Annotated in this window: 53 protein-coding genes, 2 pseudogenes and 1 riboswitch (1 of these 56 only partly in view); of the genes and pseudogenes, 39 read left to right on the top strand and 16 right to left on the bottom strand. The window is 63.9% G+C overall.

What is annotated here, in order from left to right:
* A protein-coding gene (locus tag QO034_RS02110) for a 4Fe-4S binding protein (RefSeq protein ID WP_284483851.1) crosses the window boundary here: on the bottom strand, positions 1 to 521 show its 5' end (the start). It extends 1,579 nt beyond the left edge of the window; the window shows 521 of its 2,100 coding nt (coding positions 1-521); its start codon is at positions 519 to 521; its stop codon lies beyond the left edge, outside the window.
* 144 nt (positions 522 to 665) lie between these two features.
* On the opposite strand from QO034_RS02110, the gene pqqA reads away from it, so the two are divergent.
* The 6 genes from pqqA to QO034_RS02080 all read left to right on the top strand — a co-directional run bounded on the left by pqqA (position 666) and on the right by QO034_RS02080 (position 5,332).
* Positions 666 to 773: a pyrroloquinoline quinone precursor peptide PqqA gene (gene pqqA, locus QO034_RS02105; protein WP_284483850.1), complete on the top strand. Its 108-nt coding sequence runs from the start codon at positions 666 to 668 to the stop codon at positions 771 to 773.
* Positions 774 to 805: 32 nt separating this feature from the next.
* A complete protein-coding gene (pqqB, locus tag QO034_RS02100; protein ID WP_284483849.1) occupies positions 806 to 1,693 on the top strand; it encodes a pyrroloquinoline quinone biosynthesis protein PqqB in 888 nt (295 codons plus the stop codon).
* Positions 1,690 to 2,418, top strand: coding sequence for a pyrroloquinoline-quinone synthase PqqC (gene pqqC / locus QO034_RS02095; protein ID WP_284483848.1), 729 nt, complete (start codon positions 1,690 to 1,692; stop codon positions 2,416 to 2,418). The genes pqqB and pqqC overlap by 4 nt, the downstream gene beginning before the upstream one ends.
* Positions 2,415 to 2,702, top strand: a complete 288-nt coding sequence (gene pqqD, locus QO034_RS02090; RefSeq protein ID WP_284483847.1) for a pyrroloquinoline quinone biosynthesis peptide chaperone PqqD — start codon at positions 2,415 to 2,417, stop codon at positions 2,700 to 2,702. Before pqqC ends, pqqD begins: the two co-directional genes overlap by 4 nt.
* Positions 2,699 to 3,796 (top strand): pyrroloquinoline quinone biosynthesis protein PqqE, encoded by a 1,098-nt coding sequence (gene pqqE, locus QO034_RS02085; protein WP_284483846.1) that lies wholly within the window; start codon positions 2,699 to 2,701, stop codon positions 3,794 to 3,796. The genes pqqD and pqqE overlap by 4 nt, the downstream gene beginning before the upstream one ends.
* A gap of 72 nt (positions 3,797 to 3,868) precedes the next feature.
* Entirely contained in the window at positions 3,869 to 5,332 is a 1,464-nt protein-coding gene (locus tag QO034_RS02080; RefSeq protein ID WP_284483845.1) for an amidase, read from the top strand.
* Here the strand turns inward: QO034_RS02080 and QO034_RS02075 are convergent, their stop codons facing one another.
* Entirely contained in the window at positions 5,333 to 6,976 is a 1,644-nt protein-coding gene (locus QO034_RS02075) for a CTP synthase (RefSeq protein ID WP_284483844.1), read from the bottom strand.
* Positions 6,977 to 7,157: 181 nt separating this feature from the next.
* A complete protein-coding gene (secG, locus tag QO034_RS02070) occupies positions 7,158 to 7,514 on the bottom strand; it encodes a preprotein translocase subunit SecG (RefSeq protein WP_284483843.1) in 357 nt (118 codons plus the stop codon).
* A 125-nt stretch (positions 7,515 to 7,639) separates the two neighbouring features.
* Between secG and nthA the strand changes: the two genes are divergently transcribed.
* The 7 genes from nthA (at position 7,640) to QO034_RS02035 (ending at position 13,334) form a co-directional block, all read left to right on the top strand.
* A complete protein-coding gene (gene nthA, locus QO034_RS02065) occupies positions 7,640 to 8,260 on the top strand; it encodes a nitrile hydratase subunit alpha (RefSeq protein WP_284483842.1) in 621 nt (206 codons plus the stop codon).
* Positions 8,257 to 8,934, top strand: coding sequence for a nitrile hydratase subunit beta (nthB, locus tag QO034_RS02060; protein WP_284483841.1), 678 nt, complete (start codon positions 8,257 to 8,259; stop codon positions 8,932 to 8,934). The genes nthA and nthB overlap by 4 nt, the downstream gene beginning before the upstream one ends.
* Positions 8,931 to 9,248 carry a nitrile hydratase accessory protein gene (locus QO034_RS02055; protein WP_284483840.1) on the top strand — a complete coding sequence of 106 codons (318 nt, stop codon included), beginning with the start codon at positions 8,931 to 8,933 and terminating at the stop codon, positions 9,246 to 9,248. The genes nthB and QO034_RS02055 overlap by 4 nt, the downstream gene beginning before the upstream one ends.
* 108 nt (positions 9,249 to 9,356) lie before the next feature.
* Entirely contained in the window at positions 9,357 to 10,649 is a 1,293-nt protein-coding gene (locus tag QO034_RS02050; RefSeq protein ID WP_284483839.1) for an adenylosuccinate synthase, read from the top strand.
* A 1-nt stretch (position 10,650) separates the two neighbouring features.
* Positions 10,651 to 10,893: a DUF2842 domain-containing protein gene (locus QO034_RS02045; RefSeq protein WP_284483838.1), complete on the top strand. Its 243-nt coding sequence runs from the start codon at positions 10,651 to 10,653 to the stop codon at positions 10,891 to 10,893.
* Between the two features lie 443 nt (positions 10,894 to 11,336).
* Positions 11,337 to 11,774 carry a universal stress protein gene (locus QO034_RS02040; RefSeq protein ID WP_284483837.1) on the top strand — a complete coding sequence of 146 codons (438 nt, stop codon included), beginning with the start codon at positions 11,337 to 11,339 and terminating at the stop codon, positions 11,772 to 11,774.
* 21 nt (positions 11,775 to 11,795) lie between these two features.
* A complete protein-coding gene (locus QO034_RS02035) occupies positions 11,796 to 13,334 on the top strand; it encodes an alanine/glycine:cation symporter family protein (RefSeq protein WP_407696712.1) in 1,539 nt (512 codons plus the stop codon).
* Between the two features lie 89 nt (positions 13,335 to 13,423).
* On the opposite strand, the gene QO034_RS02030 is transcribed toward QO034_RS02035, so the two are convergent.
* Positions 13,424 to 15,808, bottom strand: coding sequence for a prolipoprotein diacylglyceryl transferase (locus QO034_RS02030; RefSeq protein WP_284483835.1), 2,385 nt, complete (start codon positions 15,806 to 15,808; stop codon positions 13,424 to 13,426).
* A gap of 128 nt (positions 15,809 to 15,936) precedes the next feature.
* Between QO034_RS02030 and QO034_RS02025 the strand changes: the two genes are divergently transcribed.
* Positions 15,937 to 16,608, top strand: a complete 672-nt coding sequence (locus tag QO034_RS02025) for a thiamine diphosphokinase (RefSeq protein ID WP_284483834.1) — start codon at positions 15,937 to 15,939, stop codon at positions 16,606 to 16,608.
* On the opposite strand, the gene QO034_RS02020 is transcribed toward QO034_RS02025, so the two are convergent.
* On the bottom strand, positions 16,574 to 17,509 hold the full coding sequence (locus QO034_RS02020) for a DMT family transporter (protein WP_284483833.1): 936 nt from the start codon (positions 17,507 to 17,509) through the stop codon (positions 16,574 to 16,576). The genes QO034_RS02025 and QO034_RS02020 overlap by 35 nt on opposite strands.
* A gap of 125 nt (positions 17,510 to 17,634) precedes the next feature.
* Positions 17,635 to 19,008 carry an L-serine ammonia-lyase gene (locus QO034_RS02015; protein WP_284483832.1) on the bottom strand — a complete coding sequence of 458 codons (1,374 nt, stop codon included), beginning with the start codon at positions 19,006 to 19,008 and terminating at the stop codon, positions 17,635 to 17,637.
* A 310-nt stretch (positions 19,009 to 19,318) separates the two neighbouring features.
* On the opposite strand from QO034_RS02015, the gene rpiA reads away from it, so the two are divergent.
* The 6 genes from rpiA (at position 19,319) to QO034_RS01985 (ending at position 25,668) form a co-directional block, all read left to right on the top strand.
* Entirely contained in the window at positions 19,319 to 20,107 is a 789-nt protein-coding gene (rpiA, locus tag QO034_RS02010) for a ribose-5-phosphate isomerase RpiA (RefSeq protein WP_284483831.1), read from the top strand.
* A 121-nt stretch (positions 20,108 to 20,228) separates the two neighbouring features.
* Positions 20,229 to 21,698 carry an FAD-dependent oxidoreductase gene (locus QO034_RS02005; RefSeq protein ID WP_284483830.1) on the top strand — a complete coding sequence of 490 codons (1,470 nt, stop codon included), beginning with the start codon at positions 20,229 to 20,231 and terminating at the stop codon, positions 21,696 to 21,698.
* An 83-nt stretch (positions 21,699 to 21,781) separates the two neighbouring features.
* Entirely contained in the window at positions 21,782 to 22,936 is a 1,155-nt protein-coding gene (hflK, locus tag QO034_RS02000; protein WP_284483829.1) for an FtsH protease activity modulator HflK, read from the top strand.
* Positions 22,936 to 23,823, top strand: coding sequence for a protease modulator HflC (hflC, locus tag QO034_RS01995; protein ID WP_284483828.1), 888 nt, complete (start codon positions 22,936 to 22,938; stop codon positions 23,821 to 23,823). The genes hflK and hflC overlap by 1 nt, the downstream gene beginning before the upstream one ends.
* Positions 23,824 to 23,832: 9 nt before the next feature.
* The gene (locus QO034_RS01990) at positions 23,833 to 24,030 is read left to right on the top strand and encodes a DUF2065 domain-containing protein (RefSeq protein ID WP_284483827.1); all 198 of its coding nucleotides are present in this window, start codon (positions 23,833 to 23,835) and stop codon (positions 24,028 to 24,030) included.
* 216 nt (positions 24,031 to 24,246) lie between these two features.
* Entirely contained in the window at positions 24,247 to 25,668 is a 1,422-nt protein-coding gene (locus tag QO034_RS01985; RefSeq protein ID WP_407696714.1) for a Do family serine endopeptidase, read from the top strand.
* Between the two features lie 452 nt (positions 25,669 to 26,120).
* Here QO034_RS01985 and QO034_RS01980 read toward each other — a convergent pair whose 3' ends face one another.
* A complete protein-coding gene (locus tag QO034_RS01980; RefSeq protein WP_284483825.1) occupies positions 26,121 to 26,795 on the bottom strand; it encodes a Crp/Fnr family transcriptional regulator in 675 nt (224 codons plus the stop codon).
* Positions 26,796 to 27,115: 320 nt separating this feature from the next.
* Here QO034_RS01980 and QO034_RS01975 point away from each other — a divergent pair, with 320 nt between their 5' ends.
* Both QO034_RS01975 and QO034_RS01970 read left to right on the top strand, forming a co-directional pair.
* On the top strand, positions 27,116 to 27,439 hold the full coding sequence (locus tag QO034_RS01975; protein ID WP_284483824.1) for a 2Fe-2S iron-sulfur cluster-binding protein: 324 nt from the start codon (positions 27,116 to 27,118) through the stop codon (positions 27,437 to 27,439).
* A 38-nt stretch (positions 27,440 to 27,477) separates the two neighbouring features.
* A complete protein-coding gene (locus QO034_RS01970; protein WP_284483823.1) occupies positions 27,478 to 28,194 on the top strand; it encodes an FG-GAP-like repeat-containing protein in 717 nt (238 codons plus the stop codon).
* A 45-nt stretch (positions 28,195 to 28,239) separates the two neighbouring features.
* On the opposite strand, the gene purD is transcribed toward QO034_RS01970, so the two are convergent.
* Positions 28,240 to 29,502, bottom strand: a complete 1,263-nt coding sequence (purD, locus tag QO034_RS01965) for a phosphoribosylamine--glycine ligase (protein ID WP_284483822.1) — start codon at positions 29,500 to 29,502, stop codon at positions 28,240 to 28,242.
* Positions 29,503 to 29,578: 76 nt separating this feature from the next.
* On the opposite strand from purD, the gene xseA reads away from it, so the two are divergent.
* A complete protein-coding gene (gene xseA / locus QO034_RS01960; RefSeq protein WP_284483821.1) occupies positions 29,579 to 31,135 on the top strand; it encodes an exodeoxyribonuclease VII large subunit in 1,557 nt (518 codons plus the stop codon).
* A 16-nt stretch (positions 31,136 to 31,151) separates the two neighbouring features.
* Here the strand turns inward: xseA and QO034_RS01955 are convergent, their stop codons facing one another.
* On the bottom strand, positions 31,152 to 31,547 hold the full coding sequence (locus QO034_RS01955) for a hypothetical protein (protein ID WP_284483820.1): 396 nt from the start codon (positions 31,545 to 31,547) through the stop codon (positions 31,152 to 31,154).
* Positions 31,548 to 31,574: 27 nt separating this feature from the next.
* A complete protein-coding gene (locus QO034_RS01950) occupies positions 31,575 to 32,645 on the bottom strand; it encodes an alkane 1-monooxygenase (RefSeq protein ID WP_321169981.1) in 1,071 nt (356 codons plus the stop codon).
* A 138-nt stretch (positions 32,646 to 32,783) separates the two neighbouring features.
* Between QO034_RS01950 and ftsY the strand changes: the two genes are divergently transcribed.
* Positions 32,784 to 34,073: a signal recognition particle-docking protein FtsY gene (gene ftsY / locus QO034_RS01945; RefSeq protein ID WP_284483819.1), complete on the top strand. Its 1,290-nt coding sequence runs from the start codon at positions 32,784 to 32,786 to the stop codon at positions 34,071 to 34,073.
* A gap of 16 nt (positions 34,074 to 34,089) precedes the next feature.
* On the opposite strand, the gene QO034_RS01940 is transcribed toward ftsY, so the two are convergent.
* On the bottom strand, positions 34,090 to 34,584 hold the full coding sequence (locus QO034_RS01940; protein WP_284483818.1) for an MgtC/SapB family protein: 495 nt from the start codon (positions 34,582 to 34,584) through the stop codon (positions 34,090 to 34,092).
* A 51-nt stretch (positions 34,585 to 34,635) separates the two neighbouring features.
* Between QO034_RS01940 and QO034_RS01935 the strand changes: the two genes are divergently transcribed.
* Together QO034_RS01935 and QO034_RS01930 are read left to right on the top strand one after the other, a co-directional pair.
* Positions 34,636 to 35,538 (top strand): EamA family transporter, encoded by a 903-nt coding sequence (locus QO034_RS01935; RefSeq protein WP_284483817.1) that lies wholly within the window; start codon positions 34,636 to 34,638, stop codon positions 35,536 to 35,538.
* An 8-nt stretch (positions 35,539 to 35,546) separates the two neighbouring features.
* Positions 35,547 to 36,182, top strand: coding sequence for an inner membrane-spanning protein YciB (locus QO034_RS01930; protein ID WP_284483816.1), 636 nt, complete (start codon positions 35,547 to 35,549; stop codon positions 36,180 to 36,182).
* Between the two features lie 3 nt (positions 36,183 to 36,185).
* On the opposite strand, the gene QO034_RS01925 is transcribed toward QO034_RS01930, so the two are convergent.
* Positions 36,186 to 36,887: a glutathione S-transferase N-terminal domain-containing protein gene (locus QO034_RS01925; RefSeq protein ID WP_284483815.1), complete on the bottom strand. Its 702-nt coding sequence runs from the start codon at positions 36,885 to 36,887 to the stop codon at positions 36,186 to 36,188.
* Positions 36,888 to 36,923: 36 nt separating this feature from the next.
* Positions 36,924 to 37,859: an alpha/beta hydrolase gene (locus QO034_RS01920; RefSeq protein ID WP_284483814.1), complete on the bottom strand. Its 936-nt coding sequence runs from the start codon at positions 37,857 to 37,859 to the stop codon at positions 36,924 to 36,926.
* Between the two features lie 137 nt (positions 37,860 to 37,996).
* Positions 37,997 to 38,073, top strand: a riboswitch (SAM riboswitch).
* 62 nt (positions 38,074 to 38,135) lie between these two features.
* Between QO034_RS01920 and metZ the strand changes: the two genes are divergently transcribed.
* From metZ to QO034_RS01880, 8 genes and pseudogenes are all read left to right on the top strand, one after another.
* Positions 38,136 to 39,320, top strand: coding sequence for an O-succinylhomoserine sulfhydrylase (gene metZ / locus QO034_RS01915; RefSeq protein WP_284483813.1), 1,185 nt, complete (start codon positions 38,136 to 38,138; stop codon positions 39,318 to 39,320).
* Positions 39,321 to 39,759: 439 nt separating this feature from the next.
* Positions 39,760 to 40,860: a GTP cyclohydrolase FolE2 gene (gene folE2 / locus QO034_RS01910; RefSeq protein ID WP_284483812.1), complete on the top strand. Its 1,101-nt coding sequence runs from the start codon at positions 39,760 to 39,762 to the stop codon at positions 40,858 to 40,860.
* 205 nt (positions 40,861 to 41,065) lie between these two features.
* On the top strand, positions 41,066 to 41,392 hold the full coding sequence (locus QO034_RS01905) for an antifreeze protein (RefSeq protein ID WP_284483811.1): 327 nt from the start codon (positions 41,066 to 41,068) through the stop codon (positions 41,390 to 41,392).
* Between the two features lie 15 nt (positions 41,393 to 41,407).
* A complete protein-coding gene (locus QO034_RS01900) occupies positions 41,408 to 42,169 on the top strand; it encodes a hypothetical protein (RefSeq protein ID WP_284483810.1) in 762 nt (253 codons plus the stop codon).
* Positions 42,170 to 42,352: 183 nt separating this feature from the next.
* The gene (locus QO034_RS01895) at positions 42,353 to 42,607 is read left to right on the top strand and encodes a hypothetical protein (protein WP_284483809.1); all 255 of its coding nucleotides are present in this window, start codon (positions 42,353 to 42,355) and stop codon (positions 42,605 to 42,607) included.
* A gap of 33 nt (positions 42,608 to 42,640) precedes the next feature.
* Positions 42,641 to 44,089, top strand: a complete 1,449-nt coding sequence (locus QO034_RS01890) for a TrkH family potassium uptake protein (RefSeq protein WP_284483808.1) — start codon at positions 42,641 to 42,643, stop codon at positions 44,087 to 44,089.
* 59 nt (positions 44,090 to 44,148) lie between these two features.
* A pseudogene (locus QO034_RS01885) lies at positions 44,149 to 44,571 on the top strand (thiamine pyrophosphate-binding protein); the annotation flags it as partial.
* Between the two features lie 232 nt (positions 44,572 to 44,803).
* Entirely contained in the window at positions 44,804 to 45,787 is a 984-nt protein-coding gene (locus tag QO034_RS01880; protein ID WP_284483807.1) for an HAD family hydrolase, read from the top strand.
* A 66-nt stretch (positions 45,788 to 45,853) separates the two neighbouring features.
* On the opposite strand, the gene QO034_RS01875 is transcribed toward QO034_RS01880, so the two are convergent.
* Complete coding sequence (locus QO034_RS01875) at positions 45,854 to 47,593, bottom strand: serine protease (protein ID WP_284484015.1); 1,740 nt, start codon at positions 47,591 to 47,593, stop codon at positions 45,854 to 45,856.
* 203 nt (positions 47,594 to 47,796) lie between these two features.
* On the opposite strand from QO034_RS01875, the gene QO034_RS01870 reads away from it, so the two are divergent.
* The gene (locus tag QO034_RS01870) at positions 47,797 to 48,726 is read left to right on the top strand and encodes a glycine--tRNA ligase subunit alpha (RefSeq protein ID WP_284483806.1); all 930 of its coding nucleotides are present in this window, start codon (positions 47,797 to 47,799) and stop codon (positions 48,724 to 48,726) included.
* A gap of 20 nt (positions 48,727 to 48,746) precedes the next feature.
* On the opposite strand, the gene QO034_RS01865 is transcribed toward QO034_RS01870, so the two are convergent.
* A complete protein-coding gene (locus tag QO034_RS01865; protein WP_321169984.1) occupies positions 48,747 to 49,370 on the bottom strand; it encodes a MarC family protein in 624 nt (207 codons plus the stop codon).
* A 104-nt stretch (positions 49,371 to 49,474) separates the two neighbouring features.
* Here QO034_RS01865 and QO034_RS01860 point away from each other — a divergent pair, with 104 nt between their 5' ends.
* From QO034_RS01860 to QO034_RS01845, 4 genes are all read left to right on the top strand, one after another.
* Positions 49,475 to 50,005 carry a DUF6446 family protein gene (locus QO034_RS01860; protein ID WP_284483804.1) on the top strand — a complete coding sequence of 177 codons (531 nt, stop codon included), beginning with the start codon at positions 49,475 to 49,477 and terminating at the stop codon, positions 50,003 to 50,005.
* Between the two features lie 54 nt (positions 50,006 to 50,059).
* On the top strand, positions 50,060 to 52,309 hold the full coding sequence (gene glyS, locus QO034_RS01855) for a glycine--tRNA ligase subunit beta (RefSeq protein ID WP_284483803.1): 2,250 nt from the start codon (positions 50,060 to 50,062) through the stop codon (positions 52,307 to 52,309).
* A gap of 118 nt (positions 52,310 to 52,427) precedes the next feature.
* Positions 52,428 to 55,034 carry a putative PEP-binding protein gene (locus QO034_RS01850; protein ID WP_284483802.1) on the top strand — a complete coding sequence of 869 codons (2,607 nt, stop codon included), beginning with the start codon at positions 52,428 to 52,430 and terminating at the stop codon, positions 55,032 to 55,034.
* Between the two features lie 263 nt (positions 55,035 to 55,297).
* Entirely contained in the window at positions 55,298 to 55,873 is a 576-nt protein-coding gene (locus QO034_RS01845) for a cell wall hydrolase (protein WP_284483801.1), read from the top strand.
* 12 nt (positions 55,874 to 55,885) lie between these two features.
* Here the strand turns inward: QO034_RS01845 and QO034_RS01840 are convergent.
* Positions 55,886 to 56,064, bottom strand: a pseudogene (locus tag QO034_RS01840) (IS5-like element IS711 family transposase); the annotation flags it as partial.

The raw sequence follows: 56,064 nt of genomic DNA, 5'->3' as shown, positions 1-56,064 counted from the left end.
GACACTGCCAGCGCCGCTCCCATGATCGACTCATGCGCGATGCGCACCGAGGCCGTGGCCTTTGTCACTCCGTCGAGATAGACCAGAGACGAGCCGCCGGATTCAGCGCCATAGGGCGAGCCGACGACAAGCGAAGAGGTGATGGAGCGCCCCGCGTACTGTTCCAGAAACCGGCGCAGGGCCGCTTCGCCGAGTCCCGACACAAAGATCGGTTCGTTCTGTTCGATCAGGCGCACATCCAGGAAAACGCCGTCCGGATCCAGCAGAACAAGCATGTTGATCGGGGCGCCGGAAAAGCCGGGCAGGGGCGCCAGCGGTTCGGTTTCAAAGGCATATCCGGCGTCGATGCCGCCAATGTTGATCAGCTTGTAGACGCCCTTGTCGTTCTGCGGATCGCCCAGGGTATAGGGTTGCGGCAGGTGGCGTTCCAGTTCGGCTCGCGTCAGCGGTTCCGCGAAGACCTGCGGTCCGGCGATCACGGCCAGGGCCAGCAGGACGAAGAAGGCAAGTTGCGCGCGCATGAGCGAACGCTAGGCGCGCGGTCGGGTCCCTGAAATGCGACCTTGGTCCCATGCGAACGGCTTACTACGACCAAAGGATCGTTTGCGGCGCGGACGCCGAAGCCCTATTGTAACGGCAAGAATATCAGCCACTGGAGGTGAAAAATGGCTTGGACTGCACCCAAACTGAAGGAAGTGAACTGCGGAATGGAGATCAACATGTATTCTCCGGCCGAGGACGAAGGCCGCGAATACGAACAGGATCTGTTCTGAGTCGGCCTGACTCCTGACACGCGAGGCCCGAAATGAAGTTTCTTGTTTTGGGTGCTGCTGCCGGGGGCGGATTGCCGCAATGGAATTGCGGATGTAAAAACTGCGAGGCGGCCCGAGCTGGCGAAATTCCGGCTTCGGGCCAATCCTCGTTGGCGGTCTCTGCGGGCAAGGGCGCGTGGAGCATCCTGAACGCCTCTCCGGACATCCGCGCACAGATGCAGGCCAATCCGGCCCTGCATCCGCGGGATCTTCGGGATACGCCGGTCCGGTCGGTCCTGCTGACCAACGGCGACATCGATCACATCGCCGGATTGCTCAGCATGCGGGAACAGACTCCGTTCACGTTGTTCGGCACCTCCGAAATCCAGTCCGTCCTGGCCGACAACCGCATTTTCGATGCGGTGTCGCGCGAAAAAGTCGACCGGCGGGCCATTGCGCTGAATCAGGATTTCGAACTTCACGACGGGCTGTCGGCCCGCCTGTTCGCGGTTCCCGGCAAGGTGCCGCTGTTCATGGAAGGCGAGACCGTGCAGACCGATCTCGTGGGGGAGCAGACGGTCGGGGTGCGTCTCTGGGATGACGACAGCGTCGCCTATTACATTCCCGGATGTGCGGCGATCACGGATCGGTTGCTGGCGCAGATCGCGGACGCGGATCAGTTGTTCTTCGACGGTACGCTGTGGGACGATGACGAGATGATCCGCACCGGGACCGGCGTCAAGACGGGCCGCCGCATGGGGCATGTGCCGATCAGCGGTCCCGACGGGTCGATGGCGGCCCTTGCGCATCTGCCGGCACGCAAGACCTATATCCACATCAACAACACGAACCCGATCTGGCTTCCGGACAGTCCGGAACGCGCCGCGGTGCTGGCCGCCGGCTGGCGGATCGCCCGCGACGGGCAGGAGAGTGCGACATGAGCCGCGAAAGCCTGGAAAAGCGTCTTCGGGCCATCGGTGCGGAACGCTACCACGACAAGCACCCGTTCCATGACAAGCTGCATGGTGGAGATTGTTCGCCGGATCAGGTGCGCGCCTGGGTCATCAACCGCTGGGCCTATCAGGCGGCGATCCCGATGAAGGATGCCGCCTTCCTGTCCCGCTGTTCCGACCCGGACATGCGCCGGGAATGGCGGTCGCGGATCGAAGACCATGACGGCGGTGTGACCGAAGGTGGCGGCCTCCGGCGCTGGCTGAAACTGGCCGAGGCCGTGGGGCTTGACCCGGATTACGTCGCCTCGGGGCAGGGCGTGTTGCCGGCCACGCAATTCGCGGTGGATGCCTATATCCGATACGTGCGCGACATGCCGCTGTTGCAGGCGGTGGCGTCGTCGCTGACCGAACTTTTCGCCCCCAGCATCCACGAACGCAGGATCGAAGGGTTATTGGAACATTATGACTTCGCCAATACGGAAAGCCTGTCCTATTTCCGCAAGCGCCTGAAAGAAGCGCCCAAGGATGTGGCCTATGGTCTGGAATGGGTGCTGCAACACGCCGACACGCCGGAAAAGGAAGACATGGCCTGCGAGGCGCTGATCTTCAAGACCAACGTCCTGTGGGCGCAGCTGGACGCGCTCTGGGGGGCCTATGTCGAACCGGGGCGGATACCGCCTGGCGCCTGGAAGCCAGGGGACGGCATGGCATGATCCTGGAGCTTGCCCCGACCGACCGGCCCTTCCTGCCCCGCGGTGTGCGGGTGCAGCCGGACCGGGTGCGCGGGGGCATGGTTCTTCTCGCGCCGGAAAAGGCGATCCGGCTGGATGCCATCGGAGAGGCGATCCTTGCGCGCGTGACCGGGCAGGCCAGTTTCGACGAGATCGTCGACGATCTGGCGCAGACATACAACGCGCCGCGCGACCAGATCGGAACCGACGTGCAGCGTTTTCTCGTCGGGCTGCGCGCGCGGATGTATCTGGGGGTGAACCCATGACCATTCCGCCTCCCATCGCGATGCTGGCCGAACTGACCCACCGGTGCCCGCTGTCCTGTCCCTATTGTTCCAACCCGGTCCAGTTGCAGGGGAAGGCGGCGGAACTGGACACGGCCACCTGGGCGGACGTGTTCCGCCAGGCGGCGGACCTGGGGGTCCTGCAACTGCATATTTCCGGCGGCGAACCCGCGTCGCGGCCGGACCTTGTCGATCTGACGGCGGCGGCGCACGACGCGGGGCTTTACACCAACCTGATCACCAGCGGCATCGGCCTGACGCCGAAACGGCTGGATGCGCTGGAAAGCGTGGGGCTCGATCACATCCAGCTGTCGATGCAGGGAACGACGGCGGGTCTGGCGGACTGGGTCGGGGGCTACAAGGGCGGTTTCACCCGCAAGATGGCGATCGCGCAAGAGATCAAGGCCCGCGGGATTCCGCTCACGCTGAACGCGGTGATGCACCGGCACAATCTGGACGACCTGGACGCGACCATCGACCTCGCGGTCGAACTGGGGGCGCGGCGGCTCGAGGTCGCCTGCGTCCAGTTCCACGGCTGGGCGGTCAGGAACCGCGACATGCTGCTTCCGACCTTCGAGCAGACCGAGGCGACCAAGCGCACGGTGGCGGCGGCGACGAAACGTCTGCGCGGCATTCTGGCGTTCGATTTCGTGCCGCCGGATTACTATTCGGACTACCCCAAGGCCTGCATGGGGGGATGGGGCAGCGCCGGGCTGAACGTGACGCCCGATGGCACCGTGCTGCCGTGCCACGCTGCCGAAAGCATTCCGCACCTGACCTTCCAGTCCGTGCGCGACGTGCCGCTGGCCGACATCTGGTTCAAGGGCGACGCGTTCAATGCCTATCGCGGCACCGACTGGTTGCCCGAACCGTGCCAGAGTTGCGAACGCCGCGACATCGACTTCGGCGGGTGCCGGTGCCAGGCGATGATGCTGGCCGGGGATGCGTCGGTGACGGACCCGGTCTGCACCAGATCCCCGGATCACGGTCTCGTCCTGAAGGTCCTGGAAGACGCGGGGGTCGCGCGCAAGGACGGTGAATTCACCTATCGCGCCTACGCCGGCAAGCAGGGCTGATACGCCCGGACTGGCCATTCCCGCCGGCCTGTGTATCGTGCAGAGCCGAGGCGCAGGAAGGGACGGCACCACATGAAAGACATCTATCTGAAATCCGACGCGACGGCGCTTGCCGACCTGGTGGAAAACGGCGAGGTGAGCGCCGATGAATTGCTGGATTGCGCTTTGGAGCAGGTCGCGGCGCTGAACCCCGACCTGAACGCGGTCGTGATGATGCAGGAGGACCTTGCCCGGCGGACGATCCGCGAGGGGCTGCCGGAGGGGCCGTTCAAGGGGGTGCCGTTCCTGCTCAAGGATCTCGGGGCGGAGGCGGTCGGGTTTCCCCTGAACAACGGTTCCCGCCTCTGGCGCGACAGCGAATGCGACCATGACAGCGAATTGTTCATACGGCTGCGCGCGGCGGGTCTCGTCACTTTTGGACGGACCACCTCGCCGGAACTGGGCGTCGGCCCGGTCACGGAATCGCAGGTCTACGGCGGTCCGACCCGGAACCCCTGGAACACCGGTCATACGTCGGGCGGTTCCTCCGGTGGTGCCGGGGCGGTGGTGGCGGCCGGGATCGTTCCGGCCGCGCATGGCAGCGACGGCGGCGGATCGGTGCGGATTCCGGCCTCGTCCTGCGGGCTGGTCGGTTTCAAGCCCACCCGTGCCCGTCTGCCCGCCGGTCCGGATTCCGGCGAAGGCTGGGGCGGCATGGCGATCGACGGGTTCCTGACCCGCAGCCTGCGGGACACGGCGCGGTTGCTGGATGCGGTCGATGGCCCCGATGCCGGCGCACCCTATTTTCCGCCGCCCCTTCAGGACGGTTTCGTGAAGGCCATGCAGCGCCCGCCGCAGCAGTTGCGGGTTGCGCTGTGCGCGACCACCCTGTCCGGAACGCCGGTGGACGGCGAATGCGTCACCGCGATCGAAAAGACCGGGCGTCTGCTGGAGGATCTCGGCCACAACGTCGTCCCGCTGCGCTTGCCCGAGACGCTGGATGTCGAGGCGATGATGCTGGCCTGGACCCGGATCGTTGCCTGCGGGACCGCGCTTTCGGTCCGGTCGGTGCTGAACGGCAGACCGCTGGACCCGTCGATGGTCGAAGGCGTCACCCGCGGGGCAATCGCCTATGCGGATGAGATTTCAGGGTCCGACTACTTGCAGGCGGTGAATGCCGTTCATGCCTTCGGGCGCAGGATGGCCTATCTGTTTGACGGGATCGACGTGCTGGTGACGCCGACCCTTGCCCGCCCGCCCGCGCCGGTCGGGCTGCTGAAGCCGGACAGCGAGGATTTCCTTGCTTACCGCACCGGGCCGGGCGGCGTGTTCGACTATTCGCCCTTTACCGCGATCTTCAATGCCAGCGGCCAGCCCGCGGTGTCGCTGCCGCTGCACTGGTCGGCGGACGACCTGCCGGTCGGCGTGCATCTGGCGATGCCCTTCGGCCATGACGAAAGGCTGATGGCCCTGTCCGCGCAGATCGAACAGGCCGCGCCCTGGGCCGGAAAGCAGCAGGAACTGATCGACCGGTTGGCAGGCCCCCGCGCAGGCTGATCAGACCAACCGCGAGGTTTCCTTGGCGGCCCGCACGAAATCCGCAAACAGCGGGTGCGGGTCAAAGGGTTTGGATTTCAGTTCGGGGTGGAACTGCACCCCGATGAACCACGGATGGTCAGCCCATTCGACGATTTCGGGCAGGCGGCCATCCGGCGACATGCCGGAAAACTTCAACCCGACATCTTCGAGCTTTTCCCGATACTTGATATCGACTTCATAGCGGTGACGGTGGCGTTCTTCGATATGGGTGGTGCCATACACCTCGGCGACACGGGAACCCGGTGCCAGCGTCGCGTCATAGGCGCCCAGGCGCATGGTGCCGCCCTTGTCGTCACCGAGGTTTCGTTCCACCTTGTGATTGCCCTGCACCCATTCCTTGAGGTGATACACCACCGGTTCAAACCGCTTCTTGCCGGATTCGTGGTCGAATTCCTCGGATCCGGCGGTCTTCAGCCCCGCGACGTTGCGCGCCGCCTCGATCACCGCCATCTGCATTCCGAGACAGATGCCGAGATAGGGCACCTTGCGTTCGCGCGCGAACTGGGCCGCCTTGATCTTGCCTTCCGTGCCGCGCTCGCCGAAACCGCCCGGAACCAGAATGGCGTGGAACCCTTCGAGATAGGGGGCAGGGTCCTCGTGGTCGAAGATTTCCGCATCCACCCATTCGATGCTGACCTTGACGCGGTTCGCCATGCCGCCATGGGTGAGCGCCTCGGCGATGGATTTGTAGGCGTCCTCGAGCTGGGTGTATTTGCCGACGATGGCCACCTTCACCTCACCCTCGGGGTTGTAGATGCGGTCGGCCACGTCTTCCCACCGGTCGAGGTTGGGCCTAGGCGCCGGAGTGATCTGGAACGCATCCAGCACCGCCTGGTCCAGTCCCTCGCGGTGATAGGCCAGGGGGGCTTCGTAGATCGACCGCAGGTCCTGCGCGGCGATGACCGCATCCGGGCGCACGTTGCAGAACAGGGCCAGCTTTTCGCGTTCTTTCTGCGGGATCGGTCCTTCTGACCGGCAGACAAGGATATCCGGGGCGATGCCGATGCTGCGCAATTCCTTGACGCTGTGCTGGGTCGGCTTGGTCTTCAGCTCGCCGCTGGCCCTGATGAAGGGCAAGAGCGTCAGATGCATGAAAATGCACTGTCCGCGCGGCCTGTCCTGGCTGAACTGGCGGATCGCCTCGAAGAACGGCAGACCTTCGATGTCGCCGACGGTGCCGCCGATTTCACACAGCATGAAATCGACCTCGTCCTCGCCGATGGCGATGAAATCCTTGATCTCGTTGGTGACGTGCGGAATGACCTGTATCGTCTTGCCGAGGTAGTCGCCCCGTCGTTCCTTTTCCAGCACCGTTGAATAGATGCGGCCGGAACTGACACTGTCGGTGCTGCGCGCCGCCACCCCGGTGAACCGTTCGTAGTGACCGAGGTCCAGATCGGTTTCAGCCCCGTCGTCGGTCACGAACACCTCGCCATGTTCAAAGGGGCTCATCGTGCCGGGATCGACGTTGAGATAGGGGTCGAGCTTGCGCAGGCGCACCGAAAACCCCCGCGCCTGCAGCAAGGCGCCAAGCGCGGCGGAGGCCAGTCCCTTGCCAAGAGAGGAGACAACGCCACCGGTGATGAAAATGAAACGTGCCATGGTGTCGGCTGCCCCCGTGCTTGTCGAATGCTCGTCGAATAGTTGCAGGAAACCGGTTCAGAAAAACCGGAGCATCACGGGATTTCACCCTTACAGGATTCGCGTCAGAGGCGCAAGGGAACCGCAAGATGCTGTTGCGGTTCTTTTCCATTGGTCAAGGTCTTGTGGACCAGACAGGTCGTCAGTCGGCGCGCGGCACCAGCGGCGAACCATCGCCCGGTGCCGGTGGCAGCAGGTCGGTGCCCGTGGGCAGGGCCGGTTCGCTTTCTTCCGCCGCCGGGGCCGGAACGCCCAGCCGGTCGATGACAGAGGTGCCGGACGCTTTCTGGGCCGCCAGGATCGTCAGGGTGATCGAGGTGCAGATGAATGCGATCGCCAGCAGCCAGGTCACTTTGCCAAGCGCCGTCGCCGCCGCCCGCCCGGTCATCGCACCGCCGCCGCCCATGCCCAGACCGCCGCCTTCGGAACGCTGCAGGAGCACCGCGCCGATCAGCCCGAGAGCCAGAAGTAGGTGGACGATCAGAATGACATTTTCCATGTGGACCTGCGGCGTGGAACGTTGGGAAGGACGGTATCGGGCGGTATGTAGGCAAGAATGCGGACAGGGGCAAGGCATGATCTGGGGGCTGGACGAATCCCCCGGCCTGCGTCCAAGCTTTGCCCATGCCACATGATCATCACGACCACGACCATCCCCATGCGCTGCTGCCGCCGGACCCGGCCTTGCGGGTCAAGGCATTGGAAACCATCCTGACCCGCAAGGGGTTGATCGACCCGGCCGCGCTGGACGAGATCCTCGACACCTATCAGAACCGGATCGGGCCGCAGAACGGGGCCGATGTCGTGGCCCGCGCCTGGAGCGACCCTGCCTTCCGCGATGCGCTCCTGAAAGACGCGACGGCGGTCGTGGCGGATCTTGGTTATTACGGCCGCCAGGGCGAACATATCGAAGTGGTCGAAAACACGCCGGACACCCACAACATGGTCGTCTGCACCCTGTGCAGTTGCTATCCTTGGCCGCTCCTGGGGATTCCGCCGGGCTGGTACAAGTCCGACGCCTATCGCGCCCGCGCCGTGCGCGAACCGCGCCGTGTGCTGGCCGATTTCGGGGTCACGTTGCCGGATACGACCGCCGTGCGGGTCTGGGATTCCACCGCCGAGGTGCGCTATCTCGTGCTGCCCATGCGACCAGCCGGCAGCGACGGGATGGACCGCGCTGCGCTGGCCGGGCTCGTGACCCGCGACAGCATGATCGGCACCGGCCTGCCGAGAAGCCCGGAATGACGCGGGTGCACGACATGGGCGGGCGGTTCGGCGACGGGCCGGTCGTGCCCGAACCGCAGGGGATCGCGCAGTTCGGGGCGGACTGGCACCCGCGCGCGCTGGCAGTGACGCTCGCGGCCGGGGCGCTTGGCCAGTGGAACATCGACATGTCCCGCCGCGCGCGGGAGAACCTGGCGCCGAAGGACTACGCCCGGTTTTCCTACTACGAAAAATGGATCGCCGCCCTCGCCGATCTGCTGGTGGAAACCGGAACCCTCAGCCGGGACGATCTGCGAGTCGCGGCGGATGACAGCCGCCACCCGCTGTCCGAGCGGGCACTGAAGGCCGAACGGGTTGCTTCCGTACTGGCCAGAGGAAGCCCGGCCGACCGTCCCGGCGGACCGGCGCCGGCCTTTTCGGCGGGCCAGAAGGTGCGCAGCCTGCGGCCGGCCGCCAACCGCCTGATCGAAGGCGGCCACACCCGCCTGCCGGCCTATGCCTCCGGCGCGCTCGGCACGGTTCTGCGGCTGCATGGCACGCATGTGCTGCCCGACAGCAGCGCCCACGGTCTTGGCGATGCGGCGGAACCGCTTTATGCGGTGGCGTTTCCGGCCAGCGAGCTTTGGGCCCAGCCGGAAAATCCGAACGACGAGGTGATCCTCGACCTCTGGCAATCCTACCTGGAGCCGGCATGAACGGAACACCCGAACCCGTCTTCGACGAACCCTGGCACGCGCAGCTGTTTGCGCTGACGGTGCATCTGAACGAATCCGGTCGGTTTGACTGGCCCGGCTGGGCCGCCCGGTTCTCGAAAACCCTCGCGGCGCATGGGTTGAACCGCGATCTCGATGGCGGTGACGATTATTTTCTTGCCTGGCTTGAAACGCTGGAAACCCTGCTCGCCGAAGACGGCACGGCGGATCCGCAGGATGTGGCAGGCACACGCGATGCCTGGGAGCGCGCCTACCTGAAGACCCCCCACGGTGCGCCCGTCTGCCTGGATGGCTGAACTGCGCGCGGCGCAGGAACAAGTCTGCCAATGTGAAATTGAGGTTTCGCTGCCCCGTTCCGACAGATATACGGGCGCGGGTTTCAATGCTGCAAAGAAGGACCGGATATGGCCAATGTCGTCGTGGTCGGCGCCCAGTGGGGCGACGAAGGAAAAGGCAAGATCGTGGATTGGCTCAGCGAACGGGCCGATGTGATCGCCCGGTTTCAGGGCGGCCACAATGCCGGACATACGCTGGTCATCGATGGCGAGGTCTTCAAGCTGAACGCGCTGCCATCCGGGGTCGTGCGCGGCGGCAAGCTCAGCGTGATCGGCAACGGGGTGGTGCTGGACCCCTGGCACCTGGTCAAGGAAATCGAGTCGATCCGCAATCAGGGTGTGACCATCACCCCCGAAACGCTGATGATTGCAGAAAACACCCCGCTGATCCTGCCGATCCACGGCGAACTCGACCGCGCCCGCGAAGCCGCCGTCGGTGTCGCCAAGATCGGCACGACCGGACGCGGCATCGGCCCCGCCTATGAGGACAAGGTCGGTCGCAGGTCGATCCGCGTCGCCGATTTGGCCGACGACGCCACTCTGGAACTGCGGGTGGATCGGGCGCTCGCGCATCACGATGCGCTGCGCAAGGGGCTGGGGCTCGCCCCGGTGGACCGCGCCGAGCTGATTTCCCAGTTGAAGGAGATCGCGCCCGCCCTGCTCGAATATGCGGCCCCGGTCTGGAAGATCCTGAACGAGAATCGCAAGGCCGGCAAACGCATCCTGTTCGAGGGCGCGCAGGGTGCCCTGCTGGACATCGATTTCGGGACCTATCCCTATGTCACCTCGTCGAACGTCATCGCGGGACAGGCGGCGACCGGCACCGGCATCGGGCCGGGATCCATCGATTTCGTCCTGGGCATCGTCAAGGCCTATACCACGCGCGTGGGCGAAGGCCCGTTCCCGACAGAGCTTGACGACGCCGATGGCCAGCGTCTGGGCGAACGCGGCCGGGAGTTCGGCACGGTCACGGGACGCAAAAGACGTTGCGGCTGGTTCGACGCGGTGCTGGTCCGCCAGACCTGCGCGACCAGCGGCGTCAACGGCATTTCGCTGACCAAGCTGGACGTTCTGGACGGGTTCGAGACGCTGAAAATCTGCGTTGCCTACGACCTGGATGGCAAGCGGCTGGACTATCTGCCGACCGCGGCGGATCAGCAGGCGCGGTGCACCCCGGTCTATGAAGAACTTCCGGGCTGGTCCGAAAGCACCGAAGGCGCGCGCAGCTGGGCCGATCTGCCTGCGGCGGCGATCAAATACGTGCGGCGCGTCGAAGAACTGATCGAATGCCCGGTCGCCCTGTTGTCGACCTCCCCGGAGCGTGAAGACACGATCCTTGTGACCGACCCGTTTGCCGACTGACATGAGCGAACCCAGGAAATCCGGTCTCAGCTACAAGGCTCGCCGCCGCTGGTCGCTGGTGATCCTGCTTGTGGGCCTGCCGCTCTACATCATGGTCGCCGTGACGGTGATGAACCGGATCGAACGGCCGCCGGTTCTGGTCGAGTTCCTGATCTATATCGTGCTCGGCCTGCTCTGGGCGCTGCCGTTCAGGTTCGTGTTCCGGGGGATCGGGCAGGCGGACCCGGATGCCGACGACAAGTGATCCGGACGGTATCCTTCGGATGCATCCCTGGACCTGGCGCGCTGCATGGGATCGCTCTTGCCCGCCATTTCCGATGCGGTTTTAACGCTCGATTTGAGTCTTGCAGCGCCGATTTCGAATCGCAGGTGATTCGCGCGTCCCGGACCGGTATGTCGTTATCATGCTGTTGAAAACAAAAAATAAAATGGAAGCGCCCGGTGCCGGGATCGCCTTGCGCCGCTTGCGTGAGAGTCGCAAATTTGCACTCTTCCGGCGCTTTCCCGACGGTTCTTCCGATTTTTGCCCCCGTTGATTCGGCTGCCCCCCTATAGTTGCATGTGAAAGACATCAACAACCAAGCGCGATTTTCGCGTCAGGGTGCGGCTCGCGGTCCAAATACCGGGGCGGTCTTTCCGGCCCTGGTGATGCAGGCGAATCCGCAAGCCGGCAGGAGGTATGACGCAATGACGACGAAACTGGTGGTCGGGCTGGACGGGCTCAGTTCCGGGGAAAGGGCGCTGGACTATGCCTGTTCCCTGGCCAGGCTGATCGGAGACTGCGAACTGGTCGTGGTCTACATCATAGAGTGGTCCCCCTATTCGTTCCAAACGCCAGAGGAAAACGCGGAACGCCACAAGCGCCGGGAAGAAGAGATATCGACCGCAAAGAAACGCGTCGTCGAACCCGCCGTGGAAGGGCTTGCCAAGGCCGGACTGACCGCGCGTGGCGTCGTGCGCCATGGCAACGTCGCCGATACGCTCAACGCGATCTCACAGGAACTGGGCGCGGATCAGATCGTGGTGGCCCGGTCCCGCGAAAGCAGCCTGTCCCGGCGGATATTCGGCAGTTCCACTGCCAACCTCGTGATGGAAGCCACCATTCCCGTGACCGTTGTCGGATAAAAGGAACATCTCATGAGAACCATGCAGACAAGACTTCTGTCGACCGCAGCGGCCATGGTCGTGGCCAGTTCCGCCGTGGCGCAGGACGCCATGACGCTCGATCAGAAGGTCAACGAAACTTTCGCGTCCCTGACCGGACCCTTCGTCAACCTGATCTTCGCGCCGTTTCCGGGAACGGCCTTTCCCTGGATCGTGATGTGGCTGGTCGTCGCGGCCACTATTTTCACACTCTATTTCGGATTCGTTCAGTTCCGGTTCTTCGGACATTCGATTGCGCTGGTGAAGGGCGACTATTCCGATCCCGACGACGCCGGCGAAGTCAGTCACTTCCAGGCCCTTGCAACGGCGCTGTCGGGCACTGTCGGATTGGGCAATATCGCCGGCGTGGCGGTCGCCGTCGGGATCGGCGGGCCGGGCGCGACCTTCTGGATGATCCTCGCGGGGCTTCTGGGCATGGCCTCGAAATTCACCGAATGCACGCTCGGGGTGAAATATCGAAACGAATACCCGGACGGGACCGTATCGGGCGGACCGATGTATTATATTTCCAAGGGATTCTCTGAACTTGGACTGCCCGGCGGCAAGTTCCTGGCAGTCCTGTTCTCGGTCTTTTGCATTCTCGGTGCGCTCGGCGGGGGCAACATGTTCCAGGCCAACCAGGCCCATGCGCAGATTTCCGGGATCGTCGGAGACTATCCGGGCTGGATCACCGGCATCGTGTTCGCAGCCGTTGTCTTTCTGGTCATCGTCGGAGGCGTCAAATCCATTGCGCGGGTGACGGAAAAGGTCGTGCCGTTCATGGGTATTCTCTATGTCGGCGCGGCGCTTGTCATCATCCTGGTCAACTACGACAAGATCGGCTGGGCTTTCGGTCAGATTTTCGCGGGGGCGTTCACCGGTCTCGGCGTCGCGGGCGGCATGGTCGGCGCGTTGATTCAGGGCTTCAAGCGCGCTGCCTTTTCCAACGAAGCCGGAGTCGGCTCGGCGGCGATCGCCCATTCTGCGGTCCGGACCAAGGAACCTATAACCGAAGGTTTCGTTTCCCTGCTCGAGCCGCTGATCGACACCGTCGTGATCTGCACGATGACGGCGCTGGTGATCACCATTTCGGGGCAGTTGGTCAGCGATCCGGCGACGGGCAAATATCTCCTCGACGGCGGTCACATCGCGACCGTAGATGGAAACACCGGGGTTGCCTTGACGTCTGCCGCTTTCGGATCCGCCATCGGATGGTTTCCCTATGTGCTGGCCGTCGCGGTTATTCTCTTCGCGTTCTCAACGATGATTTCCTGGTCGTACTACGGGCTGAAAGCCTGGACCTACCTGTTCGGAGAAGGCAAGACCACCGAACTGGTGTTCAAGTTGATCTTCTGCGCATTCGTCGTGATCGGCGCCGCCGCCAGCCTTGGCCCGGTAATCGACTTCTCGGACGCGGCGATTTTCGCGATGGCGGTCGTCAACATCTTCGCGCTGTATTTCCTGATGAAGATCGTGCGCAAGGAACTGGCTTCCTATAGTGAACGCCTCGCATCTGGCGAGATCAGAAAGTTCAGCCACTGACTGAGCGACGGCGGCGGGGCGAGCGTCTCGCCGGCCCGGCCGTCGTTCGGTGAAACCGGGGGCCGCGGCTGATCCTTCTTGACGGTCTTCTAGCCGCTCACATATTCGTCCGGTCGGAATCCGATGTCTCCGGACGCGGTGAAACGACCGCCGCCGGTCTTTTCTATCTTGCCGTCCCGCACCAGGCGTCCGAACGAGCGCAACCCGTCTTCGCGATTGTAGGTGGTCTTCTTGATCTGACGCACCTTGTTCATCACCTGCGGACGGGAAAACTGGGCGCGGCCTTCCACATAGACAAGGTAGGCGGCCGCGGCTTCCAGGAGTTCCGGCAGCTCGGTCGCGCCCATCTCGGCTGCAAATTCATGGAAGTTCCCGTCAATGGCTGACCCGTCCTCTGCCACTTTCTGGATTTCAGTTGCAATTCTGCGGGGGCGCACGGGGCCGCTATGGGCCGCGGCGTGGTCGATGTCCACGCGCTGATCGGCCACCAGTTGCAGGGGGGCAGGTCGGTTGTCGGAAGGCGACCGGTCCGATCCCTTGCCCGAAGCCGTTGGGCGACGCGGGCGAACCACACTTGCCAGATCGTCGCGATAGGCGTCTTCGGGCGATTTCTCCGTCATCGGGGCGGCTTCGGAGTTTTCGGCCTCGGTCGCGGCGATAGCGCCGCGCAGGTGGTTGTAGGTTTCATGGGTCGAGGCGTTTTCGGGATCCTCAAGCCTGCTGCCGACGGCGGCGAGCAGGCGATCCAGATCGGGGTCTTCGGTATCGTCGGCCTCTTTCAGGAGAGCATGGTTGTCGGTATCCGGTTCGCTGGCCGGGTTTGCATCAAGGTCGAATTCGGATCGATCGTCAGCCAGCGTGGGCCGATCCGCGTCACGTTCCGGTTTTTCCGTATCGGTGGCTTCCGGCGCCGGGACGCCCGATTCAGACAACAGGTCGGAATCCGCGGCCGCCTTCTGTTCCCGGTCGGCATCATCGAAGTCGTCGGCAGCCAGAGCCGCTTCGAAATCGCAACGCTTGAGCTTGAGAAGATGTGGCCTGAGGCCGGACTCTTCACGGGGCGCGATATTTTCGCCGGAGTCTTCAAGCGTCGGAGCGTTCTCCGTCCTGGCGTCTTGTTGCGTTGCCCTGGTCAAGAAACAACTGTCGTTGTCAGCGGGTTCTGATGCAGTTTCTTGTTCTTCGGGTTCCGGCGGTCCGAAGAAAACGGTCTCCTGCGTTCCCTCTGGCAGTCCCTCCGGTTCCGTGGTCGGCGGAGTATCGGTTTTCTGTAACGGGTTCTCAGCGAAGCCGCACTCCGAACCGCTGCGGGAAGGTTCGTCCTCTTCCAGGGCTTCAGCTTCTTCGCTGTCCGCTGACAAGGCAACCGATACCAGGCCGCCATCGCGCTCTTCAGATATCTTGTCCATGTCATCCGGCACGTCCGAGGCGAAGTCGTCCTGTGCGTATTCCAGGTCTTCCGATCTGTTGGCCAATGCCTTGTCCAAACGGTTCAGAATGTCCTGCATCGATTCTTCGGGTTCGTCCTCCGGTTCGGGCTCCGCTGTCGCCGCCGGTAGAACACCTGCTTCCTGGGTTGTCTCGTTCAGCTGATCATCCTCCGCCCCGGTCGGCGGGGCATACTCTGGTTCGGACAATGTCATCCCGGTCGCGAATACGTCATCCTGCGGGATCGGCCTCACGTTCTCTGCAACGACATCGTCGCTGTCTTCGGTCGCAACCGTCGTCTTTGTCGGCAAGGACATTTCGCTGCGCGAGACCACGGCACGGATGCGTGCAAGTTTGGCGGCTATGCCCTCGACTTCGGCGGCGGGCGGCTCATAAGGTTCAGCTTCGGGGATTTCACCGTCTTCGCGGGCCATGGCCTCGGCCAAGGAAGGGCCGCGTGTCGTTTCGTCGATGACGGCCTCGGTTTCCTCGTCGTCGTTCGAATCGAATGCGGCGAGTTCAAAGGGGTGTTCCTCCGGAACGTCAATTTCCGCCACGTCTTCGCAGGCCTGTTCCGGGGTTTCCGCCTCCGTATTCTGCGCGGTATCCGAAGGGTCTGGATCGTCCCACGTCATGGACCCGTCGGCCGCCAAAGCGACGCTTTCTGCGTTCATTGCCGTGGCTGGGGGCGCCGCCGGTTCCTGGGACAGGTCCGTTTGCGGGACAGGGTCCGCTGTAACCGTGCCATCGGCCCGCTCCGCGGCCTTGTCCGGTTCCCTATCCCGCGCCTCATTCGCGCGCAGGACAAATCCGCCACCATCCAGACGGTGCGCTTCGACCTTGCGGGAAATCTCGCGTTGTGCGATCCGGGTCAGCATCTCGGCATCCGGAACCGGCGGTTCGGCGCCGAAATAGCGGTCATCCGATGCCAGGTCGCGGAAATATTCCGCGATTGCCTTCATGGTGTCAAAAGAGTCGTCGAACCCTTCGAGCGTGCAGGAAAACGTGCCATAGGAGACGGTGAGAATCTTGTTGTTCTGAATCATCGCTTTTTCATCCTCACATGGGTCGCGCCATCACCTGACACGCCGGTCGCCGGACGGATCCCTGCGGGCAGACGCGTCGAATCGACATCAGATTGTGGTTTCTTTGCAAAGACGCCATTAACGCCACCATGGAAAATGCGATAATTTGTTCGGATCGGCCGGTCACGCTCGTGGGCAGCGGCCCGCTTGGGCCACTGGATCTCGATCTGGCGCTGGAACGCGCGCCCGTTCTGGTCGCCGCCGACGGCGGGGCGATGCATGCGCTCAGCGCGGGCCACATGCCCCGCGCCGTGATCGGAGACATGGACAGCCTGGATGACCTTGCCCGCGCCCGCTTTCCCGCCGATCGGATTTTCCGCATCGCGGAGCAAGACAGCACCGATTTCGACAAGTCGGTGCGCAGCATTCAAAGCCCGGTGATACTTGCGGTCGGGTTTCTTGGCGGGCGCATCGACCACCAGCTCGCGGCCTTCAACACGCTGGTTCGCCACGCATCGCGCGTCTGCCTGCTGATCGGTCAGGAAGAGGTGATCTTTCACCTTCCGCCGGCCCTGACGCTGGACCTCGCGGATGGGGACGGTTTTTCTCTGTTTCCGATGCGACCCGTCACAGGCTCTTCGGTCGGGTTGCGCTGGCCCATCGACGGGCTGGACCTGGCCCCCGACCGGCGGATCGCGACGTCCAACCGCGCCACCGGCACGGTTCAGCTGCGCCTTGACGGACCGGGCGCCCTGGCGATGGTTCCAAGAACGGCCCTGGATGCGGTCATGCGGGGGTTTGCAGCGATTTCGCCCGACTAGCCCGCGCGATGCTGCGCGCCACCGACCGTTCGCGCATCACGATGTAAAGTCCGGCAGCGACCGTGATGCAGATGCCGATCCCGGCCAGCGTATTGGGAAGGTCATTGAAGATCATCCACCCTATCGCCGTGGCGACGGGGATTTCGAGATACTGCATCGGGGCCAGGGTGGCGGCGGGGGCATAGCGTAACGACCAGGTCATCAAAAGATGCGCCCCGGTGCCGAGGATCCCGATGCCCAGCAACAGCGACCATTCATAGGCGTTCGGCGCGATCACCGACAGTGGCGCGATTCCCAGGGCGTCGCCGATCAGGACGACCGGCGCCAGGAACAGGGCCGCCATGACGCCGCTCACCGCCTGCAGTCCGATGGGGTCGGTTTCCCGCGCGATCTGGCGGGTGACGAGAATGAAGACCGAAAAGGTGATTGCCACCGCCAGCGGCAGCAGAGCGGGCCAGCCGACTTCCGCGAAACTTGGCTGAATCACCAGGAGTGTGCCGATGAACCCGACGATGCAGGCCCAGAGCCGCCTGGCCCCGACTTCCTCGCCCAGTATGTATTTTCCGAGAAGCAGCATGATGAAAGGCATCACGAAGGCGATTGCGACGGCATCGGCAAGGGGCAGGTATTTCAGCGCGGTGAACATCGCCCCGATCCCGAAAATGTGCAGCGCCGTGCGCAGTATCACCAGCCAAAGCACCCGTCCGCGCATGCGCCACAGGCGGTGGCCGAATATCACGATCGGCAGCAGGATCAGCCCCTGTACTGCGAAACGCACCAGCAGCAATTGCCCCAGCGGCACCGAAGCGCCAAGCAGCTTGGCAACGGCATCGCCGACCGGGGCGACAACGCAAAAACCAAGCATGAGCAGAATGCCCAGAACGGGCCGGTCGGTGGACATGAAAAAACGCTAGCGCCTGGCGCAAATGATGCAAGAAAAGGTTTGACTGACCCGGCGTAAGTTTGCTGCAAAGCCGATGAATTGCGTGTCGACGCGGACCCGCGCCGTCAAACAGGCCTATAGGATCAGCAGTTTGGCACGTTGACCGCCAATCCGCCGAGCGATGTCTCCTTGTATTTCGCGCTCATGTCCTGACCGGTCTGACGCATCGTCTCGATGCAGGCGTCCAGCGGCACAAGGTGGGTGCCGTCCCCGCGCAGTGCGAGGCTCGCGGCGCTGACCGCCTTGATCGCGCCCAGCCCGTTGCGTTCGATGCACGGCACCTGCACGAGGCCGCGGACAGGGTCGCAGGTCATGCCCAGATGGTGTTCCAGCGCGATTTCGGCCGCGTTCTCGACTTGCTCCGGAGTGCCGCCCATCACCGCGCAGAGCCCGGCCGCGGCCATCGCGGCGGCGCTGCCGACCTCGGCCTGGCAGCCGGCTTCGGCACCCGAGATCGAGGCGTTGAACTTGACCAACCCGCCAATCGCCGCGGCCGTCAGCAGGAAATCCTCCACATGCGCGGTCGATGCGCCCGGCACATGATCGAGGTAGTATCGCAGGGTCGCCGGCAGCACCCCGGCGGCCCCGTTGGTCGGTGCCGTCACGACCTGCCCGCCGGCGGCGTTCTCTTCGTTGACCGCCATGGCGTAGACGCTCATCCAGTCGTTGATCGTATGCGGCGCGGTCAGGTTCATGCCGCGTTCCGCAATCAGTGTGTCGTGAATGGCCTTGGCGCGGCGCTTGACCATCAGGCCGCCCGGCAGGATGCCTTCGCTGGCAAGCCCCCGGTCGATGCAGTCGTTCATGACCTGCCAGATTCGCGCGGTTCCGCCGGTCAATCGGGCCGTTCCGCCGCGCGACACCTCATTGGCCCGCTTCATCGCCGCAATGGATTTTCCGCTTTCCGACGCCATCCGGAGCATTTCGGCGGCGGATTTGAACGGGTAGGGGACCGGCGCGCCCTCCTGGGTGGCCTTGCCCGCGGCCAGTTCTTCCTCGGTCATGACGAAGCCGCCGCCGATTGAATAATAGACCTGTTGCAGCACCACGTCGCCCTGCGCGTCGGTGGCCATCAGTTCCATGCCGTTGGCATGGCCCGGCAGCGCGCGGTCGTAGTCGAACACCAGATCCGTGGCCGGGTTGAACCGCAGCGGCGCCAGTCCTTCGGGCGACAGGACATGAGTCGATCTGATTTCTGCCAGCGCCTTGGCGGCGGCGTCGGCGTCATAGGTGTCGGGATGAAACCCGGCCAGACCCAGAATGGTGGCGCGGTCGGTGGCATGGCCGACGCCGGTAAAGGCGAGGCTGCCATGAAGCGATGCCCGCACGCCTGCGAAGTCGAAGGGAGATGCCCGCATGAGATCGAGAAACCGGGCCGCGGCGACCATCGGCCCCATCGTGTGCGATGACGACGGGCCGATGCCGACCTTGAACATGTCGAAAACGGAAAGAAACATCTAGGAGGCCAATTCTTCGGATAGAGAGGGTGAACAGGGCGCGGTCATGCGAGCGGTTCTACAGCGGCTTGCAGGGTTCTGCAGCAGCGGAAAGCGACGTTTTCAGCGGATTTCCGGTCGCCCGGCAAGAAATCGCGACCCGTGCATCCGCTGTTTGCTTTCAAATGCAACCATGACCCGGACCGAACGCTCCGACCGGGCCGGGCGACAGGAACGCGAGCGCACCGTTCGCGGTTTTCCGTCCATTCCCCTCTCGCCCAAGGGAGACATCTTTCCTATAAGGGCGCGATTCAGCACCGGAGTTGCCGCCATGACCGCAGAACTGTCGCCCATCGATACAGCCAAGCTGGTCGCCGCCAGACGTGCGGCGGAGTTCGTCACGGATGGGATGCGCGTGGGGCTGGGAACCGGCAGCACCGCCGCCTTTCTGGTCGAACGCCTGGGCGAGAGGGTGCGCGAGGACGGGCTGAAGATCCGGGGTGTACCGACATCGAACCGCACCGCCGATCTGGCGCGGCAGGTGGGAATCGAGGTGATCACGCTGGATGAAGCCGGATGGCTCGACGTGACCATCGACGGGACCGATGAATTCGACAGCGATCTCAACCTGATAAAAGGCGGCGGCGGGGCTCTGCTGCAGGAAAAGATCGTGGCCACGGCGTCGGATCAGATGATCGTCATCGCCGACGCCGCAAAGCAGGTCGAAACGCTCGGCGCCTTTCCCCTCCCGGTCGAAGTCATCCCCTTCGGCTGGCAGACCACGCGGTCGCTGATCGAGGAAACCCTCGTCACGATGGACGTTCTCGGCCGCGGCACGTCGCTTCGGATGGCGGGAGACGCGCCCTTTCGGACCGACGAAGGCAACCATATCCTCGATCTGGATCTCAAGCGCATCGGCAACGCGCGCCAGCTCGCCATGGTTCTGAACCAGATTCCCGGAGTGGTGGAAAACGGGCTTTTCATCGACATCTGCGACGTCGTGGTGATCGGCCATGGAGACGGGCGGGTCGAACTGCGCGACATCAACGCCGGCACGGTCAGGAAGCAGAAGATCGACCTGGCGGAGACGGGCGGCCTTTTCACCGACACCGCCGATTGACGCGCGCCGCGCGTGTTCCGGCCATCGAGCGGTTCCGCCCAGACGGCTTTTTCGCCGGGAAGCTCTGGTTTTTCAACGAACCTCGTGACATATCCCCATGCACACCTGCAAGGAGACACCGATGACCGACTTCGACTATGATCTGTTCGTGATCGGCGGTGGGTCAGGGGGCGTGCGCGCCGCAAGAGTGGCGGCGGCGGAAACCGGCGCCAGGGTCGCGCTGGCCGAAGAGGACCGCTATGGCGGCACCTGCGTGATCCGGGGCTGCGTGCCCAAGAAGCTGATGGTATTCGCCTCGGGCTATGGCGCGATGGCGCAAGAGGCCCGCGCCTACGGCTGGGACATCCAGGACGGGTCGTTCGACTGGGCCGGTTTTCGCGACACGCTGAATGCCGAACTGGACCGGCTTGAAGGCATCTACCGCTCCCTGTTGAAGAATTCCGGTGTTGATACCTTCGATGCCCGTGCCGCGGTGAAGGACGCGCACACGGTCGCCCTGGCGTCTGGCGAGGAATTCACCGCGAAGCACATCCTGATCGCGACCGGCGGCCATCCGGTGCGCCCGGACATGCCGAACGCCGATCTGGGCATCGTGTCCGATGACATCTTTCACCTGGAAAGCCTGCCGAAATCGATCCTGATCATCGGCGGCGGCTATATCGCCTGCGAATTCGCCTGCATCCTGAACGGGTTGGGGGTCGATGTGACGCAGTATTACCGCGGCGCCCAGATCCTGCGCGGCTTTGACGACGAAGCGCGGGGTCTCGTGGCCGAAGCGATGCGGGAACAGGGGATCGACCTGCACCTGGGCACGAACATCATGGAAATGACCCGCGCGGATGCGGATCATGCGCTCAGCCATGCCGGCACGGAGTCCGATGCCGCGATGGGCGCGCCGGTGCGGGATCAGCCCGTGACATCACCGAAGGGTGATCCCGGGAAGGATCACGGCCCGATCTGGGTGAAATCGACGAATGGCACGGAAAAGGTGTTCGACATGGTGCTGTTCGCCACCGGTCGCGACCCCAATGCACGCGACATGGGGCTTGAAGACGTCGGGGTGAAAATCGGCCGGCGCGGGGAAATCGAGGTGGACGATTACAGCCAGACGGCGATTCCGTCGATCTATGCCATCGGCGACGTGACGAACCGGGTCAACCTGACGCCGGTGGCGATCCGCGAAGGCATGGCCTTCGTGGAAACCGTATTCAAGGGCAATCCGACGCCGGTGGATCACGACCTGATCCCCAGCGCCATCTTCACCCAACCCGAAATGGGCACGGTCGGGCTGAGCGAGGAAGCGGCCCGCGACCAGGAACCGGTCGAAGTCTACTGCACCAGTTTCCGACCGATGCAATCGGCTTTTGCCGGCCGCCCGGACCGGGTTCTCATGAAGCTCGTGGTCAGTCAGGCGAACCGCAAGGTGCTGGGCTGCCATATCGTGGCGCCCAATGCGGGCGAGTTGATTCAATTGGCGGGGATTGCGATCAAGATGGGCGCAACCAAGGAGGATTTCGACCGGACCGTGGCGGTTCACCCCACGATGTCCGAAGAGATCGTCACGATGAAGACGCCGATGCGAAAAGCCTGACGCGTTCAGTCTTGAATAATTCGAACGCGCGTACAGGTAAGAGGCAACGCTGCGGATCGCGGCATAAGAAGGGAAAAGACGACATGGCGGGCAACAGCGGTGGCCCCTGGGGGGGCGGAGGCTCTTCCGGCGGGGGCGACGACGACGGCAGAAACGGCGGCGGCAAGAACGGTGGCGGCCGCAGACCTGGCGGCGAAGGCCCGCAGATTCCGGAAATCGACGACCTGGTGAAGAAAGGCCAGGAACAGTTGCGCGTCCTGATGGGCGGCCGCGGCGGTGCTGGCCAGGGCGGCGGCTCGGGCGGGCGCGGCTCGGGCGGCGGCGGACCGATGTTCACCCGTGGAACGCTTGGCCTCGCGGTACTCGCGGGCGCGGTTCTCTGGGCCATGGCGAGCTTTTACACGGTCAAGCCCGAAGAGCAGTCCGTCGAATTGTTCCTGGGCGAGTTTTCCGCCATCGGTGAGCCGGGCCTGAACTTTGCGCCCTGGCCGTTCGTCACGGCGGAAGTGATCCCCGTCACCCGCGAACAGACCGAGGACATGGGCGGTGCCCGGGGCGGCAATGACGGCCTGATGCTGACCGGCGACGAAAACGTCGTCGATATCGATTACCAGGTGGTCTGGAATATCAACGACCCGGCCAAGTATCTCTTCAACCTCGCCGACCCGCGCCAGACGATCCAGGCCGTATCGGAATCGGCGATGCGCGAGATCATCGCGCAATCCGAACTGGCCCCGATCCTGAACCGGGACCGCGGCATTATCGGCGATCGCCTTCAGGACCTGATCCAGACGACGCTGGACAGCTACGAAAGCGGCGTGAACATCATCCGCGTGAACTTTGACAAGGCCGACCCGCCGCAAAAGGTGATCGACGCCTTCCGCGACGTCCAGGCCGCGGCACAGGAACGCGACCGGTTGCAGAACGTCGCCGACGCCTACGCAAACCGCGTTCTCGCGGAGGCGCGCGGTGAAGCGGCGCAGACGCTGGAAGAGGCCGAAGGCTATCGCGCCCGTGTGGTCAACGAAGCCCAGGGTGAGGCCAGCCGTTTCGGCGCGGTCCTCTCGGAATACGAGAAAGCGCCGGAAGTGACCCGCAAGCGTCTTTACCTCGAAACCATGGAACAGGTGCTCGGGGGCATAGACAAGATCATCATCGACAAAGATTCAGGCGGTCAGGGCGTCGTGCCATATCTGCCTCTGAACGAACTGAGACGCGGCGCCGGAGGAACGAACTGATGCGGAAAACGACTTTTCTTCTGCCGATCCTTGTGATCGCCGTGGCCGGACTCCTGTCCTCGATCTTCATCGTGGATGAACGCGAAAAGGCGCTCGTTCTGCAATTTGGCCGCGTCGTGGCGGTCAAGGAAGACCCCGGACTGGCGTTCAAGATCCCGCTGATCCAGGAAGTCGTGCGCTATGACGACCGGATCCTGTCCCGCGATGTCGAACCTCTCGAAGTCACGCCGCTGGACGATCGCCGCCTGGTCGTCGATGCCTTCGCGCGCTACCGGATCACCGATGTGAACCAGTTCCGGCAGGCCGTCGGTGTCGGCGGGATCGCGACCGCCGAAAACCGTCTGGATTCGATCCTTCGGGCCGAAACCCGCGAAGTGCTCGGTTCTGTCAGTTCCAAGGATATCCTGAGTTCGGACCGCGCGGCCTTGATGCTGCGCATCCGCAATGCGGCGATTGCCGAGGCGCGCGCCCTCGGGATCGACATCATCGACGTGCGCCTGAAAGCGACCGACCTGCCGACGCAGAACCTGGAAGCCACCTTCGAACGGATGCGCGCAGAGCGTGAACGCGAGGCGACGGACGAACGCGCCCGCGGTAACGAAGCCGCGCAGCGGGTGCGGGCCCAGGCGGACAGAACTGTCGTGGAACTGGTGTCCGAAGCGCAGCGGGAAGCTGAAATCATTCGTGGTGAAGCCGATGCGCTGCGCAACAACATCTTCGCTGAAGCCTTTGGAAAGGATGAAGAATTCTTTGAATTCTACCGCTCTCTCACCGCCTATCAGCGGGCGCTCCAGGGCAGCAATTCTTCGATGGTGATGAGCCCGGATTCGGATTTCTTCAACTATCTCCGCTCGCCGGACGGAACGCCGTCGCAGCCGCGGCAGTAGCCCGTCGTCATGGGGCTGATCTTTCTGGCCCTCGGGCTGGTGCTGATCGTGGAGGGGCTGGTCTGGGTGCTGGCCCCTTCGATGATTGAACAGATGCTGGAAATGCTGCGCAACCTGCCGCATCAGGCGCGGCGCCAGATCGGCCTTCTGGCGATTGTCAGCGGCCTGATTCTGCTCTGGATCGCGCATGGCCTGAACGTGCTCTGATGCGCGGTTCCGCGATGCGCATGTTCCGCGGGGCTTTCACATACGCTTGAAACACTGCAACAGTGTTGGCTGCGCAGGGCAAAGCCCCTACATTGAAGCAAGGGTGCGCATCGGGCCAGAGCAGTGCCCGGCCCGGCACAGCAACAAGGAGATGGCAACGTGCAGCCAAAGGCAATCGCAGTTTCAAAAGACCGTTCGCTCAAGCCACGGGATCGGATGCGTCTGATCTGGCTTGGCGTGCTGACGATGGTTCTTGTTATGGCGCAGGCGCTCATGGCGCAGGCCCGCCCCGAAAGCCTTGCTCCGCTTGCCGAGAAGATCAGCCCGTCGGTGGTCAACATCACGACCTCCACCATGGTCGAAGGCCGGTCCGGGCTGCAAGGGATCGTGCCGGAAGGATCCCCGTTCGAAGATTTCTTCCGCGAATTCCAGGACCGCAACAACGGCGAAGGACAGCGCCCGCGCCGGTCCTCCGCGCTCGGTTCGGGCTTCGTGATTTCGGAAGACGGTTACGTCGTGACCAACAACCACGTCATCGACGGCGCCGACGAGATCCTGGTGGAATTCTTTTCCGGCGACGAACTGCCGGCCACCGTCGTGGGGACCGATCCGAACACCGACATTGCGCTGCTCAAGGTCGAACCGGAAGAACCGCTGCCCTTCGTCAGCTTCGGCGACAGCGATCTGGCGCGTGTCGGAGACTGGGTGATCGCGATGGGCAACCCGCTCGGACAGGGTTTTTCCGTGTCTGCCGGTATCGTTTCGGCGCGCAACCGCGCCTTGTCGGGCACCTATGATGACTACATCCAGACCGACGCGGCGATCAACCGCGGCAATTCCGGCGGCCCCCTGTTCAACATGGACGGAGAAGTCGTCGGCGTGAACACGGCGATCCTGTCGCCCAATGGCGGGTCCATCGGTATCGGGTTTTCGATGGCGTCCAATGTCGTGACCCGCGTGGTCGACCAGTTGAAGGAATTCGGCGAAACGCGGCGCGGTTGGCTGGGCGTGCGCATTCAGGACGTGACCGAGGACGTGGCGGAAGCCATGGGTCTGGAAGAGGCCGCCGGTGCCCTGGTGACGGATGTGCCGGATGGTCCCGCCAAGGATGCCGGATTGCTGTCCGGCGACGTGATCATCGGCTTTGACGGCGTCGACGTCGCGGATACGCGGGCGCTTGTGCGTCAGGTCGGAAACACCGCTGTCGGCAAGGCCGTGCGGGTCGTGGTCTATCGCGAAGGCGCAACCCAGACGGTTCTCGTGACGCTCGGCCGCCGGGAGGAAGCCGAAGGCGCGGTTCCTGCGGCGATGCAGGACCAGCCGGGCGACGATGTGCAGGAAAAGACCGTTCTGGGAATGACGTTGAGCATTCTGACCGACGAGATGCGGCGGGAACTGGGCGTGCCGGACAATCAGAACGGCCTTGCGGTGCTGGACGTGGACGAAGCGTCGGAAGCGTTTGAAAAAGGCTTGCGCGCGGGGGATGTGATCACCGAAGCGGGCCAGCAGAAAGTCGGCTCGCTGGACGAACTGGATGATCGGATTGCCGAAGCGAAGGAGGCCGGGCGGAAATCGCTCTTGCTGCTCGTGCGGCGCGCGGGCGATCCGCGGTTCGTCGCGCTCAGCCTGACCGACTGACCGGCAACTGTCGGGGGGGGCATGTGACCAAGCCGCCCCTTTTCCGGGTTGTGACAAAAAAAGAGAGCCATGTGCCAAAGCACATGGCTCTCTTCCTTCGACCGGTCGGGGAGCACACTGAAATAGGACCGGTCCGGGAGGAAGGACAGGTGGTTACGGCCACCTGCCGGGAGGATGCAGCAAAGCCTGCGTCCGGCGGAACTCGGTATCGGTCGCCACCAACCAACTGAGGACGATGCTCAGCCTGGGCCGTTGCTGCACGGGGAGAGTTGTGCAGAAACGGTTGCGGAGCGTGACAGGGAAACGGGTCATTGGTGGCTCCTTTCTCGTTAACTGGTGCCAGAGGCTTTTGCGTTCTCGTGATACCAATATGGCGAAGAATCGCAGCGCTGTATGTGAACGAGGCCACACAGCGGCAGGAATTCCGGATGTCCCGAGAAGAAGGCGCCGGGTCAGATCTGATCCGGTTCCGCGAGCATCGACAAGGCGTCCCAGTCCACGATAACGAGGCCGCCGCGGGTGCCATCGATCACGCCGTCCCTTTTCCAGCTCGACAGGATCTTGGACACCGCCTCGCGGGTCGCGCCCACGAATTCGGCCAGTTCGGCCTGTGACAGGGTCAGCTTGCAGGGCGCGGTCGAATCTTCCGGTGCAAGGTGCAACACCTTGCGCGCCAGTCGCGTCGGAAGCGGCAGGAAGACCTGTTCGTTCAACTGCCGTCCCATCCAGCGCATCCGTTGCCCGGCAAGATGGATCATGTCGACGGCAAGGTCCGGCTGATGCCGGATCTGCGCCAGCACGTCCGAATGGCGCACACGGCAGAGCCGGGTCGGTTCGACCGCCGTGGCGGTGGCGGTTCGTTCGCCCGGATCGAACAGGGAAATCTCTCCGAACAACGCGCCGGGGCGCATCATGTCCAGCGTCAGCTTGCGCCCGTCCAGCGCGAGAACGCTGAATTCAACCGCGCCGCTGATGATGGCATAGAGCGTGTCGCCAATGTCGCCCTGTTCAAACAGGACTTCGCCCGGTTCCAGTTTCAGTTCGGTCGCTTGTTCGGACAGCATTTTCCTGAGATCGACGGAAATATCGGACAGAAATCCGATTTCCGGCAGGCTGAGCGCGGGCATGTGTCTCTCTCCCCAAAGATCCCCATTCCGGTGAGGCTAGCAAATAACCCGAGTGATATGACAGGGCAATATGGTTGCCGGGCAAGGTAATCGTGTTTCGCCACCGGCGACGGCGGTCCGCGCAACCGGGCTGCGGTCAGGCAGGACGGCGGCTGGGGCCAGCCTGTGCGGGGGCGGGCAGGGACAATATCCATTTGAAACAAAAGTGGAACATGTGCGATTAATATCCAGCGGTGCCGCAAGGGGTCGCAAATTGCTCTGGCGTGACTTAAATGGCTTGGCTAGACAAAGGTCCGAACTAGGCAGGAGAGCCGGAACACATGGCAAAAATAACCTATATCGAGCATGGCGGCACCGAGCATGTCGTCGAGGTCGCCAACGGGTTGACCGTCATGGAAGGCGCGCGGGACAACAACATTCCCGGTATCGAGGCCGATTGCGGCGGCGCCTGCGCCTGTTCGACCTGCCATGTCTATGTGGACCCCGCCTGGGTCGAAAAGCTCCCGGCACGGGATGACATGGAAGAGGACATGCTCGACTTTGCCTATGAACCGGACCCCGTCCGTTCGCGCCTGACCTGCCAGATCAAGGTCACGGATGCGCTTGACGGGCTGGTCGTGCAGATGCCGGAAAAACAGATCTGATCCTGCGCGCGCTGTCGCGTCGGGTCGGATGCGCCCTGTTGCTGCTCGCGCAGGGCGCAGCCGCACAAGACGGCTGGGCCACCGCGCCTGGCACTGGCATCGTCGCGGCGCGCTATGACGCGGATGCCGATGTCTATCCGCACCGGATCATGGGCCGGATACGGGAAAAGCACGTGCTGCTTGCACAGGATGATGCGGGGCAGGTCCATTCCGTCGATCTGCGCCAATCCGGATCCAGCGTGTTCGAGGACATCGCCCCGCGCGTGGTGGACGCGGATGGGGATGGCGTCAACGACGTTGTCGTGGTGGAAACCGATCCGCGGGCCGGGGCGCAGCTGGCCGTCTACGGGCTGCGCCGGGGCGGCCTGACAAAGATCGCCGCGACGCCCCATATCGGAACCCGTTTCCGGTGGCTCGCGCCCGTTGCCGTGGCCGATCTGGACGGGGACGGGACCGTGGATCTCGCCTATGTCGACCGTCCGCACCTGGCCATGACCCTTCAGGTCTGGACTTGGGCCGGCGGCGGATTGACCCGGATCGCCGAGATGGGCGATCTCACCAATCACCGGATCGGCGATGAGGTCATCTGGGGTGGCCTGCGCGATTGCGGTGCCGGTCCGGAAATGGTTCTTGCGGATGGCGGCTTCAACCGGATCGTGCTGGTCCGGCTGACCAGCAACGGTCTGAGGCGCGAGACGACCGGTCTGGCGGCGACGGATGGCGGATTCCGCCGCGTCCTGTCATGCCGCTACTGAAGAGGCGCGGCGCCGCGCGCTGATACGTACGGGTCGATGCGCCCGTCAGAGCGCGCGCCAGCCGATATCGCGGCGGCAAAACCCCTCGGGCCAGTCCAGATCATCGACCATCGCATAGGCGCGGTCGCGCGCTTCGGCCAGGCTCGCGCCACGGGCGGTGACGTTCAGCACCCGTCCGCCGGTCGCGACGATGCGGCCGTCCCGATCGCTCGTGCCGGCGTGAAAGCAGATTGCCGAACTGGTTTCTGGCAGCCTGTCCAGCCCGCCGATGGCGCTGCCCTTTTCATAGCTGCCGGGATAGCCTCTGGCGGCCATGACGACGGTCATCGCGTGATCGTCGGCCCAGTTGACCCGCATCTTGTCCAGGCGGCCTTCGGCGGTGGCGTGGATCAGGTCCATCGCCTGCGCCCCCAGCCGCATCATCAGCACCTGGCATTCAGGATCGCCGAAACGGACGTTGTATTCCACCAGCCGCGGTTCGCCGTCCTTGATCATCAGCCCGACATAGAGCACGCCCTGGTAGGGTATCCCGCGCCGCGCCATTTCCGCCATTGTCGGACGCACGATCCGGTCCAGCGCCTTTTGCGCGATCTCCTCGTTCAGTACCGGGGCCGGGGAATACGCGCCCATGCCGCCGGTGTTCGGCCCGGTATCGCTCTCGCCGACGCGCTTGTGATCCTGCGCCGTGCCGATGGGCAGAACGGTTTCGCCATCGCAGAGCACGAAGAACGACGCTTCTTCGCCTTCCATGAATTCCTCGATCACCACTTCGGCGCCGGCCCCTCCGAACGCGCCGCCGAACATGTCGTCGATGGCGGCGAGCGCCTCGGCTTCGGTCATGGCCACGATCACGCCCTTGCCGGCGGCCAGACCGTCGGCCTTGACCACGATGGGCGCGCCCCGGCGCCGGACATAAGCGCGCGCGGATTCGGCATCGGTGAAGTGCCCGTAGGCCGCCGTCGGCGCACCCGCCGCGTCGCAGATTTCCTTGGTGAAGCTCTTGGAGGATTCAAGGCGCGCCGCTGCGGCGGAAGGGCCGAACACAAGCAGCCCGGCCTCGCGCAGCCGGTCCGCGACTCCGGCCGCCAGGGGGGCTTCCGGGCCGACGATGACCATGTCGATGGCGTTTTCCTCGGCAAAGGTGGCCACCGCGCCGCCGCTTTCGATATCCAGTTTCGCGCAATCGGCGATCTGCGCAATTCCCGCGTTGCCCGGCGCGACGATCAGCTTGTCGCATTTCGGGTTCTGCAACACCGCCCAGGCGAGGCTGTGTTCGCGCCCGCCGCTGCCGAGGATGAGGATGTTCATGAATTGCGCTCCGATCTGCTTGGCCTTGCTGCGCCCGCGTTCTAAGCTGACCGCACAGGCGAAACAAGGCACCCACATGTCCGATCTCATCGACGACCCGCGGCCGGGTCAGAACCTGCCGGAATTTACCGTTTCGGAAATATCGGGCGCGGTGAAGCGCGCGCTGGAGGATGAATTCGGCCGCATCCGCGTGCGCGGCGAAGTCGGTCGCGTGTTCAAGGCCCGTTCGGGTCATCTCTATTACGATGTGAAGGACGACCGGTCGGTTCTGGCCTGCACCACCTGGAAGGGCCAGATCGCGGGGCTTTCCGTCGTGCCCGAGGAAGGGCTGGAGGTGGTCGTGACCGGCCGGCTGACAGCGTTCGGGGCGCAATCCAAATACAACCTGAACGTCGACGAAGTCACGGTCGCGGGGCAGGGCTCCCTGATGGCCCTGCTGGAAAAGCGCAAGAAACAACTGGCCGCCGAAGGTCTTTTCGATCCTGAACGCAAGAAGCGGTTGCCCTACCTTCCGGAGGTCATCGGCGTCGTCACCTCGCCGTCCGGGGCGGTGATCCGCGATATCCTGCACCGGCTGCGCGACAGGTTCCCGCGCAAGGTTCTGATCTGGCCGGTGGCGGTGCAGGGCGCGGCCTGCGCCCCCGAAGTCGCGCGGGCCATCGAAGGGTTCAACGCCCTGACGCCCGGCGGCGCCCTGCCGCGTCCGGACCTTCTCATCGTGGCCCGCGGCGGCGGATCGGTCGAAGATCTCTGGGGCTTCAACGAAGAAATCGTCGCGCGGGCGGCGGCGGCGTCTCAGATCCCGCTGATTTCCGCCGTGGGTCACGAAACCGACACCACGCTGATCGATTTCGTGTCCGACCGGCGCGCGCCAACGCCGACGGCGGCCGCCGAACTGGCGGTGCCGGTCCGGCTGGAACTGCTGGCCTTCGTGGACAGCCAGGGCGCGCGGATCACCCGCGCCATGAGCAACGCGGTCAGCCAGCGCCGGCAGCGCCTGGCCGATCTGTCCCGCGCCTTGCCCCGGCCTGATGGACTGCTCGACAGCCCGCGCCAGCGGCTCGATCAGGCGGACGAGAAACTGCGCGCGGCGCTCAGGACCGGGGTTCAGGCGCGACGCCTGAGGCTGGTGGACCTGTCCGGCACGTTGCGGCCATCAGTTCTGCGCGGCGGCCTCCGGTCGAACCGGGAAAAGCTGGCAGGCTGCGCCGCGCGGCTGGAACCGTCGCTGCACAGGAACGCCCGCGCACATCGCGATGCGCTGAGTCGCCTTGCCGGCCGTCTGCGCCCGGAACAGCTTCAGGGCAGGGTCGATGAAAGAGCGGCGGCGCTGGCGGCGCTCGGGCGGCGTCTGTCGATCGCGGGAACCACGCAGATCCGCGGCCTGCGCAGCCGGATCGAGGCCACGGACCGGCTCCTGGTCTCTCTCGGTTATCAGGCGACCCTGGAACGCGGCTATGCCGTGGTGCGCGCCGACGGCGCCCTGGTGACGACAGAAGCCCAGGCGTCACGGGCCGGCAGTCTCGAGATCCAGTTCGCGGACGGGCGCTTGCCGGTGACCAACGCGGCGCGGCGCAGGAAGGCCGGTTCCGGCGAGGGTCCGGACGCGCCGGATCAGGGATCATTGTTCTGATCTGCTCCCGGCGCGGTCAGACCCCGACATCCGGGCCATAGCACAGCATGTCTTCGCCGACGTCCTCTGCCTCGTAGAGTTCGGTCGCGTCGGGGTTGTTCTCGAACCGCGCGATCAGCCCGCGCGAGGTTTGCTGGAACGTCCAGCATTGCGGGTCGGGGCGGTCTTCATAGACGAAACAGATCTGACCGCCGTCCTCGTACCAGATGCCGTCCCGGCACCGGCCATCCAGAAACGACCAGACCACCCGCCGGTCGTCCAGGTAGCGTTCGACGCCATAGGCTTCACCGTCGAAACCGTAAAACAGTGTCTTGCCCCGCGTATAGGCATCGAACGCATCGGCAGACAGGGTCTGCTGGGCCAGCGCGGGCTGGGCCAACAGACAGACGAGAATCAGGCTTCGCAACAGCATCTTGCGATCATGCCAGAACCGGCGCGGTCATTCCATCGGGTCGGGGCCGACACCCTGTCTCGCATTCCAGTGCGCGACGCGCGGATTCATGACCTTGCGCCACAGGACGGGAACCAGGGCCAGGCGCGCCATCGCCGGCATCGACCACGGCCAGACCGGCATCGATTGTCGGTCAAGATCAAGCGCGGGAAACCGGCGGCCCGGATGCAGGTGGTGATCGGAATGACGCGGCGCATTCAGCATCATCGCCGCGGAATACCAATGCGGCGCATTCCACGCATGTTCCGGTCCCGCCGGTTCAAGGCTCCCATCCGCGCGCCGATGGCGACGCAAACCGTAGTGCTGGATATAGTCGGCCAGCAGCAACTGGACCTGGGCAAGGCAGGCCAGGCCCATCAGGCTCAGCACGCCGGCCCATCCGGCGAGGACAAAGGCTGCCGAAACCGTCAGCGCCGCCCCGCCGCAATAGGCCACGTAGGGATGGCTCGGCACCGAAGGGGGCGGAACCCGGCGCGCCCGCGCCACCGTCTCGGCCCGCCAGCCCGCCGCGAACGATCCGATCCAGGCGCGCGGCAGGAACCTGTAGAAGCCTTCGCCCGCCCGCGCAGAATTCGGGTCCGCGTCGCTGGCCACGTGAACGTGGTGCACCCGGAGATGCGCCGATGCATGATGGCCGAACAGCAGCGAGGTGAACACGGCGGCTCCCAGCCTGCGTGTCCAACGTCCCGGTGCATGGATCAGTTCATGGGCGTTGGAATTGGAAACCTGCCCCAGGAACAGCCCGAGCGCCAGCACCGTCGCACCCGTCTGCCAGAACGCGTGATCCGCCGCGCCGGCGAAGCTCCAGACGCCGAGCGCCAGCAAGGGGAAATGCAGGATGCCCAGCGTCACGTTCAGGCCTTGCGCGAACCGCCGTGCCGCGGGATCGTCCCGAACGGGTAGCGCGATCCCGCCGATCCGGTCCAGGGCACGCACCAGAACCGTCACCTGCAACAGCGCCAGAAGGGTCCAGCCGCCGCCCCAAAGACAGGCTGCGGCCAGGACCGGGATCGGGGACAGGCTGGCCAGCGCGAACCAGAACATTATCCAGGACTTCACCTCTATCGCTCTCCCGGCGATCCGCGGCCACCTCCGCGTCATGCAGGGAACCTGTCAAACCTGGGCCGAACCGCCGCACCCTTCCATACCAGCGCAATCCGCATTAGGTGAAGACAATCGGCTCTCGTGGAGATCAGCATGGCGTTTTTCAGCAAGCTCAAGGAGAAACTGTTCAAATCCTCGTCGAAGATCGAAGAGGGTCTGGACGCGATCGTCGAGGACGGCGGCGAACCCGACCGTCCGTCCGAACAGCCGGAACCCAGGCCGGAAGTCCCCCAGCCACCCGCGCCGGAACCCCCGGCTTCGCCGCCGGAACTGCCCGAACCCGAGCCAGAGACGCAGCCTCAACCGGTCGAGCTGCCGGAACCGGAAACGGTGCCCGTCCCCGAACACGTCCCGTCCCCGGATCCGGCGCCGCGGCCCGAACCGATGCCGGTGCCCGCGCCGGGACCGGAACCGCGCCCGGAACCGGAACCGCTGCCCGATCCGATGCCGGCAGACCCGACACCGGGCATTCCGCCGGCAGAGATCCCGCCGCAGGGCGGCGGGCTGCTGAACCGGCTGTTCAAGCGGGGAGCCGCCGCGCCGGTGATGCGCCGGACCCTTGACGACGACATGCTGGAGCAGCTCGAAGAACTGCTGATCAGCGCCGACATGGGCGTCGACACCGCATTGCGCGTCACGGCGAACATGGCGGAAGGCCGGTTTGGCAAGAAACTGTCCACCGACGAGATCAAATCGCTTCTCGCCCAGGAAGTCACCCGGATCATGGAGCCGGTTGCGAAGCCCATGCCGATCTATCCCAAACGTCCGCAGGTGGTGCTCGTCGTCGGGGTGAACGGGTCGGGCAAGACCACAACCATCGGCAAGCTGGCCAGCCAGTTCAAGGCAGCCGGCAAGAAGGTGGTGATCGCCGCGGGCGATACATTCCGCGCGGCGGCGGTCGAACAGCTTCAGGTCTGGGGCGACCGGGCCGGGGTGCCGGTCCTGACCGCGCCCGAGGGATCTGACCCCGCGAGCCTTGCGTTTGACGCCATGGCCAGGGCCCAGGAAGAGGGGGCCGACCTCCTGATGATCGACACGGCCGGCCGGTTGCAGAACCGCGCCGACCTGATGGAAGAACTGGCCAAGATCGTGCGGGTCATCCGCAAGAAGGACGAAACCGCACCGCACAACACGCTGCTGGTTCTGGATGCGACGACGGGCCAGAACGCGCTCAGCCAGGTCGAGATTTTCCGCAAGATATCGGATGTTTCGGGGCTGGTGATGACCAAGCTGGACGGCACCGCCAAGGGCGGCGTGCTGGTGGCGCTGGCCGACAGGTTCGGGCTGCCGATCCACGCCATCGGTGTCGGTGAGCAGATCGACGACCTAGCGCCGTTCGATCCCGAGGATTTCGCCGCCGCGCTGACCGGGCTGGATGCCTGATGCGGGAACCGCCGGTCTACCGGGTTCCCATCCAACGCTCCAGCATCCGCAGCAGGATCAGGACGCAAAGCACGAGCCCGGTGGCCAGCGCCGCCATCGCGATTTCGCCGCTGCCGCAGCTGAGCCCGATGGCGCCGGTCAGCCAGAGCGACGCGCCGGTGGTGACATTGCGCACCTCGCCGCCGGAAGCAAAGATCAGCCCCGCGGCTAGGAAAGCGACCCCGGCCGTCACCGCCTCGATCAGGCGCAGCGGGTCCACCCTCAGCGCATCGCCGGCGTCCATGAAGGGCGTGGCGACCAGTTGCTGGCTGATCAGGATGAACAGGCAGGCGGCGACCGAGACCAGCATGTGCGTGCGCAGGCCGGCGGGCTTGTCGCGCACTTCGCGTTCCAGCCCGATCAACCCGGCCAACAGCAGCGCGGCCACAAGGCGCAGCGCCGCGACCGACGGCGGCACCCCGCCGAACCCGTTGGAGATATCCTGTCTGAGGCTGTCCAATACGCTGTCCATGATCGTGGAGGCTAAAGGATTCCCGCAACTCCGGCCATCACGGAATACGCGATGAGCGAATGGCTGATTTCACTCGAGGGCACCGAGGCAGGGCACACGCTTGCCATGTGGCTGGCGCTTTTGGCGGCCTTCCTGCACGCGGTGTTCGGGGCGCTGCAAAAGGGCCGCCACGATCCGTGGCTGTCGCGCGGGGCGATCGACATCTCCTATTGCCTGATGGCGGCGCCTTTCGCGCTGTTCGTGGTGCCCTGGCCGGAACCGCATATGTGGCCGATATTCGGCGTGGCCTGGTTGATCCACGTGGCCTACAAGCTGTTGCAGGCGACCGCCTATACCAAGGGATCCTATACGGTGGTCTATCCCGTGGTGCGCGGCACCGGCCCGCTGTTCACCGTCATTGGCGCCTATCTTCTTTTTGGCGAGGTGTTTTCCCTGACCCAATGGTTCGGCGTCGGCGTGCTGATGGCTGGCATTCTCGGCCTGGCGGTCTATAATCTGCGCCATCTGGAAACCCAGCGCGAGACGCTGAACCTGGCTCTCGGACTGGCGGTGGCGACAGGGCTCTTCGTGGCGCTTTACACCACCTATGACGCCTATGGCATCCGCGCCACCGCCGATCCGTTCACGTTCCTGGCCTGGTTCTTCATGATCGACGGGCTGGTGATGCCGATAATCGCCTTCCTGCGGTGGCGGTCCCTCGCGGACCGCCCCGCGCCGGCACCCCTGATGGCGCGGGGCGCGGTCGGCGGGCTGGTCGCCTTCTTCAGCTTCGGCGCGGTCATGATGGCCACCCGGCTGGACAAGGTCGGCGAAGCGGCGGTGCTGCGCGAAACCTCCACCGTGTTCGCCGCGCTGATCGGGTGGCTGGTTCTGAAAGAAACCGTCGGACCGCGCCGAATCGCACTTATGGCCTTGATCGCGCTCGGCGCGGTGATAGTTGAGATGGGCGGATAGGAGCAGGCATGATTGGACGAAAGAAACCGAAAGAGATCAACATGGCGCTGAAGCAGGTGCTGGAACTCGGCCCGACGGTCGTGTTCTTTCTGCTCTACCTGCGCATTCAGGACGATACGTTCCAGTTCAACGGCACGGAGTATTCGGGTTTCATCGTTGCCGCGGTCGTGTTCGTGCCGATCCTGCTGGTGGCGATGGCAATCCTCTGGAGGCTGACCGGCCACCTGAGCCGCATGCAGGTCTTCACCGCCTTCATGGTGATCTTCTTTGGCGGGCTGACGGCCTGGTTCAACGACGAACGCTTCTTCAAGATGAAGACCAGCATCGTCTACGGCTGTTTCTCGGCGCTTCTGGGCATCGGTCTGGCGCAGGGCAGATCCTACCTCGCCTGGGTGATGGGCGAACTGATCCCGATGGAACATGAGGGCTGGATGATCCTGACCCGCCGCCTGTTCGTCTTCTTCATCGTCCTGGCGATCGGCAACGAACTGGTCTGGCGCAACATGTCCGAGGCGGCCTGGGTCAAGATCGAAACCTTCGCCTTTCCGGCGGCGCTGTTCGCCTTCCTGTGGTGGCAGATCGTGGCCTTGCAGAAATACATGATCGACCCGGAGGACAAATCGGACCCGGATGCCGCGGCCTGACGGTTATCGGGGCTTGAACAGGGCGTCCCGAGCGCGCCTGTCGGCACTCGGTTCCTTGCGCAGTTCCGCCGCAAGCGCCCGGCCGGCCCGCACCGCCGGGCGCGCGCCCACCGTATCCAGCCAACGCGACAGATGCGGCTTGTCGTCAAGGCTCTGCTGCTGGCCTTCCCAAAGGCTTGCCCAGGGCCAGATCGCCATATCGGCAATGGAATACGCCCCGGCGACGAATTCGCGCTCTGCCAGCTGCGTATCCAGCACGCGGTAGAGCCGTCCGACCTCGGCCCGGTAGCGGTCCTTTGGATAGGGCAGGTCCTGCGGCGGATCCATGAGCGGGGCGAATTTCAGGAAATGATGGGCTTGTCCGGCCATCGGCCCGACGCCGCCCATCTGCCACATCAGCCATTGATCGACGAGACAGCGTTCGCGTTCGCCTGCACCGTGGAACCTGCCCGTCTTGCGCGCCAGGTATTGCAGGATCGCCCCGGATTCAAAGATCGGGATCGGAGCGCCGTCCGGTCCTTCCGGGTCCACGATGGCGGGTATCCGGTTGTTCGGCGAAATCTTCAGGAAGTCCGGATTGAACTGGTCGCCCCGGCCGATGTCCACCAGATGCACGTTGTAGGGCAGCCCGAATTCTTCCAGCGCGATCGAGATCTTCCACCCGTTCGGCGTTGGCCAGTAGTACAGTTCGATCGCGTCGCGCATGGATGCCGTCCCCGTTGCCAGTCACGTCAGGCCTGATCATGTGGCTTTCTGGGCAAACGGCAAGGGCAAGCTGGCGGATGGAAACCCAAACGGTCGGGACCGCCGGGGGGCCGCCTGTCCCGGTTCGCCGGTGACGAGCCTTGTGAGCGGGAGCGGCACCGGATGCCGCAGCAGGTCACGGTAGAATTCCAGCACTCCGGGCCGCGTATAGGTCGACCAGTGACACACCCGGCGCGACGGCGGTGCGATAACCGCTCCGATCTTCGACAGATGGGCAAGCGTATCCGGGCAGTCCAGCTGCAAGGTCACCGCATTGGGAGCATCCAGACCGCGGCCGATTGCTCTGTCCAGGCGCCGCGGCGGCTTCACCAGGCGTTCGAACAGGCAGTCGAACAGATGGTTTTCGCGACTGGTGACGTTCAGGAATTCCGCGGTGCGGCCTGCGGGCGCCGACAGGGCTTCGGACATCCGGGACTGGTAGCAGGCTCCGGTCAGGCTGATGATCCGGTGGACCGACCCGGCGGGCATGTGCAGAAGGCCCTCGGCCACCACTTCCGTTCCCATGGAATGCGCCACGACATGCACGCGCCGATCCGGTGCGTGGCGCCGCAGCATCGTCACAAGCCGGGCCAGCGCCCGTCCGGCGCCGGCAGCGCGACGCCGCGCCTGCCAGAGCGATCCGCGGGCCGGCCAGCCAAAGGCGACGCCCAGCCCTTCGTCCGGCGCGTTGTCGCCAAATCCGAGCCCGCGCGGCCAGCTGGGCGGCAGCCATGGCCTGGATTGCGGTCGGAGGCTCAGAATGTGGCGATGCGGACAGTGGATGGGATGATGCGGCTGGTAGCTGAAACCATGGATCATGATGATGATCGGCCCGCCGGTGTCCGCCGCACGCAGGAAAGCGCCGGTCAGAGGCTGCGCCGAACCATGCAATGTGCAGGTTTCTCGCTCTGCATTCACTCTCAGAATCGGCATCGGTCGCGGGCCTTGCACAAGATCATGTGGTCACCTGACGGGAAAACCATAGGAACGCGTTGTGAAGGCCCGGTTACAGCACCGTGACGGTCGCGTTACATCCGCTTGACCTGACCGTCCGCTTGCGGCTATTCCGGCGCTGACCACGTGGTGATTTGTTACCGGATTGCGGGCCACGCTAAACAAGCCGCTAAAAGGTCAGGATGAAAGCCCCCTTTCGCTTGGCCGCGTCTGGGGTTTTTTATTGCGCCCTCTTTGGCAGGGCCGGAGGACAGAATGACCGGAGAATGGAAAAAACGCACCACGGCGGTGCATGGCGGCACACGTCGCAGCCAGTATGGCGAGTTGAGCGAGGCGATCTTTCTGACGCAGGGTTTCGCCTATGACAGCGCCGAGGCGGCGGAAGCGCGATTCATCAAGGCGGGCGAAGACGAATTCATCTATGCCCGCTACGGCAATCCCACGGTCCGCATGTTCGAAGAACGCATCGCCGCGCTGGAAGGGGCCGAGGACGCGTTTGCGACGGCCTCGGGCATGGCGGCGGTCTCGGGGGCCCTGACCGCCATGCTGAAGACCGGCGATCACGTTGTTTCATCCCGCGCCCTGTTCGGCTCCTGCCTTTATGTGCTCGAGGAAATCCTCACGCGGTTCGGGGTCGACGTCACCTTCGTGGACGGGACCGATCTCGATCAATGGCGCGCGGCGCTGCGCGAGGACACCCGTGCGGTGTTCTTTGAATCTGTGTCCAACCCGACCCTCGAAGTGATCGATATCCGTGCCGTCTGCGATCTTGCCCATGCGGTCGGCGCTGTGGTTGTGGTGGACAACGTCTTTGCCACGCCTGTTTTTTCGAAGGCCATCGCGCAAGGTGCGGACGTGGTGATTTATTCGGCGACCAAACATATCGACGGGCAGGGGCGCGCGCTGGGCGGAGTCATTCTCGGCACGACCGACTTCATCCGAAAGACTGTCGAACCCTACATGAAACACACCGGCGGTTCGATGAGTCCCTTCACCGCCTGGGTGATGCTGAAAGGGCTGGAAACGATGTCCCTGCGTGTCAACGCCCAGGCCGACAGCGCACTGGCCCTGACCGAGGCGCTTCAGGGGCACGCGGGTTTGTCCCGTGTCCTTTATCCGGGCCATTCCAGCCATGTGCAGCATGCGTTGTGCACCGCGCAGATGGGCAAGGGCGGAACGGTAGTGTCCCTTGATCTGAAGGGCGGGCAGCCAGCGGCCTTCCGGTTTCTGAACGCGCTGAGGATCGTCACGATATCGAACAATCTGGGCGATGCGAAATCCATCGTGACCCATCCGGCCACCACCACCCATCAGCGGCTTTCCGACGATCAGAAGGCGGCGCTGGGGATAACGCCGGGCCTTGTGCGCCTTTCCGTGGGGATCGAGGACCCGGACGATCTGATCGCAGATGTGAAACAGGCGCTTGCCGCGGCGTCCTGACGTCCGGTCGCGATGGCGGTCCGGTGAAAACCGGGTTGCCGGTTCGGTGACGGAAACCCGCGATGCTGATCGCGTGCCTCCGCTATCCCGAACCTGCCGGCAGCCAGGATCCCATGCGGCGAAAACGATCCGCCGCCCGTCCGTGCCACCCGGTGCGGATGGGCGATCCGGCGTTGTCGGGAAATGCCGATGGAAGGGGTGCCGGAAAACGGGCAGCCGCTGGAACAGGCCGGTTCTTCAAGCGTCGATTGCAGGACGCGCAAGCCCTGCGTTTACAAACGCCGCCAGTTGTGCGATCCTTGGGAAAAATATATTCCTTTCGTGAAAATTTTACCCATGTCCGGCCGTTTCACGTTATTGTTGCCGACCATGGCAAAATGGCATCGAACGGAATATGTAAAGGCTACAGGACCCGATCGGGTCATGATGGGGGCGCAACATGAACATTCATTCTCCAGACCTGAACCGGAATCCGGACCGGTCAGAAGCCGAGGCCGCACTGGATGTCCTGCGGGCATGGGCGCTGAAGGCGACCAGGTCCGAGATCCTTGATCTTGACCCGTCCATCGCGCGGCTTCTGAGCGATGCGACGCCCGATTACCCCGCGTTTTCGCGGGTCTATCCCGAGGATTTCGAGGTCACGGCGAGCTACAAATCCGACATGCCGGACTTGCAGAATGGCCCGTCCAGCCTGATCAGGGGGGCCAAGCGGCAAATCCAGCACGTCGGGATTTCGAACTTCCGGCTGCCGATACGCTTCCATACCCGTGACAACGGCGATCTGACGCTGGAAACCTCCGTGACCGGGACCGTCAGCCTGGATGCGGAAAAAAAGGGCATCAACATGTCCCGGATCATGCGCAGCTTTTACCGGCATGCGGACAGCACCTTCAGTTTCGATGTGATGGAAGCGGCGCTGGACGATTACAAGTCCGATCTGGACAGTTTCGACGCACGGATCCAGATGCGGTTTTCCTTTCCGATGCGGGTCGACAGCCTGCGCTCGGGCCTCTCGGGCTACCAGTATTACGATATCGCACTGGAACTGGTGGAAACCAACGGGGTGCGCCAGAAGATCATGCACCTGGATTACGTTTATTCATCCACCTGCCCGTGTTCGCTGGAATTGTCGGAACATGCCCGCGCCACGCGGGGGCAACTGGCGACTCCGCATTCGCAACGATCGGTCGCGCGGATTTCGGTGGAACTGGATCGCGATGCGCAATGCCTCTGGTTCGAGGACCTGGTCGAAGCCTGCCGCCGTGCGGTGCCGACCGAAACCCAGGTGATGGTCAAACGCGAGGACGAACAGGCTTTCGCCGAACTCAATGCCGCGAACCCGATTTTCGTCGAGGATGCCGCCCGGCTGTTCTGCGAGCAGCTTCATGCCGACCATCGCATCGCGGATTTCCGCGTGATCGCCAGCCACCAGGAAAGCCTTCACAGCCATGACGCGGTGAGCGTTCTGGTGGAGGGAGACACGTTCGCGTCGCTGAGTCTCGATCCGAAACTCTTTTCGACATTGGTGCATCCCGGCTGAGCCAGTTCGCCCGGAGCGGGTTTCGCCAATCCCGTGTGGCGTGTTTTTTCCTGCCTTTGCCGATGGTTGCGGCCTGCACCGGGAGCATATGCCGCAGTGCGGCATTCGTTGCTGCATCCGCAATGTAATTCCTGTATGAATCATGCACAGGAGAGGCGCGACACGTCGGATGTTCCGGCCTGAAGTCGCTTCCGGAGGCATGAATATGCATGAAGCCATCGACCGCGCCAGCGATATGGCGAAAACATGGGTGACGCTGGTCCAGTTGATATCTGACACGTATTCCGTCATGGCATTGCGGATCTTGGGCCTGTCGGGCGCTTGGTCGCTGCCGGAAGACGAAAATTCGCAGATGATCCAGGAAAAGCTGCCCGCCTTTACCGAAGCGGCCGTCGCCGGCGCCTTGACTGCCATGAGCGGGCGCGGCCCTGACAGGGTCATGCAGGCCCTGATTGCGCCCATATCCGAAAAGGCGAATGCAAACCGCCTCCGCCTGACCGGCCGGGAGCCGGCCTCAAACGACATCCAGTGACACGGAGCACACCAAATGAACTTTCTTCCCAATCCGCTTGAAGTGCAGGCCGCCTGCATCCGCATGGCGGGACACGCCGTCAGCAACAATATCCGGATCATGCAGATCGTGACCCGCTCGGCGCTTCAGGCGCCGTACATTCCTATCCGGGCGCTGCGCGCGGGTGCGGTCGCAACCTCCAAACCGGCGTCCCGCACGGTGGTCGCACCTGCCGTCAAGGCCGCCCCCAAACCCGTGACGGAGCGGGGCGCCGTCAAACCGGAAGCCAAGCGGGTCGTGCGCACGCCGAGTTCGGCGGCAAAAGCCGCAACCGCCGCCACGCCTGCGGCCAAGTCGGCTGAAAAACCTGAAACCAAACCCGCGCCAAAGCCTGTGGCGAAAAAGGCGACGGTGACGCCGGTCGCCCGCAAAGCCGCGCCGAAGAAAGAGGCGCCGGCAAAAACCGCCAAGGCGGCTCCCGTTCAGACTGGGGGCAAGGCAGCAGCGAAACCCGCGCGCAGAGCGGCGGCCAAGCCTGCCGCGCCGGCCGAAGTCGCGAAGACAGCCCCGGTTCAAAAGACAGAGGCTGGCGTTCGTCCGTCCACGGTTGCTGCTGTGAAAGCCGCGGATGCGCCCGTCAATCCGTCGCCGGTGGCCGCGTCGCCCGAGCCGGCAAAGCAGACAACAGCGCAGGCCAGCGTTTCCGCAAAGTCCAAACGCGAGCCTTCGATGCCGCCGGCCATGCCCGCCGCTGCGGTGCCTTTCGAAAAGTCTGGGACCGAAACCGACAAGAAATAGGTCCCGACCCGGTTGCATGAGCACGGCCCGCTTTCCGCGGGCCGTGTTTTTTCTTGTGCAACAAGAGCGCATCCGATCGCAAAAGCAATGCTGCAGTGCAGAAAGTATTTGTCCGGAACCGGCGAACCCGGTATTCTGAGGGCATGAAGGGAGGGAACCGGACGACTGACGAGCGAGGATTCCATGCGGAACGATCGAATTAGTCTGACTTTCCTGCGGCCCGGATGGCTGAAACGGCTGGATTGGTTTCTTGCGTCCCAGGGCCAGGGCTTCAACGCGCAAACCCTCGGCAGGTCGCGCTTGCATGAAGTCGCTGCGCTGGAGAGCCTCAGCGACGGCGAACTTATGAAACTGGGGCTGTGCCGGAACGATATTCCGGCCTTCGTGTTTTCCGACCTTCTGGAACCCGGCCCCAAAGATCGAAAGGGCGGTGCTTGACACCCTGACCGGGGCAGGCCAACGCTGCACCCCATGTTTGACATGCGTCCCGTTGGATATGTGATCGGTCTGCTGGTCGCCATTCTTGGCCTGATGATGACATTGCCGATGGTGGTCGACCTGTTTCAGGGCAACGGCCATTGGGAGGTGTTCTTCGAAAGCGGCGTCGTCACGGCCCTGACCGGGACCGCCATCGCGCTCAGTTGTTCCAATGGCGTCAGGGAAGGGCTGTCGATCCAGCAGACCTTTCTCCTGACCACCGGGGTCTGGGTTGCCTTGCCCCTGTTCGGGGCCTTGCCCCTGATGCTCGGAGCCACCGATCTCAGTTTCACCGACGCCTTTTTTGAAGCGATGTCGGGGCTGACCACGACCGGATCGACGGTGATTGCCGGGCTGGATACCCTGCCGCACGGTCTGCTGCTCTGGCGCGGCATCCTGCAATGGGTCGGCGGCATCGGGATCATCGTCGTTGCGATGGTGTTCCTGCCGGAACTGCGGGTTGGGGGCATGCAGATATTCAAGAGCGAAGCCTTTGACACGATGGGCAAGATCCTGCCGCGCGCAACCGAGATCGCCAGCCGCATCTCGGTCATCTACGTCGGCCTGACCGTGGCCTGCATCGCCTGTTATTTCGCCATGGGCATGGGGTTCTTCGATGCCGTCGTTCATGCGCTGACCACCGTGTCGACGGGCGGGTTCTCCAATTACGACGCCTCTTTCGGCACCTTCTCGGGGCCGCTGGAATATGCCGCCTCGGTCTTCATGGTCCTCGCCGCGCTGCCCTTCGTGCGCTATGTCCAGCTTCTGAACGGCAACACCAGATCGCTCTGGACCGACCCCCAGATCCGCGGATTCCTGGCCACCATCGCCTTTCTCGTGCTGCTCATGTGGTTCGAACTTCAACGGATTTTTCCGCATCACTGGGAGCAGTCGTTCCGCGAGGCCCTGTTCAACATCACCTCGATCATCAGCGGCACGGGTTATGCCAGCGTCGACTACATGGGCTGGGGCCCTCTGCTGATCACGATGTTCTTTTTCATCGGCCTGATCGGGGGCTGCGCCGGATCCACCGCCTGTTCGGTCAAGATCTTCCGCTACCAGCTTCTGTTCGCGTCGATCAAGGTGCAGATGCAGCGTATCCGCAGCCCCAACGGCGTGTTCATTCCCCGTTACGGCGGTCGCAGGATCGACGATGACGTTCTCAGTTCGGTCATGTCCTTCTTCGTGTTCTTCGTGGTGACGCTGGGCATCGTCAGCTGGGGACTCGCCTTGACCGGGCTCGATTTCACCACGTCGGTATCCGGTGCGGCCGCAGCACTGGCCAATATCGGTCCGGGTCTTGGCGACAAGATCGGTCCGGCGGGCAATTTCGGCGGTCTCAACGATGCCGCGAAATGGATCCTGACGATCGCCATGCTGATCGGCAGACTGGAGCTTCTCGCGGTCTATGCCATTCTCACCGTTCAATTCTGGAGGGCCTGACGACCGAAGAACCGGTAGTGGTGGCACCGCGCCGCCCCCTTGGCGCGCAGATTTCCCACATGCTGAGGGCTCGCGGAGTCGAAGTGATCTTCGGCATTCCAGGTGTGCACAACCAGGAAATGTATCGCGGCATCGAAGAGGCCGGGATCGCCCATGTGCTGGCGCGCCACGAACGGGGGGCCGGGTTCATGGCCGATGGCTATGCGCGGGCGACCGGCAAGCCGGGGATCGCCTATGTCATCACCGGCCCCGGCGTCTGCAACATCATGACGCCGATGGGGCATGCCTATTCGGACTCCGTGCCGATGCTGGTGCTGTCGTCCTGCCTGGACGAAACAGCGTTCCGCAAGGGACCGTCGCACCAGATGAACGATCAGGAAATCGCCGCCGGCACGGTCTGCGACTGGTCCGGGACGGCGCGGACCGCCCATGCTGCCTATGGGCTTGTGGAACGGGCGTTCGAGGAATTCGAAACGCGGCGCCCCTGTTCATTCTTGGCGGCGGCGCGAGCGGCACGTTCTGGCGGCCGATCATGTCCCAGACGGGTGCCGCCTGTTTTCAGACCGATGCCGGGCGGCGTCGGGGCGGGCGGACCGACGCTGATCCACCTGACGCCGGAATTGACCGTCTGAAGGACAGGGGCGACAAGCCTTGACAACCTGCGGTCAAGCGCCACTCTTTTGCCAAGGATGTTCAACCAGCGAGGCAATCTCCATGTTCCTGTCGAATCTGCGTTTCGGTGTCGCCCTGGCCGGCGCACTCCTGTCGACCGCGGCCTTCGCCGACCCATTGCCATCCTGGAATGATGTCGACGCCAAGTCGCGGATCACCGCCTTCGTGGAGTCCGTCACCGACCCGCAGGGCGACAGCTATGTCACGCCCGGCGACCGGGTCGCGGTGTTCGACAATGATGGAACGCTCTGGGCGGAACAGCCGGCCTATTTCCAGCTGTTCTTCGCGATGGACCGTGTTTCGCAACTGGCCGAAGCCGACCCGTCGATCCTGACCAGCGACGTTCTGAAAGCCGCAGCCGCGGGCGATCTCAAAGGCGTCTTCGCGGATGGCGAGAAGGGATTGCTTGAGGTCATCAACCTGTCGCATTCGGGCATGTCCGTCGATGCGTTCATCAGCGATGTGCAGGGCTGGCTGGACACGGCGCGGCATCCGGAGACAGGGATGGCGTTCGATCAGATGATCTACCAGCCCATGCTGGAATTGCTCAGCTACCTGAGGGACGAGGGGTTCGAGACCTATATCGTGTCGGGCGGCGGGGTGCATTTCATCCGGGCCTTCGCCGAAACGGCCTATAACATTCCACCCGAACAGGTGATCGGCAGCGCGACCAAGACCAGCTACCAGATCGTCGATGGCGTGCCCCTGGTGGTCAAGGAACCCGGCATCGCCTTTGTCGATGACAAGGCAGGCAAGCCGGTCGGCATCGATTCGAAGATCGGCAAGAGGCCGATCTTTGTCAGTGGAAACTCGGACGGCGATTTCCAGATGCTGGAATGGGCGACCGCGGGTGAAGGCCCCCGGTTCGGGCTGATCGTGCACCATACGGACAGCGCGCGCGAATATGCCTATGACCGGGACAGCCATATCGGCCAGCTTGCGCGCGGACTGGACGAAGGCCCGGAACGGGGGTGGCTGATTGTGGACATGGCCAGGGACTGGGCCCGGATCTGGCCTGCAGAATAGCGGCGATCCGGCCACGCTTGTCCAGGAAAAGCGCCGTGGGCGCCGTGGGCGGCGGCGGCCTTCGTTTCAGTCCCAGCAATTTACCAGCACGGTGACGGCAGTCGCCATCCGCGACATGTCGTCGGGGGTCAGCGGCGCATCGTCGGCGGCATCCTGGACAGGTATCCCCGCTGCGTCGAGAACGGACCGGATGGCACCGGCGCCGGTTGCAAAGCTGACGTCTTCCGGCAGCTTCTGGCGTGTTGCCGGCGGCGGCAGAAGCATCCCGAGCACGGCGCCGCTGGCGTCGATCACCGGGCCGCCGGCATCGCCGGACTGGGCCGTGAGCGTCAGCCGGGTCAGGTTCGTGTCGCCGTTCAGCCCCTTGACATCGGCCACGGATCCGAAGGTCAGGGTCGGCGCGCCCAATACGCCATCATAGCTGAATCCGGATACCGCGATTTCGGACCGCAGGCGGCCTGCATCCGATTTGAAACGGGCCACGGACATGGGCGCCAGGGCTTCCTTCGGGCGCAGGACCGCGAGACCCAGCGCGCTGTCGCTCAGGACGACGCTGGCTTCATGGTCATCGTTCAGGGTCAGGCGCGAGCAGCCCTGAACCGCGTCCGATGTGGTCAGCACGGCGCCCCGGCCGTCGACGAAGAATCCCGACCGGGTCAGGCGCGGCTTGCGGATTTCCAGCCCCGCAAGGAGATCGATGGTCTGGACCGCGTTGCCGTCGGCGTAGGGGGCGAGAACGCCATCGATGCGGGTGAAGCTGGCGCGCATCGCGTCCAGAACCCGGTTGCGCCGTGCCTCGTCATCCGCCGGCCAGACCAGCGTGAAGCCCTTGATCTGGCCGTTTTCCAGCGCCGCTTCGGTGTGGGATACGATCCCGTTTCCAACCCCTTCGAGCGTGAACGCGTTGCCCGAACGGCTGCGTGGCCCGTTCAGCGGCACGATTTCCAGCGTCTGCATGATGTCATAGAGGCCTGACAGAGTCGCTTGGGTGCCCGGCTGGCTGATCAGCAACACCCTTGCCCCCAGTTCGGTCGTCGCATCGTAGTGTGCGAATGGCGTCTCATACCGGGAAAACGCCACCACACCCGCAGGAAGGTCGATCGCGATGCCTGCCTGAGTGTCTCGCACAGGGGCCATGCCGACGCTGATCAGGGGGGCATTGTATTGATCCATCAGCAGTTTGCGTTGCGCGGTGGTCAGGACACCCGTGACCTCATGGCCATTGCTGAACTGCCAGTCCGACATCGACTGCCTTGTCCCGGCACCGAAGGCTCCGTCGATCGTCGAATTGTAGAACCCGGCCGCGCGCAGCGCGATCTGCATGTCTTGCCGTTCCCGCATGGTCAAAAGCTGTTCGCCGCGGCGCGCCTCGGCAGGTGTTTCCTCTGCGGGCGTCAGCGGCGTCGCGGCGGTTTCCGCCGTGCCTGTCGCCGTCACCGGCGCGGGGATCGTCCCGCGGTTCAGCAGATTGGCGCCTTCGGGCCAGTATTGCGCACCGAGGTTCCGGGAATAGGCGATGAAGGAATCTCCGGGTATCAAACGGTCAGCCCGATAGCTGCGCAGCACCCGTTCCGCGTCCTCGCGCAGATAGGGGCCAAGCAGGATGCCATACCAGCTGCCGCCCAGCGAAAACCCTGTCACATCCGCAAGACGCGCCGAAAAAATCTCGGCCCTTTCGCGGGCGACGCGCAGATTCGGGTGCGCCTCGATCTGCACCCAGACCACGTCCGGAACCGCTTGCTGCGCCGTTGCGGTGCCGCCCCAGGCCAAAACCGCCACACACAGGACTGCGAAAAGACTTCTCATCATGAAAACCTTGCCCGATTTGCCGAATATTTGGCGCAGATAATCAGGATTGACCGCGCAATTCCATGCCAATCGGGTCACATGTCCGACAGTTTGCGCCGTTGACCCCGTAGGGACACAGGCATAGGTAAAGGCCGCGCCGGATCGAAGCCTCCGGCCAGCCCAGACGACCATCGCGACACGTTCAGAACAGGGACCGCAGAATGACCGACACGACCCGACCTCCGCGGTCCTTCCAGGAGGTGATCCTGCGGCTGCAAGCCTATTGGGCCTCCCGTGGATGCGCGATCCTGCAACCCTATGACATGGAAGTCGGGGCGGGCACATTTCACCCCGCCACGACGTTGCGCAGCCTGGGAAGCATGCCATGGGCGGCCGCTTACGTGCAGCCCTCCCGCCGTCCGACCGATGGGCGATATGGCGAGAACCCCAACCGGTTGCAGCACTATTATCAGTATCAGGTGCTGATCAAACCCAGCCCGCCGGATCTTCAGGAACTCTATCTCGGTTCCCTGTCCGCCATCGGCATCGACATGGACCTGCACGACATCCGGTTCGTCGAAGATGACTGGGAAAGCCCGACGCTCGGCGCCTGGGGTCTGGGATGGGAGGTCTGGTGCGACGGGATGGAAGTCAGCCAGTTCACCTATTTCCAGCAGATCGGCGGCCATGACTGCACCCCGGTTTCAGGCGAACTGACCTACGGGCTGGAACGGCTGGCGATGTATGTGCTGGGCGTCGAACACGTGATGGACATGCCGTTCAATGACCCCGACGCACCGATCCCGCTCACCTACGGGGACATCTTCAAGCAGACCGAAGAGGAATACGCCCGCTGGAATTTCGACGTGGCCGACACCGCCGTGCTGCTGCGCCACTTCGAGGAGGCCGAGGCCGAATGCGCGGCGATCCTGGCCCTTCCGGCGGACGATCCCAAGACCGGCAAGCGCATCGTCATGGCGCATCCGGCTTATGACCAATGCATCAAGGCGTCGCACATCTTCAACCTGCTGGATGCGCGCGGCGTGATATCCGTGACCGAGCGGCAGGCCTATATCGGGCGCGTCCGGGCGCTGGCCAAGCAATGCGCCGACGCTTTCGTCACGACCGCTGCCGGGGGGCAGGCGGCGTGAATCTGCGCGCCATCCTTTTCTCAGGTCAAGCCCGGCAGCAGGGCCTTCAGCCCGGTGGCGATCATCTCGACCGCGATGGCGGCGAGGATCATGCCCATCAGCCGGCCCATTATGACGCGCGCCGTGTCCGACAGCCATTGTCCCAATGCCCCGGCAAAAAACAGCACCACGCCCAGGAGGCCCAGAACGCCCAGGAACACGACGGCCAGAGCCAGCGGTTCAGCGGCGGTGTCGGCCTGACCGAAGAACACGATCAGCGTCGTGATCGTGCCCGGACCGATGATCATCGGAAAGGCCATCGGATAGAAGGCCACATCGGCCGGGTCGGGGTAATTCGCCTGCTCGGCCTGGGAGCCGTGATGGGAGGCGTTGCCCGATCCCTGCAACATGTCCAGCCCGATCTTCAGAACAACCAGCCCGCCGGCGACCCGCATGTCGTCCACGGTGATTCCGAACAGCTTCAGCACCTGCGGGCCCGCGGCGGCGATGACCGCGCCCATGATCAGCGAATAGACCACCACCTTGACCGCCACCTTCCGCTGCACCGCGGCCGGTTCGCCTTCGGTCAGGCTCAGAAAGATCGGCAGGTTGGTGATCGGGTTCATGATCGCGAAAAGCGCGCCAAAGAACTTCACGGCCAGCACGGTATCCAATCGGGTGCTCCTTTCGCGGCAGGGAGAGGGATGGCGCCATCTGATCCGCGCGGCCCGGCCATTTCAACCCCCAAGGCGTTTGCGGAGGGCCGAACATGCTAGGCAAGCTGGTCGCGCTTTTCCTGCTGGTCTCGGCGATTCTGGCGGCGGGCGCGCTCTATTACCTGCAGGTTTACTGGTTTTACGCCGAAGTCACGCCGGCGCCGGGGCAGGACGTGCTGCTGATGCCGCTGAACGGCGAGATGCCCGAACCGGTGTCTTATGCCGATTTTACCGCCATCGACGCCGACAGTTCGCCGATCCGCTACCGCGCCTGTTTCACGACGACGGAGTCACTGGACCGTCTGCGCGCAACCTTTGTCGAGGTGGAATCGGTCACCCCGAGGAATGCGCCGGGCTGGTTTGACTGTTTCGACGCCGAAAGCCTTGGCCGGGAACTGGAAGCCGGCACGGCCACGGCCTTTCTGTCGATCAAGAACGTGCACTACGGCGTGGATCGCATCACCGCGATTTCCCGGGGCGGCAACGGCTATGTCTGGCACGAACTCAACGATTGCGGCAGCAAGGCCTATGACGGCACCGTGGTCGGTGAGGAATGTCCGCCGCGGCCCGCGCCCGAAAGCTGAACCATTTCATGACCGCCACGCGCCCCTGCGCCACCGACCTTTCAAGGACCCGCCATGCCTGACTTGTTGATCGAACTGTTTTCCGAAGAAATTCCCGCCCGGATGCAGTCCCGCGCGGCGGAGGATCTGAAAAAACGCATGACGGACGGTCTTGTGGAGGCCGGGCTGACCTATGCGAACGCGGCCGCCTTCGCGACGCCGCGCCGCTTGTGCCTCGCGGTCGAGGGGGTGTTGGCGCGCTCGCCCGACCTGCGGGAAGAACGCAAGGGACCGCGTGCGGATGCCCCGGAAAAGGCCATCGAAGGCTTCATTCGCGGGGCAGGGATTTCGCGCGACCAGTTGCTCACGCGCGACACGCCAAAGGGTCCGGTGCATTTCGCCGTGATCGAAAAGCCGGGTCGCGCCGCCGCCGACATCGTCGCCGAGGTGCTGGACACGACGATCCGCAATTTTCCTTGGCCGAAGTCGATGCGCTGGGGGGCGGGGAGCCTGCGCTGGGTGCGCCCCTTGCAGTCGATCCTGTGCATCCTGTCCGACACGGACGGCAGCACGGTGGTTCCGCTGTCGGTGGATGGCATTCAGTCCGGCAATGTCACTTTCGGGCATCGCTTCATGGCTCCGGACCCGATCACCGTCAGTTCGTTCGAGAACTATGTTTCCCAACTCAAGCGCGCCAGCGTGGTTCTGAATGCGGCGGAACGGGCCGATCACATCTGGGCCGATGCCACCAACCTTGCCTTCGCCGCGGGTCTGGAAGTGGTCGAGGACAAAGGCCTGCTTGACGAGGTCGCGGGGCTGGTGGAGTGGCCTGTGGTTCTGATGGGGCGGATCGACGACAGCTTCCTGGATCTGCCGCCGGAAGTGCTTCAGACCAGCATGCGCGAACATCAGAAATTCTTTTCGGTGCGCGATCCGAAGACCGGGCGTATCGAACGGTTCGTCACCGTGGCGAACCGTGAAACGAAAGACCAGGGCGCGACGATCCTGGCCGGCAACCAACGGGTGTTGTCCGCGCGGTTGGCGGATGCGAAATTCTTTTGGGAGAACGATCTGCGGGTGGCGCGATCCGACATAAACGCCTGGGTTCAGTCGCTTGAAAACGTTACATTTCACAATCGCCTGGGAACTCAGGGCGATCGTATCCGCCGTATCCGGGCACTGTCGCGCAGTCTGGCAGCATCGACCGGAGCAGCGGCCGGCGAGGCGGAACAGGCCGCTGGTCTCGCCAAAGCCGATCTTTCAAGTGAAATGGTTTATGAGTTTCCGGAACTTCAAGGGCTTATGGGGCGTTATTACATCGCTGTGGCGGGTTTCGATCCGGCAATAGCCGCTGTCGCGGAAGATCACTATTCACCGCTTGGCCCCGCCGACGCAGTCCCTACGGCGCCACTGTCCGTTACCGTGGCGCTGGCGGACAAGCTGGATCTGCTGACGGGGTTCTGGGCGATCGGCGAGAAGCCGACCGGATCCAAGGATCCCTTTGCCCTGCGCCGCGCGGCGCTTGGTATCATCCGCCTGATCCTGACCAACGACTTGCGCCTACCTCTGGATCCCTGGATTGACCGGCAACTGCTGGTTCACAAGATCCACCAGAACGCGGCGGCGAGCGAAAAGGACCTGTCCGCCCTGAACGAGGTGCTGGACGAAATCGCCGATCACGGTGTTTTCGGGGCGGCGTTTCGCACGGTCCTGGACCGGCTCAAGGGGGATGACGCGCCGGACCTGTCGGATGGGTCCCTGTTGCGCACCATCGGCGATCTGGTTCCGGATCTGTCCACTGATCTTCTGGTGTTTCTCCATGACCGGCTAAAGGTCTACCTTCGCGACCTGGGCGTGCGGCACGACATCATCGACGCCTGTATCGCAATGCCCGGAAACGACGACCTCAATCAGCTGGTCAAACGGGCTTATGCCTTGAATGATGTGCTGAAGACATCGGATGGCGAGAACCTGTTGCAAGGGTTCAAGCGCGCCAACAACATCCTGACCCAGGCCGAAGAGAAGGATGGTGTCGAATATTCTTTCGGCGCCGAACCGAAATTCGCGGAAACTGACAGCGAACGCGACCTGTTCGCCGCGTTGCAGGTTGCGGAAGGTGACATATCGTCTGCCCTGGCGGCCGAGGATTTTCCGGCGGCGATGTCGGCGATGGCGGCCCTGCGCGCGCCGATCGACGCCTTTTTCTCCGATGTTCAGATCAACAGCGACAATGCCGTTCTGCGGCGCAATCGTTTGAACCTTCTGAACCAGATCCGCAAACTCTGCCTGTCGGTGGCGGAACTCACGGCAATCCAGGACGGATGATGGCTTGCGATGCCGTCCGTCGGGCGGCATTGCCACAGTCCCGCCACAAAAACGCGGTTCATCGTGACTTCGTCGCCCCGTGCGGTGCCTTTCCCTTGCGCCGGACGTCGCCGCGCTTATGGTGCATTCCGAACCCTTCCCGTGCCGCAGTGCAGAATGGACGCGAAGCGACGCAGTGCATAGCAATCCGCATACCACGCTGATCACGCCGGATGCTCCGGTCACGGCCGCCACGCACGGCGGCCGGGCGAAATGCCTGCAACGCCTGGTGCGGCTCGACCTGCCGGTGCCGCGCACCGTGGCGCTTTCCTTTGACGCCGTGCATCGCATCGCCAAGGGTGAATTGCCGGATATCGCGGCGATCCTGGACGAGTTTCCGCCCGATACCCTTCTCTGTGTGCGCCCGTCGTCCGAAGATCCGGACTGGGGCGGACCCGGCGCGGTTCTGAATATCGGCATGAACGACGCGCGCTACGTGGAATTCTGCGATTCGCTCGGCCACGACGCCGCGGCGGCGCTGTATCTGCGCTTCGTTCAGGCCTATGCGGTGCATGTCGCGCGTCTTGACCCGGACATGTTCGACGACGTTTCCGATGAGAGCGCACATGGACTGCGCGAAACCCTGCACGCCTACGAGGCCGAAACCGAAGAGCCGTTTCCGCAGGACTTGGCCGAACAGTTGGCCGGTGTCCTGCGGTCGATGGCGCGCGCCTGGGAAGGCACATCAGCCCGGCTGTTGCGCCAGGCCAAGGGTGCGCCTGCCGATGCCGGGCTGGGGCTTGTGGTACAGGCGATGGTGCCCGGAGTCGGGCAGGGCGAATGCGGGTCGGGCGTGCTGCAACTGGTCGACACCACGACCGGACTTCCCCAGATCACCGGGCGATACCTGAGCCAAAGCCAGGGGCGCGACGCGCTCGGGGCGGGGGTAGAGGCGCTCTACCTCGAAAAGGACGTGCGGGGCCGGTCGCTGGAAGATGTCGCGCCCGCGGCCTTTGCCGATCTCAAGCGCCATGCGGCCCACATGCGGGAAAAGCTGCGCGAGGAAATGCAGGTCGAGTTCGTGATCGAAAACGGCCATGTGCACATCCTCGACGGTGTACGGGTCGCGCGCGGCGGCCGCGCGGCGGTCCGGATCGTCGTGCGGCTGGTGCAGGACGGCATCCTGACACCCCAGGAAGCGGTCATGCGCATCGAACCTCATTCGCTCAACGAGCTGTTGCACCGGCAGGTTTCGCCCAAGGCGAAACGCGACGTGCTGGGGCGCGGCATCCCCGCCAGCCCCGGCGCCGCCACCGGACGGATCGTGTTCACCTCGGCCGATGCGCAGGCGGCGGCGTCCCGGCGCGAACCCTGCATCCTCGTGCGGCGCGAAACCTCGCCCGAAGATATTCGCGGCATGCATGCGGCGGCGGGCGTGCTTACGGAACGCGGCGGCATCACCAGCCACGCCGCGGTGATCGGGCGGGGATTGGGTCTTCCATGCATCGTCGGGGCATCCGAGATGACGTTTCTGACCGACAAGAAACAGATCGTCGTTCCGGACGGACGGGTGCTTCGGGCCGGCGACATCATCACTCTGGACGGGACATCGGGCCAGGTGCTGGCGGGTGAGCCCGAGATGCTCGAAGCGGCGCTCGACGATGCGTTTCAGACCCTGATGGGCTGGGCGGAAGACGCCAGCGACATCGGTATTCGCGCCAATGCCGACAGCCCCGCCGACGCCCAGACCGCGCGCAATTTCAACGCCGAAGGCATCGGGCTTTGCCGCACGGAGCATATGTTCTTCGAGCCCGGCCGCCTGACGGTCATGCGCGAGATGATCTTTGCGGAATCCTCCGCCGACCGTGCCGCGGTCCTGGAACGCCTGTTGCCGATGCAGCGGGACGATTTCGTGCAGCTGTTCCGGATCATGCAGGGGCAACCGGTCTGCATCCGCCTTTTCGATCCGCCCCTGCACGAATTCCTGCCCGCGACGCGGACCGGGCAACGGGAACTGGCCGAGGCGCTGGGCCTGCCCGTCAGCGACGTGATCCGCCGGATCGAGGCGATGGAAGAATACAACCCCATGCTGGGCCTGCGGGGTGTGCGCCTTGGCGTTACGGTGCCCGAGATCTACGACATGCAGGCGCGCGCGATCTTCGAGGCGACGCTGAAGGCCAGTCAGGACGGCGATCCGGTGGTGCCGGAGATCATGATCCCGCTCGTCAGCGCCAAGCGGGAAGTGGAACTGGTGAAGCGCCGGGTCGATGCGGTGGCGGCGGCGGTGCGCGCGGAACAGCGTCAGGCCTTCGATTTCCGTCTCGGGGTCATGGTCGAAACGCCGCGCGCCTGCCTGCGCGCCGCCGAGTTTTCGCCCTACACCTCATTTCTCAGCTTCGGCACAAACGACCTGACCCAGATGACCTACGGCCTGTCGCGCGACGACGCCGGCCGGTTCATGTCCGACTATGTGAACCAAGGGGTGTTCCGGGAGGATCCATTTCACGTTCTGGACACCGATGGTGTCGGAGAGTTGCTGAAACTGGGGGCCGAACGGGGCCGGGAGACCAACCCGGGAATCACCCTGTCGATCTGCGGCGAACATGGCGGAAATCCCGAATCGATTGCCTTCTGCCGCGCGGCTGGATTCGACTATGTTTCGTGTTCCCCGTTCCGGGTTCCGGTGGCGCGACTAGCTGCCGCACATCTTGCAATCGGACAAAATGTAGGCCGTGAATTGACTTAGATCCCTGCATAGTGTGTTTCCACACTATGGATTGTCCGGCGAAAAAACGCCGGTTTCCGCTCATTTCCCTCTTGCAAATCCCCTGAAACTGGACCTTTCGAATTTTCTTGACTAAGGGCTGCCTTGCGCGCGTCGCAAGATGGCTCGGTCGAGCCTGTTCTTTGGGGGTTGTTATGGATCGTACTATCGCCGCTTCAGCGGTATTTTTTTTGATGCTCTTATGGGGGGGATTTGCCCCTTCGGATGCTCATGCCGAAACCGAAATGCGGAACGAAGTTCTGGCTTCTGTCGCGGATGAACCAGCCGGGCTGGGGTCCTATCTCAACAGTTTGCTGAAACCCGCACAGCCGAAAGCCAAGGCAAAGGCCAAGCCGGTCGCGGCGAGCTTCTCCAAAAGCTGGCTGGACAGCCAGCCCCCGGCTGAAGGCGGGGAGCAGTGGCGGTGCCTGGCCGAAGCGCTCTATTTCGAAGCGCGCGGCGAAACCGTGAAGGGGCAGTTCGCGGTGGCCGAGGTCATCCTGAACCGTGTCAAGAGCGCGCGCTTTCCGGATTCGCTCTGTGGCGTGATCCGGCAAGGCACGGGTCGGAAATACCAGTGCCAGTTCACCTATACCTGCGACGGCCGCAAGGAAGTTATTGCCGAACCCAAGGCATTCGAACGCGTGTCCAAGGTCGCCCGCGCGGCGATGGACGGGCAATCCGGCGACTTGACCGGCGGCGCAACGCATTATCACACCACTTCCGTGCGGCCGTCCTGGGCGCGTGTCTACAAGCAGACCGCCCGTATCGGGGTTCACGTTTTTTATCGCCATACCTATCGCACGGCGAGCAACGACTAGGCGGCGTCTGCATTAACCGATCCATGCCATTGCGCAAGCAAGATCAACGAACGCTTTGAATGAGCTGACGGTCTTTTCGCAGCGCAGTGCGATACGGCGGAATCGTTTGATCCGATTGAAGAAACACTCGACCAGATGGGGCTCCTTGCAGAGCCTCCAGTCGATGGGATAGCGCGTTGCGCGGGTCGGGT

It is taken from the genome of Sedimentitalea xiamensis, assembly GCF_030164465.1.
Lineage (GTDB): Bacteria > Pseudomonadota > Alphaproteobacteria > Rhodobacterales > Rhodobacteraceae > Sedimentitalea > Sedimentitalea xiamensis.
The sequence above is the reverse complement of the archived record's forward strand: the minus strand, read 5'-3'. Positions and strand labels throughout refer to the sequence as shown.

What these genes read in the sequence shown, in the direction of transcription:
- metZ (WP_284483813.1), top strand. Translation starts at nt 38,136, where the DNA reads ATGACCGGAGAATGGAAAAAACGCACCACGGCGGTGCATGGCGGCACA.
- QO034_RS02055 (WP_284483840.1), top strand. Translation starts at nt 8,931, where the DNA reads ATGAACGGAACACCCGAACCCGTCTTCGACGAACCCTGGCACGCGCAG.
- QO034_RS02015 (WP_284483832.1), bottom strand. Translation starts at nt 19,008, where the DNA reads ATGTTTCTTTCCGTTTTCGACATGTTCAAGGTCGGCATCGGCCCGTCG.
- QO034_RS01845 (WP_284483801.1), top strand. Translation starts at nt 55,298, where the DNA reads ATGCGGAACGAAGTTCTGGCTTCTGTCGCGGATGAACCAGCCGGGCTG.
- pqqB (WP_284483849.1), top strand. Translation starts at nt 806, where the DNA reads ATGAAGTTTCTTGTTTTGGGTGCTGCTGCCGGGGGCGGATTGCCGCAA.
- folE2 (WP_284483812.1), top strand. Translation starts at nt 39,760, where the DNA reads ATGAACATTCATTCTCCAGACCTGAACCGGAATCCGGACCGGTCAGAA.
- QO034_RS01900 (WP_284483810.1), top strand. Translation starts at nt 41,408, where the DNA reads ATGAACTTTCTTCCCAATCCGCTTGAAGTGCAGGCCGCCTGCATCCGC.
- nthA (WP_284483842.1), top strand. Translation starts at nt 7,640, where the DNA reads ATGCCACATGATCATCACGACCACGACCATCCCCATGCGCTGCTGCCG.
- QO034_RS01985 (WP_407696714.1), top strand. Translation starts at nt 24,247, where the DNA reads ATGCGTCTGATCTGGCTTGGCGTGCTGACGATGGTTCTTGTTATGGCG.
- QO034_RS02035 (WP_407696712.1), top strand. Translation starts at nt 11,796, where the DNA reads ATGCAGACAAGACTTCTGTCGACCGCAGCGGCCATGGTCGTGGCCAGT.
- purD (WP_284483822.1), bottom strand. Translation starts at nt 29,502, where the DNA reads ATGAACATCCTCATCCTCGGCAGCGGCGGGCGCGAACACAGCCTCGCC.
- QO034_RS02045 (WP_284483838.1), top strand. Translation starts at nt 10,651, where the DNA reads ATGAGCGAACCCAGGAAATCCGGTCTCAGCTACAAGGCTCGCCGCCGC.
- pqqA (WP_284483850.1), top strand. Translation starts at nt 666, where the DNA reads ATGGCTTGGACTGCACCCAAACTGAAGGAAGTGAACTGCGGAATGGAG.
- QO034_RS02005 (WP_284483830.1), top strand. Translation starts at nt 20,229, where the DNA reads ATGACCGACTTCGACTATGATCTGTTCGTGATCGGCGGTGGGTCAGGG.
- QO034_RS01895 (WP_284483809.1), top strand. Translation starts at nt 42,353, where the DNA reads ATGCGGAACGATCGAATTAGTCTGACTTTCCTGCGGCCCGGATGGCTG.
- QO034_RS01990 (WP_284483827.1), top strand. Translation starts at nt 23,833, where the DNA reads ATGGGGCTGATCTTTCTGGCCCTCGGGCTGGTGCTGATCGTGGAGGGG.
- QO034_RS02075 (WP_284483844.1), bottom strand. Translation starts at nt 6,976, where the DNA reads ATGGCACGTTTCATTTTCATCACCGGTGGCGTTGTCTCCTCTCTTGGC.
- QO034_RS01935 (WP_284483817.1), top strand. Translation starts at nt 34,636, where the DNA reads ATGAGCGAATGGCTGATTTCACTCGAGGGCACCGAGGCAGGGCACACG.
- QO034_RS01975 (WP_284483824.1), top strand. Translation starts at nt 27,116, where the DNA reads ATGGCAAAAATAACCTATATCGAGCATGGCGGCACCGAGCATGTCGTC.
- ftsY (WP_284483819.1), top strand. Translation starts at nt 32,784, where the DNA reads ATGGCGTTTTTCAGCAAGCTCAAGGAGAAACTGTTCAAATCCTCGTCG.
- QO034_RS01875 (WP_284484015.1), bottom strand. Translation starts at nt 47,593, where the DNA reads ATGAGAAGTCTTTTCGCAGTCCTGTGTGTGGCGGTTTTGGCCTGGGGC.
- QO034_RS01905 (WP_284483811.1), top strand. Translation starts at nt 41,066, where the DNA reads ATGCATGAAGCCATCGACCGCGCCAGCGATATGGCGAAAACATGGGTG.
- hflC (WP_284483828.1), top strand. Translation starts at nt 22,936, where the DNA reads ATGCGGAAAACGACTTTTCTTCTGCCGATCCTTGTGATCGCCGTGGCC.
- QO034_RS02080 (WP_284483845.1), top strand. Translation starts at nt 3,869, where the DNA reads ATGAAAGACATCTATCTGAAATCCGACGCGACGGCGCTTGCCGACCTG.
- QO034_RS01870 (WP_284483806.1), top strand. Translation starts at nt 47,797, where the DNA reads ATGACCGACACGACCCGACCTCCGCGGTCCTTCCAGGAGGTGATCCTG.
- QO034_RS01890 (WP_284483808.1), top strand. Translation starts at nt 42,641, where the DNA reads ATGTTTGACATGCGTCCCGTTGGATATGTGATCGGTCTGCTGGTCGCC.
- QO034_RS02030 (WP_284483835.1), bottom strand. Translation starts at nt 15,808, where the DNA reads ATGATTCAGAACAACAAGATTCTCACCGTCTCCTATGGCACGTTTTCC.
- QO034_RS01880 (WP_284483807.1), top strand. Translation starts at nt 44,804, where the DNA reads ATGTTCCTGTCGAATCTGCGTTTCGGTGTCGCCCTGGCCGGCGCACTC.
- pqqD (WP_284483847.1), top strand. Translation starts at nt 2,415, where the DNA reads ATGATCCTGGAGCTTGCCCCGACCGACCGGCCCTTCCTGCCCCGCGGT.
- QO034_RS01860 (WP_284483804.1), top strand. Translation starts at nt 49,475, where the DNA reads ATGCTAGGCAAGCTGGTCGCGCTTTTCCTGCTGGTCTCGGCGATTCTG.
- pqqE (WP_284483846.1), top strand. Translation starts at nt 2,699, where the DNA reads ATGACCATTCCGCCTCCCATCGCGATGCTGGCCGAACTGACCCACCGG.
- QO034_RS01925 (WP_284483815.1), bottom strand. Translation starts at nt 36,887, where the DNA reads ATGCGCGACGCGATCGAACTGTACTACTGGCCAACGCCGAACGGGTGG.
- QO034_RS01920 (WP_284483814.1), bottom strand. Translation starts at nt 37,859, where the DNA reads ATGCCGATTCTGAGAGTGAATGCAGAGCGAGAAACCTGCACATTGCAT.
- QO034_RS02050 (WP_284483839.1), top strand. Translation starts at nt 9,357, where the DNA reads ATGGCCAATGTCGTCGTGGTCGGCGCCCAGTGGGGCGACGAAGGAAAA.
- QO034_RS01850 (WP_284483802.1), top strand. Translation starts at nt 52,428, where the DNA reads ATGGTGCATTCCGAACCCTTCCCGTGCCGCAGTGCAGAATGGACGCGA.
- glyS (WP_284483803.1), top strand. Translation starts at nt 50,060, where the DNA reads ATGCCTGACTTGTTGATCGAACTGTTTTCCGAAGAAATTCCCGCCCGG.
- QO034_RS01930 (WP_284483816.1), top strand. Translation starts at nt 35,547, where the DNA reads ATGATTGGACGAAAGAAACCGAAAGAGATCAACATGGCGCTGAAGCAG.
- hflK (WP_284483829.1), top strand. Translation starts at nt 21,782, where the DNA reads ATGGCGGGCAACAGCGGTGGCCCCTGGGGGGGCGGAGGCTCTTCCGGC.
- pqqC (WP_284483848.1), top strand. Translation starts at nt 1,690, where the DNA reads ATGAGCCGCGAAAGCCTGGAAAAGCGTCTTCGGGCCATCGGTGCGGAA.
- QO034_RS01980 (WP_284483825.1), bottom strand. Translation starts at nt 26,795, where the DNA reads ATGCCCGCGCTCAGCCTGCCGGAAATCGGATTTCTGTCCGATATTTCC.
- QO034_RS01955 (WP_284483820.1), bottom strand. Translation starts at nt 31,547, where the DNA reads ATGCTGTTGCGAAGCCTGATTCTCGTCTGTCTGTTGGCCCAGCCCGCG.
- rpiA (WP_284483831.1), top strand. Translation starts at nt 19,319, where the DNA reads ATGACCGCAGAACTGTCGCCCATCGATACAGCCAAGCTGGTCGCCGCC.
- xseA (WP_284483821.1), top strand. Translation starts at nt 29,579, where the DNA reads ATGTCCGATCTCATCGACGACCCGCGGCCGGGTCAGAACCTGCCGGAA.
- nthB (WP_284483841.1), top strand. Translation starts at nt 8,257, where the DNA reads ATGACGCGGGTGCACGACATGGGCGGGCGGTTCGGCGACGGGCCGGTC.
- QO034_RS02020 (WP_284483833.1), bottom strand. Translation starts at nt 17,509, where the DNA reads ATGTCCACCGACCGGCCCGTTCTGGGCATTCTGCTCATGCTTGGTTTT.
- QO034_RS02040 (WP_284483837.1), top strand. Translation starts at nt 11,337, where the DNA reads ATGACGACGAAACTGGTGGTCGGGCTGGACGGGCTCAGTTCCGGGGAA.
- secG (WP_284483843.1), bottom strand. Translation starts at nt 7,514, where the DNA reads ATGGAAAATGTCATTCTGATCGTCCACCTACTTCTGGCTCTCGGGCTG.
- QO034_RS01940 (WP_284483818.1), bottom strand. Translation starts at nt 34,584, where the DNA reads ATGGACAGCGTATTGGACAGCCTCAGACAGGATATCTCCAACGGGTTC.
- QO034_RS02025 (WP_284483834.1), top strand. Translation starts at nt 15,937, where the DNA reads ATGGAAAATGCGATAATTTGTTCGGATCGGCCGGTCACGCTCGTGGGC.